At 59.4% G+C, this 57,671-nt stretch carries 46 protein-coding genes (2 of these 46 cut by a window edge); 24 read left to right on the top strand and 22 right to left on the bottom strand.

Annotated features, from left to right (window positions below):
• The 4 genes from BLV61_RS31755 to BLV61_RS29885 all read right to left on the bottom strand — a co-directional run.
• A protein-coding gene (locus BLV61_RS31755) for a toxin VasX (RefSeq protein ID WP_244159946.1) crosses the window boundary here: on the bottom strand, nt 1-126 show its beginning. 4,482 nt of this gene lie to the left of the window's left edge; only the first 126 of its 4,608 coding nucleotides appear in the window; its start codon is at nt 124-126; the stop codon falls past the left edge of the window.
• A complete protein-coding gene (locus BLV61_RS29895) occupies nt 123-998 on the bottom strand; it encodes a DUF4123 domain-containing protein (RefSeq protein WP_090469574.1) in 876 nt (291 codons plus the stop codon). The genes BLV61_RS31755 and BLV61_RS29895 overlap by 4 nt, the downstream gene beginning before the upstream one ends.
• On the bottom strand, nt 991-3,006 hold the full coding sequence (gene tssI / locus BLV61_RS29890) for a type VI secretion system tip protein TssI/VgrG (protein ID WP_090469571.1): 2,016 nt from the start codon (nt 3,004-3,006) through the stop codon (nt 991-993). Before tssI ends, BLV61_RS29895 begins: the two co-directional genes overlap by 8 nt.
• A 255-nt stretch (nt 3,007-3,261) precedes the next feature.
• Nucleotides 3,262-5,736 carry a UvrD-helicase domain-containing protein gene (locus BLV61_RS29885; RefSeq protein WP_090469568.1) on the bottom strand — a complete coding sequence of 825 codons (2,475 nt, stop codon included), beginning with the start codon at nt 5,734-5,736 and terminating at the stop codon, nt 3,262-3,264.
• A 278-nt stretch (nt 5,737-6,014) separates the two neighbouring features.
• Between BLV61_RS29885 and BLV61_RS29880 the strand changes: the two genes are divergently transcribed.
• On the top strand, nt 6,015-6,710 hold the full coding sequence (locus BLV61_RS29880) for a pirin family protein (protein WP_090469564.1): 696 nt from the start codon (nt 6,015-6,017) through the stop codon (nt 6,708-6,710).
• Nucleotides 6,711-6,821: 111 nt separating this feature from the next.
• Here BLV61_RS29880 and pgm read toward each other — a convergent pair whose 3' ends face one another.
• The 3 genes from pgm to BLV61_RS29865 form a co-directional block, all read right to left on the bottom strand.
• Complete coding sequence (gene pgm / locus BLV61_RS29875) at nt 6,822-8,468, bottom strand: phosphoglucomutase (alpha-D-glucose-1,6-bisphosphate-dependent) (RefSeq protein WP_090469561.1); 1,647 nt, start codon at nt 8,466-8,468, stop codon at nt 6,822-6,824.
• A 111-nt stretch (nt 8,469-8,579) separates the two neighbouring features.
• Nucleotides 8,580-9,980 (bottom strand): aminotransferase-like domain-containing protein, encoded by a 1,401-nt coding sequence (locus BLV61_RS29870; RefSeq protein WP_090469557.1) that lies wholly within the window; start codon nt 9,978-9,980, stop codon nt 8,580-8,582.
• Between the two features lie 37 nt (nt 9,981-10,017).
• Nucleotides 10,018-11,502: a hypothetical protein gene (locus BLV61_RS29865; protein WP_090469554.1), complete on the bottom strand. Its 1,485-nt coding sequence runs from the start codon at nt 11,500-11,502 to the stop codon at nt 10,018-10,020.
• On the opposite strand from BLV61_RS29865, the gene BLV61_RS31210 reads away from it, so the two are divergent.
• A complete protein-coding gene (locus BLV61_RS31210) occupies nt 11,488-11,730 on the top strand; it encodes a hypothetical protein (RefSeq protein WP_139213666.1) in 243 nt (80 codons plus the stop codon). The genes BLV61_RS29865 and BLV61_RS31210 overlap by 15 nt on opposite strands.
• A gap of 335 nt (nt 11,731-12,065) precedes the next feature.
• Here the strand turns inward: BLV61_RS31210 and BLV61_RS29855 are convergent, their stop codons facing one another.
• The gene (locus BLV61_RS29855; protein WP_047528683.1) at nt 12,066-13,088 is read right to left on the bottom strand and encodes a zinc-dependent alcohol dehydrogenase family protein; all 1,023 of its coding nucleotides are present in this window, start codon (nt 13,086-13,088) and stop codon (nt 12,066-12,068) included.
• A gap of 269 nt (nt 13,089-13,357) precedes the next feature.
• On the opposite strand from BLV61_RS29855, the gene BLV61_RS29850 reads away from it, so the two are divergent.
• Nucleotides 13,358-14,272 (top strand): LysR family transcriptional regulator, encoded by a 915-nt coding sequence (locus BLV61_RS29850; RefSeq protein ID WP_047528682.1) that lies wholly within the window; start codon nt 13,358-13,360, stop codon nt 14,270-14,272.
• Between the two features lie 374 nt (nt 14,273-14,646).
• Here the strand turns inward: BLV61_RS29850 and BLV61_RS29845 are convergent, their stop codons facing one another.
• Nucleotides 14,647-15,540, bottom strand: a complete 894-nt coding sequence (locus tag BLV61_RS29845) for a DMT family transporter (RefSeq protein ID WP_090469551.1) — start codon at nt 15,538-15,540, stop codon at nt 14,647-14,649.
• 153 nt (nt 15,541-15,693) lie between these two features.
• On the opposite strand from BLV61_RS29845, the gene BLV61_RS29840 reads away from it, so the two are divergent.
• The 4 genes from BLV61_RS29840 (at nt 15,694) to BLV61_RS29825 (ending at nt 22,695) form a co-directional block, all read left to right on the top strand.
• The gene (locus tag BLV61_RS29840; RefSeq protein ID WP_090469548.1) at nt 15,694-16,275 is read left to right on the top strand and encodes a helix-turn-helix domain-containing protein; all 582 of its coding nucleotides are present in this window, start codon (nt 15,694-15,696) and stop codon (nt 16,273-16,275) included.
• A gap of 541 nt (nt 16,276-16,816) precedes the next feature.
• On the top strand, nt 16,817-18,070 hold the full coding sequence (gene mexE, locus BLV61_RS29835) for a multidrug efflux RND transporter periplasmic adaptor subunit MexE (protein WP_047528679.1): 1,254 nt from the start codon (nt 16,817-16,819) through the stop codon (nt 18,068-18,070).
• A 15-nt stretch (nt 18,071-18,085) separates the two neighbouring features.
• Nucleotides 18,086-21,277 carry an efflux RND transporter permease subunit gene (locus tag BLV61_RS29830; protein ID WP_047528678.1) on the top strand — a complete coding sequence of 1,064 codons (3,192 nt, stop codon included), beginning with the start codon at nt 18,086-18,088 and terminating at the stop codon, nt 21,275-21,277.
• On the top strand, nt 21,274-22,695 hold the full coding sequence (locus BLV61_RS29825; protein WP_090469546.1) for an efflux transporter outer membrane subunit: 1,422 nt from the start codon (nt 21,274-21,276) through the stop codon (nt 22,693-22,695). The genes BLV61_RS29830 and BLV61_RS29825 overlap by 4 nt, the downstream gene beginning before the upstream one ends.
• A 170-nt stretch (nt 22,696-22,865) precedes the next feature.
• Here BLV61_RS29825 and BLV61_RS29820 read toward each other — a convergent pair whose 3' ends face one another.
• From BLV61_RS29820 to BLV61_RS29810, 3 genes are read right to left on the bottom strand one after another with little or no spacing between them, the layout of a single operon-like run.
• Nucleotides 22,866-23,825 carry an HlyD family secretion protein gene (locus tag BLV61_RS29820; RefSeq protein ID WP_090469543.1) on the bottom strand — a complete coding sequence of 320 codons (960 nt, stop codon included), beginning with the start codon at nt 23,823-23,825 and terminating at the stop codon, nt 22,866-22,868.
• A gap of 4 nt (nt 23,826-23,829) precedes the next feature.
• Nucleotides 23,830-24,030: a DUF1656 domain-containing protein gene (locus BLV61_RS29815; protein ID WP_047528674.1), complete on the bottom strand. Its 201-nt coding sequence runs from the start codon at nt 24,028-24,030 to the stop codon at nt 23,830-23,832.
• Nucleotides 24,020-26,155, bottom strand: a complete 2,136-nt coding sequence (locus tag BLV61_RS29810; RefSeq protein ID WP_090469539.1) for an FUSC family protein — start codon at nt 26,153-26,155, stop codon at nt 24,020-24,022. Before BLV61_RS29810 ends, BLV61_RS29815 begins: the two co-directional genes overlap by 11 nt.
• 199 nt (nt 26,156-26,354) lie before the next feature.
• Between BLV61_RS29810 and BLV61_RS29805 the strand changes: the two genes are divergently transcribed.
• The 3 genes from BLV61_RS29805 to BLV61_RS29795 all read left to right on the top strand — a co-directional run bounded on the left by BLV61_RS29805 (nt 26,355) and on the right by BLV61_RS29795 (nt 30,695).
• Nucleotides 26,355-27,410 carry a tetratricopeptide repeat protein gene (locus BLV61_RS29805; RefSeq protein ID WP_090469535.1) on the top strand — a complete coding sequence of 352 codons (1,056 nt, stop codon included), beginning with the start codon at nt 26,355-26,357 and terminating at the stop codon, nt 27,408-27,410.
• 115 nt (nt 27,411-27,525) lie between these two features.
• A complete protein-coding gene (locus BLV61_RS29800; protein ID WP_090469532.1) occupies nt 27,526-29,028 on the top strand; it encodes an ATPase domain-containing protein in 1,503 nt (500 codons plus the stop codon).
• Nucleotides 29,025-30,695 (top strand): response regulator, encoded by a 1,671-nt coding sequence (locus BLV61_RS29795; RefSeq protein WP_090469529.1) that lies wholly within the window; start codon nt 29,025-29,027, stop codon nt 30,693-30,695. The genes BLV61_RS29800 and BLV61_RS29795 overlap by 4 nt, the downstream gene beginning before the upstream one ends.
• 45 nt (nt 30,696-30,740) lie before the next feature.
• Here BLV61_RS29795 and BLV61_RS29790 read toward each other — a convergent pair whose 3' ends face one another.
• The 5 genes from BLV61_RS29790 to BLV61_RS29770 form a co-directional block, all read right to left on the bottom strand.
• On the bottom strand, nt 30,741-31,118 hold the full coding sequence (locus tag BLV61_RS29790) for a response regulator (protein ID WP_047528667.1): 378 nt from the start codon (nt 31,116-31,118) through the stop codon (nt 30,741-30,743).
• A gap of 77 nt (nt 31,119-31,195) precedes the next feature.
• The gene (locus BLV61_RS29785) at nt 31,196-32,377 is read right to left on the bottom strand and encodes a hybrid sensor histidine kinase/response regulator (protein ID WP_090469526.1); all 1,182 of its coding nucleotides are present in this window, start codon (nt 32,375-32,377) and stop codon (nt 31,196-31,198) included.
• Nucleotides 32,371-32,964 (bottom strand): chemotaxis protein CheB, encoded by a 594-nt coding sequence (locus BLV61_RS29780; protein WP_047528665.1) that lies wholly within the window; start codon nt 32,962-32,964, stop codon nt 32,371-32,373. The genes BLV61_RS29785 and BLV61_RS29780 overlap by 7 nt, the downstream gene beginning before the upstream one ends.
• Nucleotides 32,961-33,794, bottom strand: coding sequence for a CheR family methyltransferase (locus tag BLV61_RS29775; protein WP_047528664.1), 834 nt, complete (start codon nt 33,792-33,794; stop codon nt 32,961-32,963). The genes BLV61_RS29780 and BLV61_RS29775 overlap by 4 nt, the downstream gene beginning before the upstream one ends.
• The gene (locus BLV61_RS29770; RefSeq protein ID WP_090469524.1) at nt 33,794-37,282 is read right to left on the bottom strand and encodes a response regulator; all 3,489 of its coding nucleotides are present in this window, start codon (nt 37,280-37,282) and stop codon (nt 33,794-33,796) included. Before BLV61_RS29770 ends, BLV61_RS29775 begins: the two co-directional genes overlap by 1 nt.
• 257 nt (nt 37,283-37,539) lie before the next feature.
• Here BLV61_RS29770 and BLV61_RS29765 point away from each other — a divergent pair, with 257 nt between their 5' ends.
• The 10 genes from BLV61_RS29765 (at nt 37,540) to BLV61_RS29720 (ending at nt 49,281) form a co-directional block, all read left to right on the top strand.
• Nucleotides 37,540-37,899, top strand: a complete 360-nt coding sequence (locus tag BLV61_RS29765) for a response regulator (protein ID WP_047538564.1) — start codon at nt 37,540-37,542, stop codon at nt 37,897-37,899.
• A 77-nt stretch (nt 37,900-37,976) separates the two neighbouring features.
• A complete protein-coding gene (locus BLV61_RS29760) occupies nt 37,977-39,296 on the top strand; it encodes a glycosyltransferase (protein WP_047528661.1) in 1,320 nt (439 codons plus the stop codon).
• A 104-nt stretch (nt 39,297-39,400) separates the two neighbouring features.
• Nucleotides 39,401-40,306: an AraC family transcriptional regulator gene (locus BLV61_RS29755; RefSeq protein ID WP_047528660.1), complete on the top strand. Its 906-nt coding sequence runs from the start codon at nt 39,401-39,403 to the stop codon at nt 40,304-40,306.
• 339 nt (nt 40,307-40,645) lie between these two features.
• Nucleotides 40,646-41,956 carry an ABC transporter substrate-binding protein gene (locus BLV61_RS29750; RefSeq protein WP_090469522.1) on the top strand — a complete coding sequence of 437 codons (1,311 nt, stop codon included), beginning with the start codon at nt 40,646-40,648 and terminating at the stop codon, nt 41,954-41,956.
• 201 nt (nt 41,957-42,157) lie between these two features.
• Entirely contained in the window at nt 42,158-43,057 is a 900-nt protein-coding gene (locus BLV61_RS29745) for a carbohydrate ABC transporter permease (RefSeq protein ID WP_236693137.1), read from the top strand.
• Nucleotides 43,058-43,067: 10 nt separating this feature from the next.
• Nucleotides 43,068-43,898 (top strand): carbohydrate ABC transporter permease, encoded by an 831-nt coding sequence (locus tag BLV61_RS29740; protein ID WP_007936731.1) that lies wholly within the window; start codon nt 43,068-43,070, stop codon nt 43,896-43,898.
• A 153-nt stretch (nt 43,899-44,051) separates the two neighbouring features.
• A complete protein-coding gene (locus BLV61_RS29735) occupies nt 44,052-45,155 on the top strand; it encodes an ABC transporter ATP-binding protein (protein WP_090469519.1) in 1,104 nt (367 codons plus the stop codon).
• 16 nt (nt 45,156-45,171) lie between these two features.
• The gene (locus tag BLV61_RS29730) at nt 45,172-46,644 is read left to right on the top strand and encodes a mannitol dehydrogenase family protein (RefSeq protein WP_090469515.1); all 1,473 of its coding nucleotides are present in this window, start codon (nt 45,172-45,174) and stop codon (nt 46,642-46,644) included.
• A gap of 182 nt (nt 46,645-46,826) precedes the next feature.
• The gene (gene xylB / locus BLV61_RS29725) at nt 46,827-48,323 is read left to right on the top strand and encodes a xylulokinase (RefSeq protein WP_090469512.1); all 1,497 of its coding nucleotides are present in this window, start codon (nt 46,827-46,829) and stop codon (nt 48,321-48,323) included.
• Nucleotides 48,324-48,336: 13 nt separating this feature from the next.
• Nucleotides 48,337-49,281 carry a carbohydrate kinase family protein gene (locus BLV61_RS29720; RefSeq protein WP_090469510.1) on the top strand — a complete coding sequence of 315 codons (945 nt, stop codon included), beginning with the start codon at nt 48,337-48,339 and terminating at the stop codon, nt 49,279-49,281.
• Between the two features lie 117 nt (nt 49,282-49,398).
• Here BLV61_RS29720 and BLV61_RS29715 read toward each other — a convergent pair whose 3' ends face one another.
• Nucleotides 49,399-50,700: an OprD family porin gene (locus BLV61_RS29715; protein ID WP_090469507.1), complete on the bottom strand. Its 1,302-nt coding sequence runs from the start codon at nt 50,698-50,700 to the stop codon at nt 49,399-49,401.
• Nucleotides 50,701-51,031: 331 nt separating this feature from the next.
• Between BLV61_RS29715 and BLV61_RS29710 the strand changes: the two genes are divergently transcribed.
• Nucleotides 51,032-51,304 (top strand): DUF2790 domain-containing protein, encoded by a 273-nt coding sequence (locus tag BLV61_RS29710; RefSeq protein ID WP_047528651.1) that lies wholly within the window; start codon nt 51,032-51,034, stop codon nt 51,302-51,304.
• Between the two features lie 91 nt (nt 51,305-51,395).
• Nucleotides 51,396-51,791: a hypothetical protein gene (locus tag BLV61_RS29705; protein ID WP_047528650.1), complete on the top strand. Its 396-nt coding sequence runs from the start codon at nt 51,396-51,398 to the stop codon at nt 51,789-51,791.
• Here BLV61_RS29705 and BLV61_RS29700 read toward each other — a convergent pair.
• Complete coding sequence (locus BLV61_RS29700; RefSeq protein WP_047528649.1) at nt 51,788-52,060, bottom strand: DUF1652 domain-containing protein; 273 nt, start codon at nt 52,058-52,060, stop codon at nt 51,788-51,790. The genes BLV61_RS29705 and BLV61_RS29700 overlap by 4 nt on opposite strands.
• A 302-nt stretch (nt 52,061-52,362) precedes the next feature.
• Between BLV61_RS29700 and eco the strand changes: the two genes are divergently transcribed.
• Complete coding sequence (gene eco, locus BLV61_RS29695) at nt 52,363-52,845, top strand: serine protease inhibitor ecotin (RefSeq protein ID WP_090469504.1); 483 nt, start codon at nt 52,363-52,365, stop codon at nt 52,843-52,845.
• A 43-nt stretch (nt 52,846-52,888) separates the two neighbouring features.
• Here eco and ilvA read toward each other — a convergent pair whose 3' ends face one another.
• The 3 genes from ilvA to BLV61_RS29680 all read right to left on the bottom strand — a co-directional run bounded on the left by ilvA (nt 52,889) and on the right by BLV61_RS29680 (nt 56,920).
• On the bottom strand, nt 52,889-53,902 hold the full coding sequence (gene ilvA / locus BLV61_RS29690; protein WP_090469501.1) for a threonine ammonia-lyase, biosynthetic: 1,014 nt from the start codon (nt 53,900-53,902) through the stop codon (nt 52,889-52,891).
• 500 nt (nt 53,903-54,402) lie between these two features.
• Nucleotides 54,403-55,326 (bottom strand): magnesium transporter CorA family protein, encoded by a 924-nt coding sequence (locus BLV61_RS29685; RefSeq protein WP_090469497.1) that lies wholly within the window; start codon nt 55,324-55,326, stop codon nt 54,403-54,405.
• Nucleotides 55,327-55,333: 7 nt separating this feature from the next.
• Complete coding sequence (locus tag BLV61_RS29680; protein ID WP_090469494.1) at nt 55,334-56,920, bottom strand: RimK family protein; 1,587 nt, start codon at nt 56,918-56,920, stop codon at nt 55,334-55,336.
• A gap of 92 nt (nt 56,921-57,012) precedes the next feature.
• Between BLV61_RS29680 and rimI the strand changes: the two genes are divergently transcribed.
• Nucleotides 57,013-57,671: the 5' portion of a ribosomal protein S18-alanine N-acetyltransferase gene (gene rimI, locus BLV61_RS29675; protein ID WP_047528645.1), read on the top strand. The gene runs 439 nt beyond the window's last position; the window shows 659 of its 1,098 coding nt (coding positions 1-659); its start codon is at nt 57,013-57,015; its stop codon lies beyond the right edge, outside the window.

Below are 57,671 nucleotides of genomic sequence, written 5' to 3'. Positions count from 1 at the left end.
CAGCGGCAGCAACTGCACTTTTTCGCTCATCAGGGGGCACAGGCCGATGGGTGAACGGATGTCTTGGGCGCTCTTGGCCATGGCGGCAATGTTGGCCGCGCCTCGGAGCGGTGGTTGGGCTGTCACGGCACGTCTCCCGGTAGCTGGGTCGAGCGCTGATATGCCAGCTCCGCTGCACGTTGCGCGCGGCTCAACGGTGATCGTTGGGTCGACACTTTCAGCAGTTCGACGATGTCCGGGTGATCGCTCAATGGCTGGCCGGACAGATAGGCATATACATTGGCGTAGAGGGTGATTTCCTGCTCCGAGGTGAAGCCGAGCCGATACGCCTCCCGCGCTGTTTTTTCGGCAAACCGCAGGCGCTCCCGGTCTGGGCAGGACGCCATGAAACCGGGGAAATAGCGCTGCAGGTGATCGTTGAGGTCGAGTACCACATGATGAAACTGCGCCTCTTCCAGGGCCGTGAGTTCCTCCTCGGTCAACCGATAGGTATCGCTGCTGTCTGGCGCGGGGTTATCCGGACGCTGATGTTGTAGCCAGGCAGCCTGAAGACCATCCGGCAGGCACAGGTGCTGGACGGGGCCGAACCAGCGCGCACTGTTGGCTTGCCGTGCAAGGTCGAACAAATGATGCATGACGGCTGGGTCGGCGATGCGTGGCATGACCGCCCCCGCGCTCGGGTGCTCGACGGTCAGGAGACGACGCCAGTGCTTTAGAAGCGTTGACACATCGGCATCGCTGAACAGCAAAAACCCCCACTCCAGTGCTGCGTTTTCCTGAAAGTAAGCCAGCACGGGATCGTCTGCGCCGTTGAGGGTGACCAGGCGCGGTGAAATATCCGCCAGTTCCTGCCAGCGCGTACCCTGGTAGAGGCCATGGACCGGGTTATCCCAACGGCTCAGACGTTGCGGCAGGTTGGGGACACTGACACCGTCCAGAAGCAGGTACGCCGATACAGACCATGGCAAATCATCCGGCAATGGAGGTAACTCAAGCATTGTCTTCACCTATTTGCTGTTGGGCGGCTTCACAAACTGCGCAGATTGGTTGTCTGGCCATCAGGGCCAGACGCTGCGTGCGGGGTAACAAGGGCGCTTGCAGGGCGGATGCGGTTGTTGAAGCAGCGGACAGTGGTGGTAACCCCGCCATCGGCACACCGCCCTCGACAATGGCCACACTGCTGAAGATCCCGCCCGAATGGATCACGAGGTGATGGCCGCCGGCCGACAGCGTCAGGCTCGCCTCGGCATCGATCACCACTTGGCTGGCGGTAACCCGCGCCTGTGAACCGGCCTGGATCACCCAGGTGCCTTCAACCGTGGCACTGCTGTTGCCGCCGATGTTGAGCAGGTCGTGGGTGCCGATGACGGTGCTGCGCATCCCGTCGGTGGTGTGCCGTTCATCCGCCTTGATCAGGCTGGTGCTGTTGGCGTCAACCTGCTCGACGCGGTTGCGGCGGATCAGGCTGTGGCTGTCATTGAGGATCAGTTGCTCGACATCGCGCTCGGCCCGCAGGTAGATTTTTTCCTGACCGGCGCGGTCTTCGATCATCAGTTCGTTGTACCCACCGGTGTGCGGCGAACTGTGGCTGCGCAGCACGGTTCGGGTCTTGTGCTCGGGCAAGGGATAAGGCGCGGACATGACCTTGTTGGCCACGCAGCCGGTGATCAGCGGTTGATCCGGATCGCCCTCCAGAAAAGTCACCACGACTTCCATGCCGATGCGCGGCAGGGTCACCGAACCGAAGTTTTCCCCGGCCCAACTCGATGAAACGCGGATCCAGCAGCTGCTGCGTTCACTGTTGAATTCGGCACGATCCCATGGGAACTCGCACTTCACCCGGCCGAACTCATCACAGTAGATTTCTTCGTGTTCAGGCCCGGTCACTCGCGCCGTCTGACTGACCAATGGAGGGCGGCGCGGCGGCAGCGGTGGACGGAAAACCACCTGCGCGGGGATCACGCGGAACGTGTTGCGATAGCCTTGGGTGAAACCGTCGGCGGCCTTGACGTCAGGGGTGACCGCCTCCTCGAGCACATTGGGTTGTCGGCCATCATGGGAAACACTGAGCAACAGCCACAAGTCGTTGCACTTTTTCCGGGGGTGGTCCGTCAGGTCGAACAGATGGCCGCAACGCAGGTGTGGCTGATCGCTCTCACCCTCGCCCAGTTCATAGTCGCTGCGATGCCGCTCCAGCGCCTGACGGGCAAGGTGGTCGCCGCGCTTTTCGTTTCCCAGCAACAACGGGTAACGATAATCCTCCAGTTCCGGGGTGGTCTCGGCGCTGAAACGGCTTTCGAGCAACAGGCTCGGGCGTTTCAGGTCGTAGTCACGCCGGGTGACGGTACTGGTGCGCGTGCGGGTACGCACGCTGAAGCGGCTGACCACCGGATGCTCGGCCACCATGCCGCAGTCCTGCTGATAAGGCGTGGCCCCGAGTTTGGGCAGGAACACCTGATCATCGGTGAACACCAGCAAATGACCGTCCGCCGAGTGCTGGTGATGCCAGGCGATGCCGTCCTCGGCACACAGGCGCTGGAGAAAAGTGAAATTGTCCTCACCGTACTGAGTGCAGTACTCGCGCGGCGCGCTGGTGCTGACATGGAAGGCAAAGGCATCGGCCTGAATGCCATGGCCTTTGAGCACCTGGGTGATGATCTGCGGCACGTTCATGCCCTGAAAAATCCGCTGGTCGTGACTGAACTGCAAATAGTGCAGCGCCGGTACCAGGGTCAGGTGATAGCGAGTCAGGCGTTTACCCGACTCGCCCATCAGCACATCTTCGATATGCCCATGTATGCCTTCGCCATCAAGGCCGAATTGCAGAAACGCGGGTTGGCCGAGCAAGCTTTCCAGATCGAAATCCGGATACTCGCTGACCAATTCGATGTGGATGCTGTAAAGCGTGCTGATGGCTTCAGTGCCCTTGAAGGCCAGCACCTTGAAGTCGTGACGGATAGCAGGAATCTGCAACACGAAATGCGCTGCATTGGCCGACCGGAACATACGCTTATCCTTAAGCAAAGGAGGAAAAGAGCGCGATGTCCAAACCGTCCCTGGTTCGTGCTCGCGAAAACTGGCGGGCACACTAGCAAGGCAAAAAACAGATGAATGTAGGAAGCATCCTTAAAGTCGGAAGGAAGCTTCCTATACAAAAATCTCCGTTTAGAAAAAAACCACGTTTACCGTGGTTTTGGTGAATTAAGATTTTGCGCCTTCGGCAGTTCCTTGGGAATTGCGAAGTTGGAGGTATCCGGGAATCTACGCCGATGCCTTGGGCAAACGATGATCGGCAAAAAACGCCTTGCCCTTGCCGATGCGATCGGATGCCTTGGGCATATTCACCGCTTGGGTATCCTGGGCATCGACGTACCAGTAACAATGACTGACGGCCCGGGTAATGCCGACATATGCCAACCGCAGGATTTCGTCTTTCTGCGCGTTGTCATAGGGCTCGCTGTCACCGGCCTTGCCCAGGCCCGCCATGCGGTAGACCTGATTCTTGTACGGTGAGCTGGTCAGGTGCTGACAGTCGCCGAGCAGGAATACGGCATCAGCCTGCAAGCCCTTGGCGCTGTGGTAGGTCAGTTGCTTGAGGCGCCGAGTTTCATACGGCAAGCTAGAATCAACATTAACTACAGACTGAATATGCTTTTCTATCAATAACTTATCGCTACTTTTTCGATAAAGCATCAAGATTGAATCGCCCTTGCGGTAGTGATCCATGAGACACGCCGCCATGGCCTGGTCATCACGATCAAGCACCTGGACGGGCCACAAGTCCTTGGGCTCGCCGCTGGCCTTGGCCTTTTTGCCCGGAATCGCTGGCGCGGCACGAACGATGTGTTCGGCGGCGTCGATGATGTGTTGGTGACTACGATAGTTGTCGCTGAGCATGACCCTGGTGGTGCCTGGCGACGAGAATTCCTTGTTGAACTCCATGAAATAGCTCGGTGAGCTACCGCGCCAACCGTAGATCGACTGCCAGTCGTCTCCCACGCAGAGCAAGGACGAGCGCTGCGCTCCGCGCCCCACATGCATGGCCGGCCCACGACGGCGGATCTCGGCCAGGCTGGCGCGAATCCAGGAGACAATTTGCGGCGATACGTCCTGAAATTCGTCGATCATTAAATGTGACAAGGGTCGCAGCAGCTCATCGCTGAGCAGTTTCAGGTTTTCCGGGGAATGTTCGCTGAACAAGGCAAACATTCGGTTGTAGGTCATGATCGGCGGTTTCTGGTCGAGCAAATGGTCTTCCAGCGCACGCCAGTACAGACTCAATGCCTCGAAGAAAAACCGGTCCGGGTCGTCCTTGGCAAAGCTCATCTGGCTGACTGCGTTCGGCACATCCAGGCCGAGGTTCTCGATAAACCCGGCTGCGGCGACAAAGCAGTCCAGCAACGGCGCGGAAGCAAGCTCACCCTTGACCTTGTAATCAAAACCCGGCCCGGCACTGGCGTCACCGGCCAACGAGGCCAACACACGTTTGGATGATTCGTAACTATCAAGCCAAATCAATGGTTTACGACAGAAAGCTTGAAACAGTGTGCGCTTTACTGCCCATTCCGCACGAACCGTCAATTTGGCGTTCGGACGGCTGACCTGGGGGTTTTCCCCAGGATCGAAGCCCAGCATCACCCAGGCGTCCAGGGACGGAATGTAGCCATGGCAATGGAAAGTCGAGCCGTTGATCTCGAAGGTCTGGCGATTCGGCTCAATGCCTTTGATCGGCCAGGCGCGCGCCCTGAACCACAAGTCTTCCACCGTGTCGCACAGTTCTTCGTCACGCTTGGCAGCCAGTTCGGTCACCGCCATGCGTTTTTGCACATCAGGGTGATCACGCTCCAGCTCCTTGAGCTGCAGGGCGTGGCGCGACAGCGGCTTGATCAATTCGCGAAAACGCTCGTCGCGCGTATGCAAGGCATGAAAACAGGCGTTCAGTTGCTGGCGCTGGGCGTCATTGATGCGCAGGTCAAATGGATTGCTGTCAGCGTCCTCCTCGCCGTTTTGTGCACGATGACTGAGGTTCTCAAAGGCTTGCAGGCGTTCGAAGCCTGGCAAACTGCGGACCATCGGCAGGATCCGCGAGTGGAAGGTCCGTACCAGATCGCGAGCGTCCTTGAAGGTGAGCGAACGCCCCCAGAGAGCAAACAGTTCGATCAACTTGTTGATGAAGTCCTTGCGTGACTCTCGGGTGAAGGTCACCACGGTCATCGAGCTCAGCTCGAAGCCCAGATAATGGCTCAGCAGCACGATCCGCAGCACCAGAGTCGTCGACTTGCCCGCGCCCGCGCCGGCGATCACCGAAGTGGTCGGTGTGTCGCTGAAGATCATTTTCCACTGGGCCGCGCTGGGCTGGGCATGAGGCGCAAGCAGTCGCGCGACATCGGCCTTCATGCGCTTCTTCACCTCGGCGTTCAGCGGCAAACGCCAATCGTCGAACAAGTGATCGTCGATAGTGGGGGGACGATGTTCGGTCGAGCGCGAGTCGCGAATCAGCAGGACCTGTCGCCCCTCTTCCAAGCCTTCGAGCTTGCCTTCCTTATAGCCGTAATCCACTCCCGCCATGTGCCCGCTGCGGAAGCCGTCAGCCTGACCGTGCAGCCAGGATGCTCGGTGTTGCGCGCGCAACCGCGTCAAGCCGTGACCAAAGAATCGGGCGGCCAGGCGCTTGAGCAGCGGCATCTCGGCCAGAGGACGTAGTTCAGGCGGAAGATCGGGGGTGTGTTGCGGCACGCGGACGGACTCCAGGGTGTGAGGCTGTTGAGGGCTATGGTGTCTGCATTTGCCGTCGAGTTCTAGTGAATTGCTTATGACTCATTAGCTTATGCGATGAACTGAAGGTGAGATGAGAATGTTTTGAGGGTCGAACTTATCAGCCATTTCGATTGTTATGCGGCATTTTTTACGCTTTTTATCGATGCTTGCCTGATGGATGATGCCCGTCATCAACCACCGGTCTCGCTTCATGGCCCAGGCCTGCCGCCCCATGACGAACCTTTCAGGAGACGATCATGCTTGAACTCAGACCTTTTAACTCGCTCGGTGGCGCTCACCACGGCTGGTTGGATGCCCATCACCATTTTTCGTTCGCCGAGTACCATGACCCCAAACGCATGAACTGGGGCAACCTGAGGGTCTGGAACGACGACGTAATCGCCCCTGGCACCGGTTTCCCGCAACATCCACATCGCGACATGGAAATCATCACCTATGTCCGTGAAGGGGCCATTAGCCACCAGGATAACCTTGGAAACAAAGGTCGCACTGAAGCCGGTGACGTACAGGTCATGAGCGCTGGCACCGGGATTGCCCACAGCGAGTACAACCTGGAAGCGACGCCCACCAAGATCTTCCAGATCTGGATCATTCCCAACGAATCCGGCCTGGCGCCGTCCTGGGGCGCCAAGCCGTTCCCTAAAGGCCAGCGTGAAGGTTTCGTGACCCTGGCCAGCGGCAAGGTTGGCGACGATCAAAGCTTGCGCATCCGTGCCGATGCACGGCTGGTGGCGGCCAACCTCAAGGCCGGCGAAACCGCTGAATATCACCTGGAGAACGGTCGTCGCGCCTACCTGGTGCCAGCAACGGGCATCATTGAAATCAATGGCTTGCGCGCACAAGCTCGAGATGGTGTTGCGGTCGCGCAAGAATCCGTATTGCGGGTAACGGCCATCGAGGACAGCGAAATCGTGTTGGTGGATCTGGCTTGATCCAATAAACGCCGGGCAAAAAAAGGGGCGACCGTGATGGTTGCCCCTTTTTTATTTTCTGCCTGTCCATTTGTGGTGAGGGGGCTTTCCCCCTCACCACAGGTCCCTCAATCACTTGGCGGAGATGGCGCCATCCACCAACGTTTGAGCTTCGGCCACCAATTGCTTGAGGTGTTCGTCGCTGACAAAGCTTTCCGCGTAGATCTTGTAGATGTCTTCCGTGCCCGACGGACGCGCCGCGAACCAGCCGTTCTCGGTCATGACCTTCAGGCCGCCGATGGCCTGGTCGTTCCCCGGAGCGTGGCTGAGGATGCTCTGGATCACCTCGCCCGCCAGTTCGGTGGAAGTCACCTGCGCCGGAGACAGCTTGCTCAACAGGGCTTTCTGTTCCGGGTTGGCCTTGGCATCGACCCGCACCGAGAACGGTTCGCCCAGTTCATCGGTCAAGGCACGGTAGGCCTGGCTTGGATCGCGACCCGTGCGAGCAGTCATTTCTGCCGCCAACAGGGCCGGGATCAGGCCATCCTTGTCGGTGCTCCAGACGCCACCGTCCTTGCGCAGGAACGAGGCACCGGCGCTTTCTTCGCCGCCAAAGCCCAGAGAACCGTCGAACAGACCATCGGCAAACCATTTGAAACCAACCGGCACTTCGTACAGGCGACGGCCCAGGCGCTTGGCCACGCGATCGATCAAGCCACTGCTGACCACGGTTTTACCCACGGCGGCATCGGCACGCCATAGCGGGCGGTTCTGGAACAGGTAGTCGATCGAGACCGCGAGGTAATTGTTCGGCGCCAGCAGGCCGCCGGACGGCGTGACGATGCCATGGCGGTCGTGATCCGGATCGCACGCGAAGGCCACATCGAAACGTTCTTTGAGGCCGATCAGGCCCTGCATCGCGTAGCTGGACGATGGGTCCATGCGAATCTGACCATCCCAGTCGACGGTCATGAAGCGGAAGGTCGAATCGACCTGTTTGTTCACCACCTCCAGGTCCAGACGGTAGTGTTCGGCAATCGCCGACCAGTAGCGCACCCCTGCTCCACCCAGCGGATCGACACCCAGACGCAGCTTGGCGTCGCGGATGGCATCGAAGTCGATCACGTTGATCAGATCGGCGACATAGGTATTGAGGTAGTCATGACGATGGGTGGTGCTGGCCTTCAGTGCCTGTTCGTAACTGATGCGCTTGACGCCGGCCAGCTTGTTGGCCAGCAGCTCGTTGGCCTTGGCTTCGATCCACTTGGTGATGTGCGTATCGGCCGGGCCACCATTGGTCGGGTTGTATTTGTAGCCACCGCTTTGCGGTGGGTTGTGGGACGGCGTGATGACGATACCGTCGGCAAGCCCCGAAGTGCGTCCGCGGTTGTAGCAGAGAATCGCGTGGGAAATCGCCGGGGTCGGCGTGTATTCGTCGCCTTCGGCGATCATTACCGTCACGCCATTGGCGGCGAGCACTTCAAGGGCGCTGGCACCGGCCGGGGTGGAGAGCGCGTGGGTGTCGATGCCGACAAACAGCGGGCCATCGATGCCTTGGGCTTCGCGATACAGGCAGATCGCCTGGCTGATCGCCAGGACGTGCCATTCGTTGAAACTCAGGTCGAACGAGCTGCCCCGGTGCCCGGACGTGCCGAAGGCGACGCGCTGGGTGGAGATCGAGGCGTCAGGCTGGCCCGTGTAATAAGCCGTTACCAGTCGCGGGATGTCGACCAACAGTTCTGCCGGTGCCGGTTTACCCGCAAAAGGACTGAGTGTCATGCAAAACCTCTGGAATAGAGTGGTTCAGGGATAGGAGCGCAGTTTACTGGCAGTTTGACCATAGTGCGATGGGATCGATCCATCAGTGTGGCTGATGTTTTGCCGCCCTGCTCACTCGATCGCTTCCAGGCGCAAAGCGTCCCCCAGCAAGCCCAGCGCTTCCGCCAGGTCCTGTTCGCCACCAAAGGTGTGGCTCAAACGCAGATGTTGTGCGTGCAGCCCCTGGAGGCTGAACAGCTCTCCTGGCGCAATCACCACTTGGTGCTTGAGCAGGCGTTGAAAAACCCGGCGCACATCGACCCGGCGCGACGAGTTCACCCAGATGGTTGCACCACCGTGCGGCTCGACGAACTGCAACGCATCGCCCATCCGCTCCTGCAGCAGCTGGGTCATCTGCGTCTTGCTGTCCTTGAGCCGCCGTCGCAGTACCTGTAGATGCTGATCCACGCGTCCATTGCCGTACAGACGGGCAATGGCTTTCTGGCGGATCGGCGAAAGACGGAAGGTGCGCAACAGAAAATGCCGCTGCAACTCGTCTCTCAGATGGCGTGAAAGCAGATAACCGTAGGGCGCTTCGGGGCCGATGATTTTTTCGAAGGTGGAAAACACGATCAATCGCTCGACAGGCAACAGGTCGCGAAAGCGCACGCCCTCCGGTTCGAAACCCAGTTCACCGTAACAATCGTTTTCCAGAACCTGGCAGTCATACCGCTCCAGCAGTTGCGCGACGGCTTGGCGGTTGTGATCCGGGGCCCGGCTGCCTCGGGGCATGTTCAGGCCGGAGGACACCATGACCAACCGCACCGATTCGGTTTCGAGCAGGTCCTTCAGACGCTGGATATCCAGCTCGCCGTCAGCCAGCACCGGCCATTCGATCACCCGCACGCACGCCTCCTGAAGCAAGCGCAACAGCGCCCAGTCGCACGGCGACTCGACCACTACCGTGGCGTCCCTGAGGCACAACACGGTGATCAGGATTTCCAGCACGCCCCGAAGATCGGCGCCGATGTAAACATCATCGGCGTGCCAGCACCGCACCGGCGATGAGGTGTAGCGCGCGGCCAGGGCGGTGCGCAATTCCAGTTCGCCACAGGGTTGTGACGACGGTTGCGGCTGGCGTGGATATTGGCGCAGCAGCTCTCTTTCCAACAGCAACAACGGGCTGTCGAGTGACTGTAGCGATGCGGGCTCGTCGGCGCTCAGGTTCAGCGTGCCAGGGCGTCGCGCATTGCTGTAGACCATTTCCAGCAGGTCGTCGCCACTGTAGAGCGTGCTGATGGAAGGCACCGGCATTGCGTAATAACCGGATTTGGCCAACGAGTAGACGCGCCCTTCCTTCTCCAGCAGCGAGTAGGCGTATTGAATGGTCGAGATCGATACGTTCAGGCGCTGGGCCAGTTGACGCAACGATGGCAGGCGAACGCGCGCATCAGTAGCATGCTCGCTGATCAGGCTGGTCAGATAGCGGTACACCGCCTGATAAGCAAAATCCGTTTCCCGCGGCCCTTTCATGGGAGATGGCCGATGATGAGGCGTCTGAAGCTCACTTTCACCGACCCGCCGACCGTTCACTCGTCACGGGGTCGGCGTTTTCGCTGCCCTCAATGTGCGACGGCGTGTCGGCACCTGCCGACTCGCCCGCCCAGCCCTCATGGGCGGATACCGATCTCATGTGGTACAGCTTGCCGATCAGGCTGACCGGCAAGCCGCTGACATCAACCATCCATTGCATGACCTGCTCGGCGACCGGTTGCCCCTGCATGGCCCGGTGCAGGTCGGGCATGGCCACGAGCATGCCGGGGTGGCACTGACGCAGGAAGCGCTCAAGGTTTGCGCCACTGTCGACGAAAGGCGCAAACAGCAGACACAGCAGTTGTGCCTCGCTCAAGCCAAGATTGCGCTGGATCTCGGCCGCCGTACGTGCGCGTTGCTCAGCCAGTGTCGCCGGGTTGCCGAAGGCTTCCACCGCCTGCTCGCACAGGCGCTCCGGCAGTTGTTTGCGGCGCATCATCACCAAGGTGCGCTGCAGGTATCGGGCGACGCCCTCCTCATAGGTTTGCCCCTGCACGAAGCAGGCTTGCAGCCCTCGAACGTGCGCCAGAACATCAAGACTCACGTATTCATTGTCGCTGAGCTGAGTCGACAACTCGTCCGCCTGGAAACCGAGAAACTCGGTCAACAATGGCCAACGGTCTTCCAGATTGTTGACCAGAATGTCGTGAATATTGATGAACGCGGTACGCCGACAGGTTTCAAACTGATCGGCCGGACGCCAGGGTGCCTGGCCGTGCTCGCCATATAACGCGCGGAAGCAGTCGCCTCCCAATTCGTCCAGCAAAGCGAACAGGCCGTCGTAACCCGGCTGGACATGGCTCAATGGCTCAAGTCCGGCTTTCGCGATGGCACGTCTCAACCCTTCGATAAATTGCTTCTGTTGGCGAAGCGCGTCGCCGCTGACCAAAGCATCGACGCCATGGTTCCAGCGGGCAATTTGCCCATAGAACTCGCCGGTGGCCAGATAGCCGTCATCCCATAGATCAAGCGGCTGATCCCATACACGACGATGGCCAATCATCAACTGGTTCATTCGATGGGACTCGCGCCCGGCCCTGGACGTCGGTGCCACGTGATCGAACGGCAGGACTTCCCTGTTATCGACCATCAGCACTTCGACCCGTGGATCGTCAAAGACGAACAACGCGCTGCACGTCCGATGAATGTTTTCCAGCGCCGTCGTGCTGGTGCTGTTCAAGCGCAAGGTGGCCACTCGCAGCTGGAATGTCGCCGGGGACCGGGTGGCGATCGTCAATTGCGCGGCGCGCAGCATCGCCAGGGTGTAGCAACTGTCACGGGAGCCGGACTGGATCGCCAGCACCTTGAAGTCCGCTATTTGATCCATACCGCCAGCCGCCACTGCCAGGCGCTGGATCAACAACTGCAACGCAGTTCGTTCGGCACGGGAAAAAAAACCCAGCAGGCGCTGCAACACTTGTTGATAGACATAGTTCATCGCTTGATCATGGATGCTGGTCATTTTTATTTACCTGATGCTCATAAGTTCGATATCGCGCAACAACTGCATGCACAGCGCAAGGAATTGTCTGGAGATGATTTAGTTACGGAACATGATTGCCAAATGTTAGCACTTAAGTTTTCTGGCCAAGATTTGAACGGTTTGGACGTTACCAACGTGTTGAATAGCGTCTGCGCTGAGGAAACGCCCGGCTGGCAAGGTTTCTTCCGTTTGCGCTCGACGTCCTAGGAAGTTTCCGACAGAGCCCCACAGACGCGTAATACAAAAAATAAAGAAAGAAGTTGCCCGCGATTGTTCGGTAACGGCGTAACAGCCCACTCTTTTTTGGATATGTATTAGTGCTGCATAGCGAAAAGTATCGATCTGATACCTGACCATGACTCATTCCTTGAGATGAAAGTAATCATTCAATTATCAGGGCTTAGATGCTGATTAGAAGCTACAGATCGAGAGCAAAAACCAGTTCAGTTGCTGAACCGGCCCGTCGGCAGGCCGATGAGGTGTCTCATGGCACAAGGTGCCGACAGTAAAAAGTCCGTGCAAGCACGGACTTTTTGGGGGGATCAGGCCGGTTCGACCTGTAGCGCAACCCGCTCGCGGCATGGGCATTCGTCCATGTAGCGGTGTGCTTCGACAAACTCGGAAAACGGGAAGACCCGAGTCTTGAGTGGCAATACCACGCGGTCAGCGGTCAGCTGGTTAATGTCGCGCAAGGCACGGTGCAATGCCACCTGATCCTGGATGATGCCCAGTTCCGGCTTGCCGGTGAAGTTGCCGATGCAGTGCACAAAGAACTGAATGTTCTTCTGGAACGCTGCGCAGGCCGGGAATGGCGTCTGGTTGCCCCCTTGCAGGCCATACAGGACCAGGCTGCCCCGAGGCGCCAGTACATCGCCAAGCAGCGACATCTGCGGCCCACCCAAGCCATCGAACACCACATCCACACCACGGTTGTCGGTGATCTTGTTGATCCGCATCAACAGATCTTCTTCCTCGGTGACGATCACTTTCTCGGCACCCAGCGACAGCAGGTATTCACGTTCATCCGCAGTTTTGGTCGCCGCGATCACCCGTACGCCCAGGGCTTTGCCCAGTTGTACAAACGATGGGCCGGCGCAGTGACTGGCGTCGGTAACCAGCGCAAATTGCCCGGGTTTGACCCGCGCCAGATCGACATAAGCGAAATAGGCGATCAGCAGCGGTGTGTAGTGCACACTCGCTTCAATCGGGCTGAGTACGTCGGGATAGCGGGTCAGTGATGTGCGCGGCAGCACGATCAGCTCGCCGTAGACCGGGTAGTCGTTGGGGCTTTCGGCCGGAAAACTGGCGACCTTGTCACCGACTGCCAGGTCATCGACACCTTCACCGACAGCGGTGACGATACCCGCCATTTCCTGGCCAAGGCCGGACGGCAGACGGGCGTGGGACGGCGCCAGGTTCTGGCGCCACAGCGTGTCGTACCAACTGATCCCAATGGCTTCGACGCGCACCTGCACTTCACCCGGTGCAGGCAGAGACGCCGCATGCTCTTCGCATTTGAGCACCTCGGCTGGACCAAACTTGTGAAAACGGATCGTGCGGGACATCGCAAACCTCGCCAGTTAAACCTCTAATGCCCTGAACTCTAGCTGGGCTTTTAGCCCAAGACTATCAGTGGCTATTAATAGTCGACATGCCTGTCATTGATTCCGCCGCAGCGCCAACATTCTCAAATGTCGTAGGAAACCGAAGCCATCCTTGTAGGAAAACTGAATTACTCGGTGCAGAGTACCAGCCTTTCCCCGTAATATTCTCGCTGGCCATTGTTCTCATATGGCTGCACACGTCAAGTTTGCTGACTCTGCCAGGACTCCAGATGAATCGTAATGACCTGCGTCGTGTCGACCTGAACCTGTTAATCGTATTCGAAACATTGATGCACGAGCGCAGCGTGACTCGCGCTGCCGAGAAACTGTTCCTCGGCCAACCTGCCATCAGCGCGGCGCTTTCGCGCCTGCGCGGGCTGTTTGATGATCCGCTGTTTGTGCGCACCGGCCGCAGCATGGAGCCGTCCGCCCGGGCCGTGGAGATCTTCGCCCTGCTCTCGCCAGCGCTGGATTCAATTTCCACCGCAGTCAGCCGTGCGGCCGAGTTCGATCCGGCCACCAGTACCGCTGTGTTTCGCATCGGGCTGTCGGACGACGTTGAATTTGCCTTGCTGCCCATGTTGCTCAAGCGGCTGCGCGCCGAATCCCCGGGGATCGTCCTGGTGGTGCGACGAGTCAACTACATCCTGATGCCGGGACTGTTGGCATCCGGCGAAATTTCCATCGGTGTCAGCTACACCACCGATTTGCCGGCGAACGCCAAACGCAAAGTACTGCGCCGCAGCCAGCCCAAGTTGCTGCGGGCCGACACTGTGCCGGGGCCTTTGAGCCTGGATGATTACTGCGCGCGGCCCCATGCGCTGGTGTCGTTCGCGGGCGATCTCAGCGGCTTCATTGATGAAGAACTGGAAAAGCTCGGGCGCAAACGTCACGTGGTACTGGCCGTCCCGCAGTTCAACGGCTTGAGCACCCTCCTCTCCGGCACCGACATTGTGGCGACCGTGCCGGACTATACAGCCGACGCGCTGACCGCCGCAGGCGGTGTGCGGGCCGAAGATCCGCCGCTGCCAGTGCGCAGCTTCGAATTGCACATGGCATGGCGTGGGTCGCAGGACAACGATCCGGGCGAGCGCTGGTTGCGGTCGCGGATTCAGATGTTTTTCGGGGATCCCGATAGTCTCTAGGGGTCGTCTAACAGGTTGTTCAGCTGATCATTTTTGCCTTTCCACAAACCATGGAGCTCCAATCACTTCCAGTGGATTGCTACACCGGGGGCACATCTGAGGTCAAGCAGGCTATTGATGAGGATGGGGGCACTGAGCGAGATATAAGACCCCTAACTATCACGACGTGCGGACTGGAGAATATGTGCACGCGTTGGAGGCTTGAGACATTAGTGGATGAGTCAAGGTCGCATCAGTGGCTCTCCACCGATCCATTTTTTACAGGGTTATAGAAGAGCTTGAGCGGCGGAATCTGCATCTTCCAGCCCTGAACCTCCAAAACCCAAAAAACAGCCGATGCAGATATCAGATGGCGTGCGATGTCACGTCCGACCCTAGGTCACTTCCTGACGCGGGGCGCGGCCCAGCGACCAACCAAAATTCATGCCCGCCGCCGCCAGCAGGATCGCGCTCGCGCCAAGCACTTGCAGGGCGCTGAGCGGATGGGCGAAGGCAACCCAGTCGACGAGAATGGCGACGATCGGATAGATGAACGACAGTGCGCCGACCAACGCCGTGGGGATTTTCTGGATGGCGCTGTACAGCAGGGTCGACATGAGCCCGGTATGGACCAGGCCGATAATGATCAGATATGTCCAGGCGCCCTCGGCTGTATCGACCCTGCTGAAATCCACGAACGGGGCCAGGACCAGCACGCCTACCACCATCTGGATCAGCACGATCAGGTGCGCGGGCAAGTCCTTGAGGCGCTTGGTAATCGCCGCCGCCACGGCGTAGAAAAAGGCCGAAGCCAGGGCCAGGCAGACGCCGAGCACGTAGTCGGCGCCGGTGGCCTGCCCACTGCCCTTGGCGGACACGATCAACATCAGCCCAGCGAAGGCCAACAGCAGCCAGCCAACCTTGGCGGCGCTGAGGCGTTCAGCGAAAAACAGCACACCCAGACCGACCAGCATGAACGGCTGAACGTGGTAGACCACCGTGGCAATGGCGATAGAGGAATGTTTGTAGGCACTGAATAGCAGCACCCAGTTAAGGATCAGCGCCACCCCGCCCAGGCACACCAGAATGAACTGCCGGGCGGTGATCAGGGAGCGGCGCAGCACCCCAAGCACCAGGCATGTGACCAGCATCGCCATGGCGCCGAACAAGCAACGCCAGAACACCACGGCCTCAGGGCCCTGCCCCGACATGATGACGAACCAGCCCACCGTGCCGGAGATGACCATGGCCGAAATCAATTCGAGCGTCCCACGGGTTTGCGACTTCATCACTCACTGCTTCCTTGCCGTCGACATTGCCGTAACCTAAGCCGCCGTTCGCAGGGGTTGGTTCGGCAAACGAACTTTATAATGAACTAATGACCACTATAATGAACAGGACACCCAAGAGCGTCAACCACTTAAGGATGATCTATAAAACAAATGACCGATATAACGAACGACCTACCAAAAAGTCATCCGAGCCGAATCGATCTGCTGGCGCTTTCAATCAAACGCGAACGCTTGGCCGCCGGGCTTTCCTTGACCGAGTTGGCGAAGCGCGCCGGGGTGGCAAAGTCGACCTTGTCTCAATTAGAGTCGGGAATCGGTAACCCCAGCATCGAAACCTTGTGGTCGCTGGCGATGGCAATGGGGTTGCAAGTCACCCGGTTCTTCGAGCAACCCCAACAGCCGTTACGGGTGATTCGCGCCAACGAGGGCATGACCACCTATGCCGAGACTGCTAATTACGCAGCGACACTGCTTGCCGATTGCCCGGCGGGAGTACAGCGCGACATCTACCGGCTCAAGGTGCAGCCCGGTGAAGTTCGGCTGTCTCAGCCTCACCCACCGGGAACCGTAGAGCACGTGGTGTTGTGCAGTGGCAGCGCCCGTATTGGCCCGGCGAGCGGACCTGTGTTGCTGAACGCAGGCGACTACATCAGCTACCTGGCGAATGTGCCTCACGTGTTCGAAGCACTCGAGGCGGACACTACTGCGGTGATGGTGATAGAGCATTCCTAAGGTAGGCGCCATGGACACGCCAAATGTTGAATCGCCCTGCATTTCCTGGACGCGCTGACAGCGACTGGCGATGCCCCTGACTCCAATGTGGAGTTAACAGTAACCATTAGAACCCTAATGGACTTCTGCCAGCTCTCGCCGTTTTCGTTCGTGTCTCACGAGCGACTTGGGGGTAAAAGTGGGGGGCAATATTGGTGTCATATTTGACAATTTTCTGCCTGAAAATATTGTTCTAGAGCCTGGTCAAAATGTTCTTCGCGGATCCGGACAGTCTGGCTTGAGTGCTTTGTGAAGGCATTCAGCGCCATCGCTGCTAGCCAGCGATGGTCGCGACCAGGTTGCCAACCAGACCATTGCGTAGGCGGCAACACACAAATGCCATCAACCGGGTTGATCCAGTCTGGATATAAGGCGCAGGCTAGAGAGCTCGCCGGGCCTCTCCCATCATTCCGAATGATAGTTATCTTCGCCCCGTTCGATTCGTCCGCTCCAACCCTGCCGCGCATCATTCGCCAATCTCAATACATTGGCGGATGCATCCATGGAACAATCACTCAAACATTTGCGCTTCCCGTTGGCCGTGTTGGCCGTAGTGGTGATGAGCGCCTGCGGCAAAGCTCCACAAACCGCGGCCACGATGCCGGCGGCCAAGGTCAGCGTGGCCAAGGTGCTGGAGCAACCGGTCAACGAGTGGGACGAATTCACCGGGCGCCTTGAAGCCCCGGAAACCGTAGAAATTCGTCCACGGGTCTCCGGCCAGATCGATGACGTGGCCTTTACCGAGGGCGCCCTGGTCAAGAAAGGCGACCTGCTGTTCCAGATCGATCCCCGTCCGTTCCAGGCCGAGGTCCGCCGCCTCGAAGCCCTGGTCGCCCAGGCTCGCGCCAACGCCACCCGCAGCGAAAACGAAGCCCAGCGCGGTGAACGCCTGCGCACCAGCAATGCCATCTCCGCTGAACTGGCCGATTCGCGTACCAGCGCCGCTCAAGAATCCCGCGCCGCCGTCGGCGCGCTTCAGGCGCAACTGGACCTGGCCAAACTGAACCTGAGTTTCACCCGCGTCACCGCGCCCATCAGCGGTCGCGTCAGCCGCGCGGAAATCACCGCCGGCAACCTGGTGACCGCCGATACCACCGCGCTGACCAGCGTGGTTTCCACCGACAAGGTCTACGCCTACTTCGACGCTGACGAGCGTGTGTTCCTCAAGTACACCCAGCTCGCCCGCCAGGGCAAACGTGGCGCCGCCACCCCGGTTTACATGGGCCTGTCCAACGAAGACGGCAACCCGCACCTGGGCCAGATGAACTTCGTCGACAACCAGGTCAACCCGAAAACCGGCACCATCCGTGGTCGCGCCGTCTTCGACAACAGCGACGGCAGCTACACCCCGGGCCTCTATGCGCGCCTGAAACTGGTCGGCAGCGGCACCTACAACGCCATGCTGATCAACGATGAAGCCGTCGGCACTGACCTGGGCAAGAAGTTCGTGCTGGTGATGGATGCCGACAATAAAACCGCCTACCGCGCGGTCGAGCTGGGCCCGAAAATCGAAGGCTTGCGCATCGTGCGCAACGGTTTGAACAAGGACGACACCATCATCGTCAAGGGTCTGCAACGGGTACGTCCCGGCTCGCCAGTCACCCCTGAAGTGATCCCGATGGCCAGCGAGCAAACCCTCGCGGCCCTGGCACAACAACGTCAAGCGCTGGAAGCCAGCAACCTGCCCCAAGTCGCACCTGTCAAGGTCGCGCCGGGTACGGCTGTGAAGCTGGCTGCTGCGACTCCACGCGGTTAAGGGATAACGACTCCGATGAATTTTTCCCAATTCTTCATTTCACGGCCGATCTTCGCAGCGGTGCTGTCGCTGCTGATCCTGATCGCCGGCGCGATATCGCTGTTCCAGCTGCCGATCAGCGAATACCCGGAAGTGGTGCCACCGACCGTCGTGGTCCGCGCCAACTTCCCCGGTGCCAACCCCAAAGTCATCGGTGAAACCGTGGCCGCTCCACTGGAGCAAGCCATCACCGGCGTCGAGAACATGCTGTACATGTCCTCGCAGTCGACCGCCGACGGCAAGATCACCCTGACCATCACCTTCGCCCTGGGTACCGACCTGGACAACGCGCAGGTGCAGGTCCAGAACCGTGTGACCCGGACCGAGCCCAAACTTCCCGAAGAAGTGACGCGCATCGGTATCACCGTGGACAAGGCGTCGCCCGACCTGACCATGGTCGTGCACTTGACCTCGCCGGACAAACGCTACGACATGCTGTACCTGTCCAACTACGCCTTGCTCAACATCAAGGATGAGCTGGCGCGCCTGGGCGGTGTCGGTGATGTGCAATTGTTCGGCATGGGCGATTACTCGCTGCGGGTCTGGCTCGATCCGAACAAGACCGCCTCGCGCAACCTGACCGCAACCGACGTGGTCACTGCGATCCGCGAACAGAACCGTCAGGTCGCCGCCGGTGCACTGGGTGCGCCGCCTGCACCGAACGCCACCGCGTTCCAGCTGTCGGTCAACACCCAGGGTCGCCTGGTGTCCGAAGAAGAGTTCGAGAACATCATCATTCGCTCCGGCGACAACGGTGAAATCACGCGCCTGAAAGACATTGCGCGCGTCGAGCTGGGCTCCAGTCAGTACGCCCTGCGTTCGCAACTCAACAACCAGCCGGCGGTAGCGATCCCGATCTTCCAGCGTCCAGGCTCCAACGCCATCGAGATCTCCAACGAAGTACGCGACAAGATGGCGGAGCTGAAGAAGAGCTTCCCCGAAGGCATGGATTTCAGCATCGTCTATGACCCGACGATCTTCGTGCGCGGCTCCATCGAGGCGGTGGTTCACACCCTCTTCGAAGCGCTGATCCTCGTGGTGCTGGTGGTGATCCTGTTCCTGCAAACCTGGCGCGCCTCGATCATTCCGTTGGTGGCGGTGCCGGTGTCGCTGATCGGTACGTTTGCCGTGATGCACTTGTTCGGCTTTTCGTTGAACGCCCTGTCATTGTTCGGCCTGGTACTGGCAATCGGTATCGTGGTGGACGACGCGATCGTGGTGGTGGAGAACGTCGAACGCAACATCGAACTGGGCCTCAATCCGGTCGAAGCGACCAAGCGTGCCATGCGTGAAGTGACCGGACCAATCATCGCCACGGCACTGGTGCTGTGTGCGGTGTTTATCCCGGCGGCCTTCATTTCCGGGTTAACTGGCCAGTTCTACAAGCAGTTCGCCCTGACCATCGCGATTTCCACGGTGATCTCGGCCTTCAACTCCCTGACCCTGTCGCCCGCCCTGGCTGCGGTCCTGTTGAAAGGCCATGATGCGCCGAAAGACCGCTTCTCCAAACTCCTGGACAAGGTATTCGGTGGCTGGCTGTTCCGTCCCTTCAACCGTTTCTTTGAAAAGGCCAGCCATGGCTATGTCGGCACCGTTGGCCGTGTGATCCGCAGCAGCGGCATCGCCCTGTTGCTGTACGCGGGCCTGATGGTCCTGACGTTCTTCGGTTTCTCCAGCACCCCGACCGGTTTCGTCCCGGCGCAGGACAAGCAATACCTGGTGGCGTTTGCCCAGCTGCCGGACGCTGCAAGCCTGGATCGCACCGATGAAGTGATCCAGCAGATGTCCGAGATTGCCCTCAAGCAACCTGGCGTCGCCAACTCGGTAGCCTTCCCTGGCCTGTCGATCAACGGTTTCACCAACAGCCCCAACGCCGGCATCGTGTTCACCCCGCTCAAGCCGTTTGACGAGCGCAAGGACCCAAGCGAATCGGCGGGTGCCATTGCGGCCGCGCTGAACGCCAAGTTCGCCGACATCCAGGGTGCCTACATTGCGATCTTCCCGCCGCCGCCGGTACAGGGCCTGGGCACGATCGGTGGTTTCCGCCTGCAAATCGAAGACCGGGGCAACCTGGGCTACGACGAGCTGTATAAGCAAACCATGAACATCATTGCCAAGAGCCACAGCGTTCCGGAACTGGCCAACCTGTTCACCAGCTACACCGTGAACGTGCCGCAGGTCGATGCCGCCATCGACCGGGAAAAAGCCAAGACCCACGGCGTGGCCGTCAGCGACATCTTCGACACCCTGCAGATCTACCTGGGTTCGCTGTATGCCAACGACTTCAACCGCTTTGGTCGCACCTATCAGGTCAACGTTCAGGCAGAGCAGCAGTTCCGTCTTGAACCGGACCAGATCGGTCAGCTGAAAGTACGCAACAACAAAGGCGAGATGATCCCGCTGGCGACCTTCATCAAGGTCAGCGACACCTCGGGCCCGGACCGCGTGATGCACTACAACGGCTTCATCACCGCTGAAATCAACGGTGCCGCTGCCCCCGGCTACAGCTCCGGCCAGGCCGAAAAAGCCATCGAGAAACTGCTCAAGGAAGAACTTCCGAACGGCATGACCTACGAATGGACCGACCTGACCTACCAGCAGATTCTGTCCGGCAACACCGCGCTGTTCGTGTTCCCGCTCTGCGTACTGCTGGCGTTCCTGGTGCTCGCGGCGCAGTACGAAAGCTGGAGCCTGCCACTGGCGGTGATCCTGATCGTACCGATGACCCTGCTGTCGGCCATCACCGGGGTGATTGTGTCCGGTGGCGACAACAACATCTTCACCCAGATCGGCCTGATCGTACTGGTGGGTCTGGCCTGTAAGAACGCGATCCTGATCGTCGAGTTCGCCAAGGATAAACAGCTGGAAGGTCTCAACCCGCTGGCCGCGGTACTGGAAGCCTGCCGCCTGCGTCTGCGGCCGATCCTGATGACCTCCTTCGCGTTCATCATGGGTGTGGTGCCACTGGTGTTCTCCAGCGGTGCCGGTGCCGAAATGCGTCACGCCATGGGTGTGGCGGTGTTCTCCGGGATGCTCGGGGTGACCTTCTTCGGTCTGTTGCTGACGCCGGTGTTCTACGTACTGATTCGCAACTTTGTCGAGCGCGGTGAGGCACGAAAAGCCGCCAAGGCGCTGAAACTGGAAAAGCCGCTGGAGTCGCATTCATGAGTTTGAAAGCCTTCCTGCCGAGTCTCCTGGTACTGGCGCTGAGCGCCTGTGCCGTGGGCCCGGACTACAAGACCCCGGCCACTGAGGCGGCCCATATCACCACCGCCACCGATGGCGCGGCCGGTCAGAAGAACTTCGACCGCTCCCGTTTCGAAGGCATCTGGTGGCAGCAATTCGAGGACCCGACCCTCAACCAGTTGGTGACCGAGTCCCTGAAGGGCAACCGCGACTTGCGCGTCGCCTTCGCCCGCTGGAAAGCGGCGCGGGCGATACGCGATGACGTCAGCAATGACGCCATGCCGACCATTACCAGCCGGGTCAGCAGTGACCTGGCCAAGGGCCAGATTCCCGGCCAGACCACCGACCGGGTCAACAGCGAACGCTATGACCTGGGCCTGGACATGGCCTGGGAGATCGACCTGTTTGGCCGCATCCAGCGCAACCTGGAATCGGCCAACGCCGAGCAACAAGCGGTCGAGGCCGATCTGTATCAACTGCAAGTCACGATGATTGCCGAACTGGTGGACTCCTACGGCCAACTGCGCGGCGCGCAACTGCGGGAGAAAATCGCCCTGGCCAACCTGGAGAACCAGCAGGAGTCGCGCAAGATCACCATCAGCCTGCGTGATGCCGGCGTCGGCGATCAACTCGACGTGGAACGCGCCGATGCTCGACTGGCGTCGGTCGAAGCCAGCGTGCCGCAATTGCAGGCCGAACAGGTTCGGCAGAAAAACCGCATTGCTACCCTGCTCGGTCAACGCCCGGACAAGTTGAGCGTCGACTTGAGCCCGAAAAACTTGCCGGCCATTGCCAAGGCGTTGCCCATTGGTGATCCGGGTGAACTGCTGCAACGTCGCCCGGACATTCGTAGCGCCGAACGCAAACTGGCCTCGGCCACGGCGCGCATCGGCGTGGCCAAGGCTGATCTGTTCCCGCAGGTCAGCCTCAGCGGCTTCCTTGGCTTCACCGCCGGACGGGGTTCGCAGATCGGTTCCTCGGCAGCCAACGCCTGGGCGCTTGGCCCGAGCATCACCTGGGCAGCGTTCGATCTGGGCAGCGTCAAGGCTCGCTTGCGCGGTGCCGACGCCGACGCGGAAGGCGCCTTGGCGAGCTACGAGCAGCAAGTCTTGCTGGCCCTGGAAGAATCGGAAAACGCCTTCAGCGACTACGGCAAACGCCAACAACGGTTGATCTCGCTGATTCGCCAGAGCGAATCGAGCCGCTCCGCTGCCGACCTCGCCGAGATCCGCTACCGCGAAGGCACCGCCGATTTCCTGGTGTTGCTCGATGCCCAGCGTGAGCGCCTGGCGGCCGAAGACACCCAGGCCCAGGCCGAAGTCGACCTGTATCGCGGCATCGTCGCGATCTACAAGGCGCTCGGCGGTGGCTGGCAGCCGGAAACGGTCGCCAGCAACTAAACTTTTTCAAGCGCTCCTTTGGTTGGCCGCAACCAACCAATTCCTTTGCCCTGCGTCTCATTCGGTCGCGGGGCTTTTTTTTGCTTTTCAGGCACTCCCGGGAAACGCCGATAACGCGCCACCTGCAAGCGCCTGCCCCACGGGGTCCAGTGGGGTTCGCAAGGGCAGCGTTAGTCTTGAGATTTGGGGTTTTCCTCGACGGTGACGGTGGCCGTGGTTCCCGCTCGCAGTTTGTCTTTACCGGCGTAACCCTCGTCAATCCTGATCCGCACCGGCACCCTTTGCGCCAGCTTGACCCAGGTGTAGCTGGGGTTGATGTTGGCCAGTAGCCGACCACCGGGCAGGTTCTCCCGGTCGGCAATGGCGAAGGCAATGCTTTGCACCGTGCCGCCGAATTTTTCGCCGCTCATCAATTCAATGTCGACCCGGTCGCCCTCGCCGATTCGCGGCAACTTGGTTTCTTCGAAGTAGCCGCTGACATAAAAGCTGTCGCTGTCCACCAGCGCCAACAGTGGACCACCCACCGTTGCATAGTCTCCCTGGCGAGTCAGCAGGTTGGTGACGTAGCCACTGACTGGCGATTCCACGCGCGTGCGCTGCAGATCCAGTTCGGCCTGGGTCAATGCCGCAATCGCCAGTTGCACGTTGGCCTGGGCCAATCCCAGATTGGCCAGGTTTCGCAGCAAATCAGCCTGGGCCACCGAGACTTCGGTGTTGGATTTTTCCCATTCCTCGCCCGAGATGGCGGAGCGTTCCTTAAGTGTGCGCCGGCGCCGCTCTTCGCTCTGGCGCTGGCGTAACAGCGCCTGGCTGGAGACGATGGTCGCTTCAGACTGCCCCAGCGACGCTTTCGCCACCTCCACGGAGCGTCTGGCATGTTCAACCGCCAGGGAATAGCGCGCCGGATCGATCTCCAGCAACAACTGGCCTTTGTCCACGTGCTGGTTATCCTGCACGCCGAGGCTGACGATGCGCCCCGAAACATCGGCGGACAGGGTCACCACATCGGCACGCACCCGGGCGTCGCGGGTCCAGGGGGCGCGGGTGTAATGCTCCCAGGCAAACCAGCCAAGGACGAACGCCAGCACGACCACGGCCACGGTCGTCAGGTGCGAAAGGATCTTCTTCAAGGCATCAGGCTCCCATCAGCAAAATCAGCGTCGCACACACACAGGCGTACAACGCGCCCTCGAATAACGCTTCATGCCAGACGAAACGCAGCACGCCCAGGCGCCGCAGCACCCAGTCCAGCGCCAGGAAAATCGGCAGGCCCAGCAGCAGCGCCTGGGCGATGGGCGGGAGGTAGACACCGCCTATTTCCAGATCAATGGGCAAGCGCAGGTACTCCTTGTGGGGCGAGCGGTTCAAAGTGATGGCGATGGCGCTCCAGGAATGACACCACGATCAACAGCGCCACGCGCATGCGAAAGACCGACCACAGATGTTCATGAACGCTGGAATGCAGGGCGTCCAGTTCATCGCCCAAGGCATGCAGGCTGTCGATCACGTGATCCGCCTGAATGCCGGGGCGGCCAGCGACCAGCCGCCCGGTTTCACGGACCGTGGCGAATACCTGGCTTTGCACAGCGGGCGTCAACAACGCGTTGCCCTGTCCCTGTTGCCGCAGCTGGTTCAAGGCGATACCCAGGGCCATGCAACCGAGACTGACTTCAAACACATCCCGCGATCCCTGGTCCTGGGTCGCCGGCAGCAATCCCAGCATCATGGTCAGGCGATCGACCATGCGGCTCTCGAAGGCAAACTGGTTTTCATCGGTGGCCGGGACTTTCAGCAAGGCGTACACCTGCTCGCAGTTCTCCTTGAACAGCCGGCGTATGCGCAATACCGGTCTGAACGGAAAGATCAGCGCGTAGACACTCAAGCCCAGCACCGTTGCGCAGGTGTAGGCACCGGCAAACTCGAACCACTGGATGGCAGTGTTTTGTCCCAGGCCCACATTCAACGGGCCCAGCATCAGAAAGGTTGTCAGCCCCAAACCGATACCGGTACCGGTGGTTGGCGGGCTGGACAGCCCCACGGCGACGGCGTAAAGCAAGGGCACCAGCACCAAGGCGAGCATCTCGAAGTTACTGATCATGGGAACGAACATGAACTCCAGCAGCGCCGACGCCAGCAAGGCCAGGCCAAACCCCCGGGCATAACTCTGAACGACCAGCAGCGGCCGTGGAAACGTCGACATCAGGGAGCAGAGAATCCCCAGCAGCACCATGCCGGCCCGAGCCCCGTCCCAACCGGTTTCGATCCAGATCAGGCCGGCCACCAATAGCGCGGTGAACGCACGAATGGCATTCATGGTCGCCAGGGTGAAATCCAGATGCAGCGGGTTCTCTTGCCCGCGAAAGACGCTGCTGGCGGGCCGTCCGCTCTGGATGGCATCGCTCAATTCCAGTATTTGCTCCAGCTGTTGCAGCAGGCGCGCCTGTTCCCAGCGCAGCGACCAGGCCAGCGAGCGCAAGGTGGCCGGCATGGCCTCGGTCAATTGCTCGGCCCTGTAGGCCAGTTCGTCGAAGCGTTGGCGCAACGAGGTGAAATGGTGGCGCTTTTCGCTCGACAGCGAGCGGCCCTGTTGCGCCAGCTCATCGAGAAAGGCCAGCTCTTCAGCGCGCAGACGCTGTATTTCCTCGGGCAAGGCCCCTTCCCAGCGCTCCGTCAGCAATAGCCGCTGATGACGCAGGGCGGTGAGCCTTGCGGTCAGCAGCACCAGCTGATTGCCCAGCAGTTGCACCAGACCGTTGGCGCTGCGCAAGCGAGGTGCATCGAAGTACAAATGCCGACGTACGCCCTCCAGGGCGCTGATCTGACCCAGCAGTTGCATTTGCCGGCGTTGGAAATCCGCCTCGCTTTCCTCGGTGCGCAGGACGGCACTGGCATGGGTCGCCAGCAGTTTGGTGATTTGATCGATTTTGGCGAAATAGTCCCGGGCGACGGCTTCGGGGCGCGCGGTGAGCAGGCTGACCACGCACACACAGGCGACGGCTAACAAAGTCTCGGTGACTCGGGTTACCGTCAGCAGGAATGTGCCGTCCGGGTCGGGTATCGCCAGTAGCGCAATGACCACGGCGGTGTAGCCACTGAGGACGAACGCCTGGGAACTCGTGTAGCGCAACAAGGTGCCACCGGCCGTACACAGCGCGAGCCACAAGGCCAGTGTGGTAATGAAAGGCAGGGGTGCCTGGGGAAAGACCGCCATGATAGCTACCGCCACGACCGCGCCCATGGTGGTGCCGATGACCTGGCCGAAACTGCGGGCCAGCACCATGCCGCCCAGTGGCTGACTGATGATGACCACGGCCATGATCGACCACTTGGGCTGGTCGAGGTCGAACAGGAAGGCCAGGTAAAGCGTCAACAGCCCGGCCGCAATGGTTCTCAAGGCAAACAGCAACACCCCGGGACCGGGGTGGAGAATCGCCTTGAAGTACTGCAACAGTGCTTGCATGGGTGTGCTCGTTGGCGCTTTATCCAGCAAGCGTAGTCACAGCTTCCGCGTCTCGACAGCGCGTCGACGCAACATGGAGGTAAAGCCGTCGATCCCGCTCCCCCCTCAGCAGGCATTCAGATGAGCCAGGGTTTGACTCAGCGCTCCGCCTGACCGAAGCTGCTGACTTTGCAAAAGCTTGCCAGCTTCCGGATTCTGCATGCCCCAGTCCCGCCGTTATCTGCTTATCAGTCTCTGCGCCTTGCTTGTCATCGGCCTCGCCTGGGTGTACCTGCGCAGCACGACGCCAGTGGTGCCCGAAGCGATCAAGCGCGGCTACAGTGAGGCGCTGGCCCAGGCCCGCGCCGGCCAGCCCGGCGCCGCGCGGGTGCTGTACCAGCAATTGGGCCGCCCCGATCTATCGCCCAAGCGGCGCATCTGGCTGCACGCCGAACTGCCTAACTACCCGAGTTCGGTGGCCCTGAAACTGGCAGACGCCGATTTGCAACATGAGTCGCCGGAAGTACGTATCGCGGCGATCAAAAGCATCAGCGGGCTCGTGCCCAACGGCCAGCGCAGCTTATTGCTCGGGCCGTTGCTCGATGACAAAGACCAGAGTGTGAGGTTGGCCGCCGTCAACGCCTTGCTGGGCTTGTCACCGGACGACCTCGGCTTGTATTTCGGGCCACTGGAACAAGCCATCGATGCCTGGGAGCAGGTACTCAAAAGCGCGCCGGAGAGTGCCGAGAATCACTATCAGCTGGCTCGACTGCATTTGCACAACGCCGAATTCAAGGAGGCCCAGCAGGCGCTTGAAAACACCCTGCGCCTGGCCCCCGACAACCTCCCGGCGCTGGTCATGCAGATTGAGGTGCTGGACAAGCTGGGACAAAGCGATGCCGCCCGGCAATTGTTGGCCAGGCAATTGAAAGCACAGCCCGACTCCGCCTATTTGCAGCATGCCCTGGGGCTTTGGCTGCTCAATCATGGCCAGAGTGAATTCGCGCTGTTGGGCCTGTCCAAAGCCGTGGAGCTTGAGCCGAACAACAAGGACTATCGCTATGACCTGGCCACCACCCTGCACGGTGAACAGGAGCTGGAAGCGGCGCAGAAGCAATTGCAGGAGATCGTCCAGCGCCACCCGAACGATCGCAGGGCGCGAGTACTGTTGATCAATTATTGGAAGGAAAGCGGACAACTGCAGAATGTGCAGATCCTGTCGGCGCAACTCGAACAGATGAATCCAGACGACCCGGCCCTGCAGCAAGGTCTCTGATATCCCTGCGTAAATTTTCTTGAACGCTCGTCTCGACCAAAGGTCAAGTGAACAGGCAGACCTTGTGGCACTCAGCGCCCACTGCCTCGTTCCCCTAGTCAAGAGAGGGCATTTTTTGTCTATATCCAACGAGTTGATCAGTGTAAAAGCCGCCACCGGTATCGAAGGGCTGGATGACATCCTCGATGGCGGACTCTCTCGCGGCCACGTGTTTCTACTGGAGGGCGAACCGGGCACCGGCAAGACCACCGTTGCCCTGCACTTTCTGTTGGCTGGCGCCCAGGCCGGCGAACGCTCGTTGTACATCACCCTGTCCGAAACCGAGCGCGAACTGCGCCAGGGCGCCCGGTCCCACGGCTGGGAACTGGGCGAAAACGTGCATATTTTCGAACTGACGCCGCCGGAAAGCCTGCTCAATGCCCAGCACCAGCAGTCGCTGCTGTACTCCTCTGACCTGGAATTGGGTGAGGCCACCAAGCAGATCTTCGAAGTGGTCGAGCGTTTCAAGCCAACCCGCGTGGTGCTCGACAGCCTGTCCGAGATCCGTCTGCTGGCGCAAAGCTCATTGCGCTACCGCCGGCAGATCCTCGCGATCAAGCATTACTTCGTGCGTTACGACGCCACCGTGTTGCTGCTGGACGACCTGACTACCGAGTCCCTCGACAAAACCGTGCACAGCGTGGCCCACGGCGTGATCCGCCTGGAGGAACTGACCCCCAACTACGGCGCCGAACGGCGGCGTATCCGGGTGGTGAAGTACCGGGGTCAGAAATACCGTGGTGGCTTTCACGACTTCACCATCATGGGCGATGGCGTGCATGTGTTTCCACGCCTGGTGGCCGCCGAACACCGAGGGCGCTACCTGCGCCAGCAATTGACCAGCGGCATCGCGGAAATGGACGCGCTGCTCGGCGGCGGTATTGAAACCGGCTCCAGCACGTTGATTCTCGGTCCGGCCGGTACCGGCAAATCCCTCATTTCCATGATCTTCGCAGCCGCCGCCGTCGCCAGGGGTGAAAAAGCCGCCTTGTTCATTTTCGACGAAGAACTGGGCCTGCTGTTCGAGCGCATGAAAAACATCGGTATCGATTTGCAGGGACTGCAGCACAGCGGCAACTTGCTGATCGAACAGGTGGATGCCGCTGAACTGTCCCCCGGCGAGTTCTCCCACAGGGTTCGTCGCTGCGTCGACGAGCGCAACATCAAGACCGTGGTCATCGACAGCATTAACGGCTACCAGGCGGCCATGCCCGAAGAGAACGCCCTGGTCCTGCACATGCACGAGCTGCTGCTGTATCTCAACCGCCAGGGCGCCGCGACCTTCATGACCGTCGCCCAGCATGGACTGGTCGGCGATATGCAGGCCCCGGTGGACATCACTTATCTGGCGGACACGGTGATTCTGCTGCGCTACTTCGAAGCCGTGGGCAAGGTACGCCGGGCGATTTCGGTGATCAAGAAACGCACCGGCAGCCATGAATCCACCATTCGCGAGTACCGCATCAGCAACCATGGCATGACCATCGGTGAGCCGTTGGAATCATTCCAGGGCGTTTTGCGTGGCGTACCCACTTATATGGGCGCCAGCAACCCGTTGCTCGGGGATGAAATCCCGTGACGGCGATCGAAGCCACGTCCGAGCGCGCGATCATCCTCGCGCCGCTGGGACGTGACGGCCAGATCGCCTTGATGTTGCTCCGAGAAGCGGGATTCGACGGGATTGTCTGCGCAGGTCTGGTCGAGCTCTGCCGGGAACTGGAACAAGGTGCGGGGTTGCTGCTGATTTCCGCCGAGGCCTTGTTGGGCGTTGATCTGGACCCGTTGCTGGGCCTGATCGAGCAGCAGCCGGCCTGGTCGGACCTGCCGATCGTATTGTTGACCCATCATGGCGGTCCGGAACAAAACCCCGCCTCTCGTTTTGGCCCGCAGCTGGGCAATGTCACCTTCCTTGAGCGGCCCTTTCATCCGGAGACATTGATCAGCCTGGTGACCACTGCGCTGCGCGGACGTCGACGACAGTACGAGGCCCGGGACCGGCTGATCGACTTGAGCCAAAGCGAACTGCGCTTGCAGAACACCCTCGAAACCCTTGAGCAGCAAGTCGAAGAACGCACCGCACAGCTGCGTCACAACGAAGAAGTGTTGCGCCAGTCGCAGAAAATGGAGGCAGTCGGCCAACTCACTGGCGGTATCGCCCATGACTTCAACAACATGCTGACGGGCATCATCGGTAGCCTGGAGTTGCTGCGCCGGCGTCTGGCCCGTGGCCGCACCGAGGATCTGGACAGCCTGATCGACCTGGGCGTGACCTCGGCCAATCGCGCGGCGGGCCTGACTCACCGTCTGTTGGCGTTCTCCCGTCGCCAGTCGCTGGATTCCAAACCGGTGGAGATGAACAACCTGGTGATTTCCATGGGCGAGTTGCTGCAACGCAGCATCAACGAAAGCATCCATCTGGAAATGCAGCTGAGCGAGCACCTATGGGTGGCCGAGGCCGATCCCAATCAACTGGAAAGTGCCCTGCTCAACCTGGTTATCAACGCCCGCGATGCCATGCCCGATGGCGGCAAACTGGTGGTGCGGACCGCGAACCAGCAACTGGACGCCCGCTTCACCGAAGCCCACAGCAACCTCAAACCGGGGGACTATGTGGTACTCAGTGTCACCGACAATGGCTGCGGCATGCCGCAAAGCACCATCAGCCGGGCTTTCGACCCGTTCTTCACCACCAAGCCTATCGGTCAGGGCACCGGCCTGGGGTTGTCGATGATCTATGGCTTCAGCAAACAATCCCGGGGCCATGTCGCCATTCAAAGCGAAGTGGACCAAGGCACAACAGTGAGCCTGTTCCTGCCGCGCTTCGGTGGCGACCTGCCCCGGGACAATCCGGTCGATCGCCAGCATCCTCTGTTCGCGCAGAATGGCGAAACGGTACTGATCGTCGAGGATGACCCGGCGGTCCGGGTGTTGGTGAGTACCGTGTTGAGCGAGCTGGGCTATGCCTTCGTCGAGGCTGGCGATGCGGCCGCCGCGTTGCCGATTCTCGATTCGGGGCAGCGTATCGACCTGATGATCAGCGACGTCGGCCTGCCCGGCATGAACGGCCGGCAACTGGCGGAAATCGGCAGGCAGTACCGGCCCGGGCTCAAGGTCTTGTTCATCACCGGCTATGCCGAGCACGCGGCGGTGCGCGGGGGTTTCCTCGACCCTGGCATGCAGATGATCACCAAGCCGTTCACCTTCGACCTGTTGACGGCGAAGGTGCGGGAGATGATCAGCGTCTGAAGCACCCGACCCAGCAGGCGTTGCCGAAGGCAGCTCCTGCTGCCCTCAGGACAGCATGTCCTGCATCATTTCCTGCAACACATCCAGGTCGAACGGTTTGGCGAGGATAGGCGCCGTGCGCGTGATCGGGCTGTCGGTTTCACGGATTTCCTGCGGATAGCCGCTGATGAATATCACCTTCAGCTCCGGTCGCAGCTTGATCGCGGGCTCGGCGATCTGCACGCCGGAGATTCCGCCCGGCAGGCGGAAGTCGGTGATCATCATGTCCAGGTGGGGCTTGCTGGCAAGGATTTCGAAGGCCTGCTCGCCGTTTTCGGCCTGCAGTACCCGGTAGCCCTCCCCCGACAGATAGGCCGACAGCACCATCAGAATCGAGGGGTCATCTTCGACGATCAATACGACGTCTTGTGCATCTTCACTCATGGGAAGCCTTTGTTCGGTCAATTGCTGCTGATACGACCGTGAGGTCGATCAGAGGTTGCGTTTATCAGACTGTTTTCCTACAGCGGCAGACAAACGCGAAACAGGGCGCCTTCGCCAATCCGGCTTTCGACGGTAATGGTACCGCCATGGGCGGTCACTATCTGTTCAGAAATAAACAATCCCAACCCAAGCCCGGCGACGGCGTGTTTGGCCGTGACGCGCTCGAACTGCTGGAAAATCCTGTGCTGGTTCTCTTCACTGATGCCGATCCCGAAGTCACGCACTTCCACCCGTGCTTCACCACGCTCACTGTACACCTTCACGGTGATCGGACTCTTGGCCCCGTAACGCAGGGCGTTGGTCAGCAGATTGGAAATGACCTGCTCGATACGAAACTCATCCCATTGGCCGACCACCGGTTGCTCGGCCACCAGGGTCACCGACGACTCGGCGGCCTCGATCTGTGCGGCGAAGTTCTGCAACAGGTTGCGAACCCGTTCCGACAGATCGAAGCGTGTCGGTCGAATCGACAGCTTGCCGGTGCGAATACGCGACACATCGAGCATGTCTTCGATCAGGCGAATCAGGCTTTTGATCTGCCGCTCATCGCGTTCGACCATGGCCTGCATCTTGTCGAGGGTAAACGCCGCAGCGTTATCCCGGGCAAGGTGCATCTTGCGCAACTGGGTCTCGAGGATCAGGCCATTGAGCGGCGTGCGCACTTCGTGGGCGACGATCGACATGAAGTCATCGCGCATCCGCACGGCCTGCTCCAACTCCAGCTGGGTACTCTGCAAGCGCTTGAGCAACGCTTCCTGCTCGCGCCGGCTCTGCTCCAGCGCCTCGACCTGTTGCTTCATGGCCTTGCTCTGACGAAACAGCTCGACGAACACATTGACCTTGCTCTTGACGGCATGAATGTCCAGCGGTTTGTGCAGGAAGTCCACGGCACCGCTTTCATAGCCCTTGAACGCGTAATTCAGCTCGCGACCGGCGGCACTGACGAACACGATCGGAATGTTTTTGGTCTTTTCCGTGCCACGCATCAACTCGGCCAGTTCAAAACCATTCATGCCGGGCATCTGCACATCGAGAATGGCCATGGCGAATTCGTGCTGCAACAACAGCGACAAGGCTTCATCGGCGCAAAGCGCCTTGTAGACGATGCGATCCTCGCGCTTGATCAGCGCTTCGAGCGCCAGCAGGTTTTCCGGCAGATCGTCGACGATCAGCAGTTTGGCCTGGAAATTACTTAGCATGCGATTTGTTCCAGCTCGACAAGCAAACGGCCAATGCCGCGGATAGTGAGAATGTGGTCAGGCTGGTGAATATCCAGCGCCGCCTGGGGCATGGTCGCGACCTGCGCCTCGTCCGGGTCCTGCACGACCGTCAGTCCGCCACGTCGCTTGACCTGCGCCAGGCCGTGGGCGCCATCGCGGTTGGCGCCGGTCAGCAGCACGGCAGCCAGTTTCGGCCCATAGGCATCGGCAGCCGATTCGAACAGGTAGTCGATGGCGGGTCGCGAATAATGCACGCGGTCTTCAAGGCTCAAGGAAAAGCTGCGGTCCTGCTCCACTGACAAGTGATAACCGGGCGCGGCGAAATACAGGGTTCCGGCTTCGATGCGACTTTTGTCGCTGGCCTCCAGAACCGGCAGGGCCACCCGTCGGGCAAATACTTCCGCCAGGTGGCTGCGCCGCTCATCCGGCAGGTGCAGCACCACAACGATCGGCAACCCAAAGCCTTCGCGCAGCGGGGTAAGGATATTGAGCAGCGCTTCAACCCCGCCTGCCGACGCGCCGATCACGATTGCTTCTATAGAAGGCAAGCCCATGGCGTCGTTCATGATTTACGGTAGATCCGTTCCTGTTTGGCCAAGGACTCGAATTGATTGCCATAGGCCGAAAAATCCGGGGTTTCCTTGCTCCCCAGCACCAGAAATCCACGGTGGCACAGTGACTCGTGAAACAAACCGAACGCGCGATCCTGCAATTTTTTATTAAAATAAATCAATACGTTACGACAAGAAATTAATTGAGTCTCTGAAAATACACTGTCGGTCGCCAGGCTGTGATCGGCGAACGTCACGTTCTCGCACAGTGACTTGTCGAAAATCGCGTAGCCATAGGCTGCCGTGTAGTAATCGGCGAAGGAGCGCTGGCCTCCGGCGTGCTGGTAATTAGACGTATAGGCCCGGACATTCTCCATCGAAAAAATGCCTTGCTTGGCTTTTTCCAGGGAGCGCGGGTTGATGTCGGTGGCATAGATGATGGTGCGATCGAGCAGGCCTTCTTCGCGCAGCAAAATCGCCATCGAATAGACCTCTTCGCCCGTGCTGCAGCCGGCGATCCAGATCTTGATCGACGGGTAAGTCTTGAGCAGCGGCACCACTTCCTTGCGTATGGCCAGAAAGTGCGAGGGATCACGGAACATTTCACTGACTGGAATCGTCAGCAGCTGCAGCAATTGCATGAATGCCTTCGGATCGTGCAGAACCTTCTCCTGCAGGGCCGAAATGGTACCGCACTCGAACTGGCTCAGCGCGTACGTCACCCGGCGCTTGATCGAAGCGCCGGAATAATCGCGAAAATCGTAGCTGTACTTGAGGTAGATCGCCTCGATCAACAAGCGCAACTCGATTTCGCTGTTTCGCTCACCTGAGTAGTTGCGCTCCACTAGATACGTTCCATCTTCGGCAACCACACACGAATCAGCGAAAACAGGCGATCCAGGTCGATGGGCTTGGCCAGGTAATCGTTGGCGCCTGCCTGCAGGCAGCGCTCCTGATCGTCCTTCATGGCCTTGGCCGTTACCGCAATGATTGGCAGTTTGCGCCAGCGCGGGTCCTTGCGGATTTCGGTGGTGGCTTCGAAGCCATCCATCTCCGGCATCATCACATCCATCAACACCAGATCGATGTCCTCGACTTCATTCAATCGATCAATCGCCTCAAGGCCATTACGCCCGATGATCACGACTGCGCCCTTTTGCTCCAGTGCGCTGGTGAGGGCGAAGATGTTGCGTACGTCGTCGTCCACCAGCAGCACTTTGCGCCCCTCGAACACCTTGTCGCGGCTGCGGGCGGTCTTGAGCATGGTCTGTCGTTCATGGGACAGCCGGGATTCGACTTTGTGCAGAAAAAGTGTGACCTCATCCAGCAAGCGCTCGGGCGAACGCGCGCCCTTGATGATGATCGAGCGCGAATACTTGCGCAGTTCGGTTTCTTCGTCCCGGGTCAGATTGCGCCCGGTGTAGACGATCACCGGCGGAAACGAGCAGATGTCCTCGGTCGACATGCGTTTGAGCAGGTCATTGCCGAGCATGTCCGGCAGTTTCAGGTCGATGATCATGCAATCGAAGATCGTGGTACGCAGCAGGTCCAGTGCGTCCTGGGCCAGGCCGACGGCGGTGATTTCGATGTCATCGTCGCCGATCAGGCGGGAAATGCTGTCGCGCTGCAGGTCATCGTCTTCCACCAGCAGCACGCGTTTGACTTTCTGGGTCAGCTTGGCTTCAAGGCGCGCAAAGACGTCCTTGAGTTCTTCGCGAGTGGTGGGCTTGACCGCATAACCGATGGCGCCCATGTGCATCGCCGCCTCGACCCGGTCTTCGACGGAAATCACGTGCACCGGTATGTGTCGGGTTTGCGCGTGCTCCTTGAGGCGTTGCAGGACGGTCAACCCGGAATGATCGGGCAGACGCATGTCCAGCAGGATCGCGTCGGGGCTGAACTCACGGGCGAGGTCGTAGCCTTCATCGGCACCGTGGGCCACCAGGCACTGATAACCCAGCTCATGGGCGAGATCGTAGAGAATGTGCGCAAAGTTCGGCTCGTCCTCGACCACCAGAATGCAGCGGGTGCCGAACGGCGCCCGGTTGCGGTCATCGTCGAAGCGCGGAATGTCTTCGACAATCAGCGGTGCCGAGATGGCCGGCGCCACGGGCGGGGCTGCCGCTACCGCCACTGGACGCATCGGTTCGACAGGGTCGTCCCCCGGTTCGACGTATTGTTGCGGCAACACCAGGGTGAACACGCTGCCCTCTCCCGGTGTGCTGCTGACGCTGATGGAGCCGCCCAGCAAAGCGGCCAGGTCGCGGGAGATCGACAGGCCCAGCCCGGTGCCGCCGTAACGGCGATTGGTGGTGCCATCGGCCTGGCGAAAGGCTTCGAAAATACTTTCCTGCTGATCCTCGGCAATGCCGATCCCTGTGTCGCGCACAGTAAAGGCAATGCCGTGGTTGGGCGCCGAGGCAACGCTGAGGCTGACGCTGCCCTTTTCGGTGAACTTCACCGCGTTGGACAGCAGGTTCTTGATCACCTGTTCCAGGCGCTGGCGGTCGGTAAAGATCAACGAAGGAGCGCTGTCTTCCAGCGTGGCGTGGAACGCCAGTTGCTTGTCCGTGGCCAATGCCTGGAACATCCCGCGCAAACCATCCACCAGACGCGCAACGCTGGTGTTTTCCGGGCGGATCTCGAGTTTTCCGGCCTCGACCTTGGAAATATCGAGAATGTCGTTGATCAGGTTGAGCAAGTCATTACCGGCGCTATAGATCGATTCGGCGAACTTGACTTGTTCGGCGCTGAGGTTCTCCTGAGGGTTTTCCGCCAGCAACTTGGCCAGGATCAACGAACTGTTCAGCGGCGTGCGCAGTTCGTGGGACATGTTGGCGAGAAATTCCGACTTGTACTTACTGGAACGCTGCAGCTCTTCGGCGCGCTCTTCGAGTTGACGCTGGGCCTGATTGAGCTCGGTGTTCTTCAGGTCCATGGCGTCGCGCTGCTCGGCCAGAATCGTTGCTTGTTCGGCGAGTTGTTCGTTGGTCTGCTCCAGCTCCACCTGCTGGGTTTCCAGGTGTGCCTGGGACTCCTTGAGGATTCGCGACTGTTCTTCGAGCTCCTCGTTGGCGGTCTTGAGCTCTTCTTGTTGCACCTGCAGCTCTTCGTTGAGTTGCTGGGTTTCGGCCAGCACTTCCTGCAAGCGCTGACGATAACGCGCGGCCTCGATGGAGGTGCCGATGTTGGCCGCTATCAGCTCGAGCAGTTCGATGTCGCGATCGATCAGTGGGCGCAGGAAACCCAGTTCGATAACGCCATTGACCCGATCATCGTCGCTGGTCGGCACCACCAGCACACTGTGTGGCAAGCCCTGGCCGAGGCCGGAGGTGACTTTGAAATAGTCGCTCGGCACGTTGTCCAGGCGGATCAGGCGTGCCTGTTGCGCCACTTGGCCGACAATGCCTTCGTCACTGTAGATCTGCTGATCGATGGCTTCCTGCTCACGGGAAAAGCCGTAGGACGCTACGCGCCTGAGGCCGCCGTGCTCTTCGCGGACATACAGCGCAGCCACGGCGCTGCCCAGGTACTGCGCGCAGAACTGCAGGATGTTGCGTCCCAGCACATTCAGGCTCAGTTGCCCCAGTACCTGCTCAGCGAGCTGGGTCTGACCATTGCGCAGCCAGGCTTGCTGCTCCAGGCGATGGGCGCTGGCCTGCTGCGCGGCAAGGTTGGCGCTGTAACTGTTGGACAGATTGAGCAGGTCGCGACGGCCGATGTAAGCCAGCAAGCCACTGATGCCAGCGATGAACAACAGGTAGAGACCGATGCTCCAGACCGTCGTGCGCCGCACCTCATCGTTGCGGGTGGTGCGCAGTTGCTGCTCCATGTCGATCACGTCTTCGAACTGCTTGCGGATCTCATCGGTCAAGCGCTTGCCTTTTCCAGCCCTCACCGCGCCGCGATAATCGCCGCTGGATCGCTGCAGATCGATCATGCTTTTCGCATAATCGGCCCATTCCTGTTGCAACGCCTGCAGGCGGTGCAGACGGTCGGTCTGGGCCGGGTTGTCGCCTGTCAATTCGAGCAAGGTTTTGAGCACGACCTCGATTCTCGGCTTCGCCGTTTCATAGGGTTCGAGAAATTTTTCGTCACTGCTGAGCAGGAAGCCGCGCATGCCGGTTTCCAGATCGACCGTCAGCTTGAGCGCTTCATTGGCGTTATTGATCACGCGATCCGTGTGCTCGACCCACTGGATCGTCGACAGCAGGTACATGATCAACGAAACGAAGAACACCGCACTGACAACGCCGACACCCAGCGGGAGCCTGATATTGCGGCTCAGGAGTTTGCGGAACCGTTGCTCATCAACTGAAGACTCAGAGGTCATAGTCAAGCCTTGTCCAAGCGATCAAAACCAAGGAGTTTGCCCCACAAATGGCGCATTGTTCCAATTTCTGATGCGTTTTTGTGCAATTTCTTACATTCAGCTGATTTGATGCCACAGGAGCGGTTATCCTTCCATGTACTGTGTCACTACTCTTTTTATAGCCTGTCGGGAACTTGTCGGCAGTCGACATTTACTCATGCAAGACGCCGGCGATTTACATCGACTGGCAACCCTCACCAATTTTCGAGATGCCCACCATGTCCGCCAACGCTCCCATCATTCTGGTCGTCGAAGACGATGCCATCGTGCGCATGTTGATTGTCGATGTGCTGGAGGAGCTTGAGTTCAAAGTTCTTGAAGCCGATGGCTGCGAGCAGGCGCTGGAGTTCCTCAATGACGAAGACCAGCACATCGACTTGATGATGACCGATGTCGGCCTGCCGGTGATGGATGGTCGGGAACTGGCCGAGCAGGCGCGCATGCTGCGCCATGAACTGCCGGTGCTGTTTGCCAGCGGTTATGCCGAAAGCATCGAAGCGCCCGAAGGCATGCATGTGATTGGCAAACCCTTCTCCATCGATCAGTTGCGGGACAAGGTCAAGAGCATTCTCGAGTGATCCGGCTACTCGCCATGGTGTAATACCGCCCCTCTTTTACTTGCCTGCCCCCTGCACGCTTCAAGGAACCCCCGTACATGAGTCAACCTCGCGCAACCAGCGTCCTGGTCATTGGTTACGTCTGGCCCGAGCCCCGCTCCTCCGCAGCCGGTGGCCACATGATGCAAATCCTTGAGACTTTCCTGCAGCAGGGTTGGGATATCACCTTCAGCAGCCCGGCCGGCAGCGGTGAGCACCGGGCCGACCTCACGGCGCTGGGCATTCGCGAAGTGCCGATCGAGTTGAACAACAGCAGTTTTGACACGTTCATCCACGAACTGGCGCCGGATGTGGTGTTGTTCGATCGCTTCATGATGGAAGAACAGTTCGGCTGGCGCGTGGAGAAACATTGTCCTGCCGCGCTGCGCGTGCTTGAAACCTCTGACCTGCAAAGCCTGCGCGATGCCCGGCATCAGCGACTCAAGGCGCGGCTGAAGGCCAGTGACGACGTCAATGATTTCACGGACTTGTTCGCGCCTGCATTGCGTGAAGAGTTCGAGTTCATGGCCGATACCGATCTGGCCAAACGGGAAATCGCAGCGATTTATCGTTGTGATTTGAACCTGATGACCTCCGAAGTGGAAATCGAGTTGTTGGTTGAGCAATTCAAACTTGCGCGAGATCTGCTGCACTGGTGCCCACTGATGGTTGATCTGCCAAACCAACCGCCGGCATCGTTCGAAGATCGCGCGCATTTCCTGCACATTGGCAACTTCCGGCATGCGCCTAACTGGGATGCGGTGCTCTGGCTGAAAACCGTCATCTGGCCAATGATCCGTGAGCAAATACCTGACGCGCAGTTGCACATCTATGGCGCTTACACGCCGCCCAAGGCGACCGCGCTGCACAATGCCGCCCAGGGCTTTCACGTGATGAACTGGGCGGAAGACGCGTTGCAAGTCATGTCAGCGGCACGGGTGTGCCTGGCGCCGCTGCGTTTTGGTGCGGGAATCAAAGGCAAAATCGTCGATGCGATGCTCTGCGGCACGCCCAATGTCACCACCCCGATGGGGGCGGAAGCCATGCACGGCGAGCAAGCGTGGCCCGGCGCCGTGACCCGGTCCGCTCGCGACTTCGCCGACAACGCTGTGCGGCTGTATACCGACAAGGTTCTGTGGCAGCGTACGCAGGGTCAAGCGCAGGCTCTGCTAGCCAGCCGTTACCAGCAATCCATTCACGGGCCCGCCCTGATTGAAAGACTGGTTCATTGCCAACGGCATTTGGCGCAAATCCGCCGGGACAACTTTACCGGCAGCATGTTGCGTCACCATCATCACAAGAGCACTCAGTACATGGCGCAATGGATCGAGGCAAAGAATCGCATTCCCGAAAAGTCTATTGCGCTTCAAATAACGTGAAGCCTATTTTTGACGCTGGCTGAAGCTTCGTATCGCGGCAAACTGGCGTTTTTCACTGCGTAAAGGGCATGATCACAGCGCGATAACAAGAAAAGTGTGCCGCCATGACACGTACCGCCAGAGTGACCGACCCGTCCTACGAACTGATGGACGACCACAATGGGTTGTCCATCATCTACCGCCAGCACGGATTTCCCTGCCCGCTGGTACGTTGGCATTTCCACAAGGAATACGAGTTGCACCTGATCGTCGCCAGCTCCGGCAAGGTATTCATCGGCGACTACATCGGCAATTTCTACCCTGAAAGCCTGTTCCTCACCGGCCCCAACCTGCCCCACAACTGGATCAGCCAGGTGGCCGAAGATGAAGTGGTGCCCAAGCGCGACATGCTGGTCAACTTCACGGATGAGTTGTTCGACAGCGGCTATCAGGTGTTCGCCGAACTCAAGACCCTGGCCCCGCTGCTGGAGCGGGCGCAGTACGGCATCGAGTTTCGCTGCAAGCAGACCATCCGCCAGGCGATGGACCTGATGCAGCGCATTGCCGATACCCAGGGCGTCACGCGCCTCGGGCATTTTTTCATCCTGCTGGAGTTGCTCGCTGCCACTGACGACTATCAGTTGTTGTCCGGCGCCACGACGCCGCAACTGGCTGACGAACACAACATCGATCGCACCAACCGGGCGGTGGATTACATCTTCGCCCACTATGCGCGGGAGTTGCCTCTGGAAGAAGTCGCCGAGCACCTGGGCATGAAACCAACCTATTTCAGTCGCGTGTTCAAACAGGCCACCGGGCGCAATTTCATCGAATTCGTCAATCGCCTGCGCATCAGTAAATCCTGTGAACTGCTGGCCGACGGCGACAAACCCGTGACCGATGTCTGTTTCGAGTCGGGTTTCAACAATATTTCCAATTTCAATCGGCGCTTTCAACAGCTAAAGGGCATGACGCCGTCCCATTACCGGCGGTTGGTAGTGCAGCGGTTGACCGAGCAAAACCACGGCTGACATCACCCGTCCCTGTGGGAGTTGGCTTGCCAGCGATGAGGCCCGCGCAACCAACATCTCTATCGACTGATCCACCGCCATCGCTGGCAAGCCAGCTCCCACAGGTCTGCCTGGTGTCGAAAACCTGTACGGATTCGACATCACCTCACCGCAGAAAAGCCCTTCCCTGCGTCTACCGCTCTAAACCCGAGTGCAAAAAAGTATCGATTCAAGTGCGACGGATGATTTGTTTCGCCGTGAATTGAAGGCTGTAATCAGTGCAGATTCTTCCTACAAGCGGAAGACACAAAAACAATAACCGTCCTTCTGTCCCCCTCGGGTGCAGAAAAGGAGTGCACGATGCAACCGTCTGTAAAAGCTCTGCTTGCCCTCACCTGCATGACCCTCAGCAGCGTCAGCCTTGGCGCCCAGACCCTGACCATCGCCACCGTCAACAACAGCGACATGATTCGTATGCAGAAGCTCTCGAAAACCTTTGAGGCCGAGCATCCGGACATCAAGCTCAATTGGGTGGTGCTGGAAGAAAACGTCCTGCGTCAGCGCCTGACCACCGACATCGCCACCCAGGGCGGGCAGTTCGACGTGTTGACCATCGGCATGTACGAAGCGGCACTGTGGGGCGCCAAGGGTTGGCTGGAGCCGATGAAGGAACTGCCTGCAAGCTACGCCCTGGACGATGTGTTCCCGTCGGTGCGTGAAGGCTTGTCGGTAAAGGGTTCGTTGTATGCACTGCCGTTTTATGCCGAAAGCTCGATCACCTATTACCGCACCGACCTGTTCAAGGACGCCGGCCTGTCCATGCCCGAGCGCCCGACCTGGGAACAGATCGCCGAGTTCGCCGGAAAACTCACCAACAAGGATAAAGAGCAGTACGGCATCTGCCTGCGCGGCAAGGCCGGTTGGGGCGAGAACATGGCGTTGATCACCACCCTCGCCAACGCCTATGGCGCGCGCTGGTTCGATGAGAAATGGCAGCCGGAATTCACCGGCCCCGAATGGAAAAACGCCCTGAACTTCTACGTCGACACCATGAAGAAATCCGGCCCGCCGGGCGCGTCGAGCAATGGTTTCAACGAAAACCTGGCCCTGTTCAACAGCGGCAAATGCGCGATCTGGGTCGACGCCAGCGTCGCCGGCTCGTTCGTCACCGACAAGACCCAAAGCAAAGTGGCTGATCACGTCGGCTTCACCTACGCGCCGCATCAGGTCACTGACAAAGGTTCGGCATGGCTGTACTCCTGGGCACTGGCGATCCCGACCAGTTCCAAAGCCAAGGACGCGGCGAAAACCTTCAGCGCCTGGGCGACCTCCAGGGAATACAGTGCGCTGGTTGCAGAAAAAGACGGCATCGCCAACGTGCCGCCAGGCACCCGGGCCTCGACCTACAGCGAGGCGTACATGAGTGCCGCGCCGTTTGCCAAGGTGACGCTCGAGTCACTGAAGGCCGCGGACCCGAGCAAGCCGACGCTGAAACCGGTGCCCTATATCGGCATTCAGTTGGTGACCATCCCCGAGTTCCAGGGCATCGGCACCCAGGTCGGCAAGTCGTTCTCGGCGGCGCTGATCGGCCAGATGACGGTCGACCAGGCGCTGGCGGCGGCGCAGCAAACCACAGAGCGAGAGATGAAGCGCGCCGGTTATCCCAAGTAACCGCCACTTAACCTGTGGGAGCGGGCTTGCCAGCGATGAGGCCGGCACATTCAACATGGATGTCGACTGCTCATTCGCCATCGCGGGCAAGCCCGCTCCCACAGGGTTCGCGTCTATGTCAGGAATGTTGTTCTTTCCTGAACATGTATCTGCACCCAAACGGTCGTGATCACCATGAATACTTCAACTGCCAAAGCGCACATGGAAATCCCTCAACCGCTGCGTAAAAGCCGGTTGAGCAACCCCGGCTGGTTTCTGGTCAGCCCCTCGGTGGCGTTGTTGCTGCTGTGGATGATCGTGCCGCTGGGCATGACGCTGTACTTCTCGATGATTCGCTACAACCTGCTAAACCCGGGTGAAAACGAGTTCGTCGGGCTGGAGAACTTCACCTACTTCCTGACGGACTCGGGCTTCCTGCCCGGTGCCACCAACACCCTGTTATTGGTGGGCAGCGTGCTGCTGATCAGCGTGGTGTTCGGTGTGCTGATCAGCGCCTTGCTGGAGGCCAGCGAATTTCTCGGTCGCGGCATCGTGCGAGTCATGTTGATCTCGCCGTTCTTCATCATGCCCACGGTCGGCGCGCTGATCTGGAAAAACCTGATCTTCCATCCGGTGTCGGGCATGCTCGCCTACGTCTGGAAACTGTTCGGCGCGCAACCGGTGGACTGGCTGGCGCATTACCCGCTGCTGTCGATCATCATCATTGTCTCGTGGCAATGGCTGCCCTTCGCGATCCTGATCCTGATGACCGCCATGCAGTCCCTCGATCAGGAACAGAAGGAAGCCGCGCGCCTGGACGGTGCCGGCCCCGTCGCGATTTTCTGGCACCTGACCCTGCCGCATCTGGCCCGGCCCATTGCCGTGGTGGTGATGATCGAAACCATTTTCCTGCTCTCGGTGTTCGCCGAAATCTTCACCACCACCAATGGCGGCCCCGGCTACGCCTCGACCAACCTCGCCTACCTGATCTACAACCAGGCGCTGGTGCAGTTCGACGTGGGCATGGCCTCCGCTGGCGGCTTGATCGCGGTGGTGATCGCCAACATCGCGGCCATCGTGCTGGTGCGGATGATCGGCAAAAACCTGACAGACAAAGCCTGAGGCCCGCGCCATGACCCTTCAACAATCCCGCCGCCTGCAAAGCCTGCTGCTCGGCACCCTGGCCTGGGCCATCGCAATCCTGATTTTCTTCCCGATTTTCTGGATGGTGCTGACCAGTTTCAAAACCGAAATCGACGCGTTCGCCACGCCGCCGCAGTTCATCTTCACCCCGACCCTGGAGAACTACCTGCACATCAACGAACGCAGTGATTACTTCAGCTTCGCCTGGAACTCGGTGGTGATTTCGTTCAGCGCCACCGCACTGTGTCTGCTGATCGCGGTGCCGGCGGCCTACTCGATGGCGTTTTACGAAACCCAACGCACCAAAGGCACGCTGTTGTGGATGCTCTCGACCAAGATGCTGCCACCGGTGGGGGTCTTGATGCCGATCTACCTGCTGGCCAAGAGCTTCGGCCTGCTCGATACGCGCATCGCGCTGATCGTGATCTACACCCTGATCAACCTGCCGATCGTGGTCTGGATGATTTACACCTACTTCAAGGACATTCCGAAAGACATCCTCGAAGCCGCGCGGCTGGATGGCGCGACCCTGTGGCAGGAGATGGTCCGCGTGCTGCTGCCGATCGCCAAGGGCGGGCTGGCCTCGACCGTGCTGCTGTCGCTGATCCTGTGCTGGAACGAAGCGTTCTGGTCGCTGAACCTGACCTCTTCGAAAGCCGCGCCATTGACCGCCTTGATCGCCTCGTACTCCAGCCCCGAAGGGTTGTTCTGGGCCAAGTTGTCGGCGGTGTCGACCCTGGCCTGTGCGCCGATCCTGATTTTCGGCTGGATCAGCCAGAAACAACTGGTGCGCGGCCTGTCGTTTGGCGCAGTGAAATAAAGATCGCCCCGATCCCTGTAGGAGCGAGCCTGCTCGCGATGAACGTAAACGATAACGCGTTCTTCCAGGAGGAACGCGTCGCCTGCGAGTCCATCGCGAGCAGGCACGCTCCTACAGGTTCAACCCAATCACCCACAGTGGAGGCCCACCACCATGGCCAACCTGAAAATCAAGAATCTGCAGAAAGGCTTCGAGGGCTTTTCCATCATCAAAGGCATCGACCTGGAAGTGAACGACAAGGAATTCGTGGTGTTCGTCGGCCCGTCCGGTTGCGGCAAATCCACCCTGCTGCGCCTGATCGCCGGGCTGGAAGAAGTCAGCGGCGGCACCATCGAGCTTGATGGCCGCGACATCACCGAAGTCAGCCCGGCCAAGCGCGACCTGGCGATGGTGTTCCAGACCTACGCCCTTTATCCGCACATGAGCGTGCGCAAAAACATGTCGTTTGCCCTCGATCTGGCCGGCGTGCCCAAGGCGGAAGTGGAAAAGAAAGTCGGCGAAGCCGCGCGCATCCTCGAACTGGGGCCGATGCTGGAGCGCAAGCCGAAGCAGTTGTCCGGTGGTCAGCGTCAGCGTGTAGCCATCGGCCGGGCCATCGTGCGCAACCCGAAGATTTTCCTGTTCGACGAACCACTGTCCAACCTCGACGCGGCACTGCGGGTGCAGATGCGCCTGGAACTGTTGCGCCTGCACAAAGACCTGCAAGCGACGATGATCTACGTCACCCATGACCAGGTCGAAGCCATGACCATGGCCGACAAGGTGGTGGTACTCAACGGCGGCAAGATCGAACAAGTCGGCTCGCCCCTGGACCTCTATCACCAACCGGCCAACCTGTTTGTCGCCGGTTTTCTCGGCACGCCGAAAATGGGTTTTCTCAAGGGCAAGGTCAGCCGTGTCGACAGCCAGGGTTGCGAAGTGCTACTGGACGCCGGCACCCGCATCACCTTGCCGCTCAGCGGTGCCAGCCTGAGCGTCGGTGGCGCGGTGACCCTGGGCATACGTCCGGAACACCTGGAGCTGGCCAAGCCTGGCGACTGCACACTGCAAGTCACTGCTGACGTGAGCGAACGCCTGGGCAGCGACACCTTCTGCCATGTCGTGACCGCTTCCGGCGAAGCCCTGACCCTGCGCGTACGCGGTGATCTCGCCAGTCGTTATGGCGAGACCCTGAGCCTGCACCTGGACGCCGGGCACTGCCATTTATTCGATGCCAACGGCCTGGCGCTGACCCGACCGCTGCGCGTTGCCGCCTGATTTCAGAGAGCCTGCGATGAAACTCAATAAACACAACCTCAACCGCCTCTCTGCCGAGGTGGCCCTGCCCGCCTACGCCCTGAGCGACACCCGCCAAGGCATCGCCCACATCGGCGTCGGTGGTTTCCACCGCGCCCACCAGGCGTATTACACCGACGCCCTGATGAATACCGGCGAAGACCTGGACTGGGCGATCTGCGGCGTCGGCCTGCGCGCCGAAGACCGGCGCGCCCGGGACGATCTGAAAGCACAGGACTACCTGTTCACCCTGTTCGAACTGGGTGATGGCGACGACACTGAAGTGCGGGTCATCGGCGCCATTCGCGACATGCTGCTGGCCGAAGATGGTGCCCAGGTGCTGATCGACAAGCTGGCCAGTCCCGAGATCCGCATCGTCTCGCTGACCATCACCGAAGGCGGCTACTGCATCGACGACAGCAATGGCGAGTTCATGGCTCATCTGCCGCAAATCCAGCACGACCTGGCGAACCCGGACGCCCCGAAAACCGTGTTCGGTTTCCTCTGTGCCGCACTGGCCAAACGCCGGGCGGCGGGCACACCGGCGTTCACCTTGATGTCCTGCGATAACCTGCCGCACAACGGGGCGGTCACCCGCAAGGCGTTGCTGGCTTTCGCGGCATTGCGCGACGCTGATTTGTGCGACTGGATCGACCGCAACGTGAGTTTCCCCAATGCCATGGTCGATCGCATCACGCCGATGACCAGCACCGCGCATCGTCTGCAACTGGCTGACAAGCATGGGGTGGACGACGCCTGGCCCGTGGTCTGCGAACCCTTTGTGCAGTGGGTGCTGGAAGACAAATTCGTCAATGGTCGCCCGGCCTGGGAAAAGGTCGGCGTGCAGTTCACCGACGACGTCACGCCCTATGAAGAAATGAAGATCAAACTGCTCAATGGCAGTCACCTGGCCCTGACTTATCTGGGCTTTTTGAAGGGTTACCGCTTTGTCCACGAAACCATGAACGACCCATTGTTCGTGCGCTACATGCGCGCCTACATGGACCTGGACGTGACCCCGCAGCTGTCTGCGGTACCCGGAATCGACCTGACCGAGTACAAAAACACGCTGGTGGCACGTTTTTCCAACCAGGCGATTGCCGATCAACTGGAGCGCGTGTGCTCGGACGGTTCGTCGAAGTTTCCGAAATTCACCGTACCGACCATCAACCGCCTGATCGCCGACGGCCGGGATACCAAACGGGCGGCGCTGGTCGTGGCCGCCTGGGCCTTGTACCTCAAAGGCGTGGACGAAAACGGTGACACCTACGCCATCCCCGACCCTCGGGCAGCGTTCTGTCAGGCGCTGGTGGTCGATGATGCATTGATCACCCAACGGATGTTGGGCGTCGAGGAGATCTTTGGCGCGGTGATCCCGCGCTCGGCGGAGTTTGTCGCGGCGTTTGAGTGGTGCTGCAACAGCTTGCGCGATGTTGGGGTGACGCGGACGCTGGAGCGGATTCTGGCATAAGTCCTGTGTTGAAGCTGCTGCCGTCATCGCGGGCAAGCCCGCTCCCACAGGTATCAATGCCGTTCACAAATATCTGCTTCACCACGGACTACTGTGGGAGCGGGCTTGCCCGCGATGACGACCTGACAGACAACGCAGATGCTCAATGGTCACCCAGATCGACCTGACAAACAGGACCCGCCATGACAAACCATCAACTCTTCCTCGGCATCGACTGCGGCACCCAAGGCACCAAAGCCATCATTCTCGACGCCCTCAGCGGACAGGTGCTGGGCCAGGGCGCTGCTGCGCACAAGCTGATCAGTGGTGCCAATGGCCGCCGTGAACAGGACCCGGCGCAGTGGCTGGACGCGTTGACCCTCGCCACCCGACGCGCCTTGCTGGCAGCCGATGTCGATGGCCAGGCCATCCTCGGCATGGGGGTTTCCGGCCAGCAACACGGCTTGGTGCTGCTCGACCATCAAGGTAAGGTGCTGCGTCCGGCCAAACTCTGGTGCGACACCGAAACCGCCGACGAGAACGACCGACTGCTCACGCATCTGGGCGGCGATAAAGGCTCGCTGGAACGCCTGGGCGTGGTCATTGCCCCGGGCTACACCGTGTCCAAACTGTTATGGACCCGAGAGCAGCATCCCGAGATTTTCTCCCGCATTGCTCATGTGATGCTGCCCCACGATTACCTTAACTACTGGCTCACCGGGCGCAGCTGCAGCGAGTACGGCGATGCCTCCGGCACGGGCTACTTCAATGTGCGCACTCGCCAATGGGATTTGCAGTTGTTGCGTGACATCGACCCCAGTGGGCGCTTGCAAGCGGCGTTGCCGGAACTGATCGATGCTCACGCCGCCGTCGGCACCCTGCTGCCGGGCATCGCCGATCACCTGGGCATCAACCCGCGCGCGCGGGTGTCCAGCGGCGGCGGCGACAACATGATGGGCGCCATCGGCACGGGCAACATCAAACCCGGCGCGATCACCATGAGTCTCGGCTCGTCCGGGACGGTGTACGCCTATGCCGATCAGCCGAAGGTCAGCCCGGACGCTGCGGTGGCGACTTTTTGCTCCTCCAGCGGCGGCTGGCTGCCGTTGATTTGCACCATGAACCTGACCAACGCCACGGGGGTGATTCGCGAGCTGTTCGATCTGGATATCGAGTGTTTCAACGCACTCGTGGCCCAGGCCCCCATCGGCGCTGAAGGCGTGTGCATGCTGCCATTCCTCAACGGCGAACGCGTGCCCGCCCTGCCCCATGCCACCGGCAGCGTGCTGGGCCTGACCATGAGCAACCTGACCCAAGCCAATCTGTGCCGTGCCGTGGTCGAAGGCACCACCTTCGGTTTGCGATATGGACTGGACCTGTTGCGCCACAATGGCTTACAAAGCCGCAGCATCTGCCTGATCGGCGGCGGCTCGAACAGTCAGGTGTGGCGACAAATAGTCGCCGACACCATGAACACGCCCGTGATCTGCACTGAACAAAGCGAAGCCGCCGCCCTGGGCGCGGCGATTCAGGCGGCGTGGTGTACATCCTGGGCCAACGGGCACGAGGACAGCCTCGAGGACCTGTGCGAACGTTGCGTGAAATTCGACCTGGCCAGTGAAACCTTACCGATCGCAGACAACGTGGCAGCCTACCAGCAAGCCTACGAACGCTATCGACAGCATGTCGCAACCCTTTAAAGAGCGAACAACTATGTATCTGGTGTGTGGCGAAGCGCTGTTCGATTTCTTCAGTGAAAACGACGCCAGCGGCCTGGCTTCAAAAGTGAATTTCAAGGCGATTGCCGGCGGTTCGCCGTTCAACGTTGCAGTGGGATTGCGCCGCTTGGGCGTGGACGTGGCGCTGTTTGCCGGGTTGTCGACCGACTACCTGGGGCGGCGCTTGTTGCAAGTGTTGCAGGACGAAGGCGTAGGCACCGACTATCTGGTGGATTTCGCGGCGCCGACTACCCTGGCCATGGTCGCGGTCGGGGCCAATGGCTCGCCGCACTACAGCTTCCGTGGTGAAGGCTGCGCCGACCGCCAACTGAAACCGCAACATCTGCCAGAACTGGGGCCGCAGGTGCGCGGGTTGCACATCGGTTCATTTTCGCTGGTGGTGCAGCCAGTGGCTGACACACTGCTGGAACTGGTGCGTCGCGAAAGTGGCCGGCGCCTGATCAGCCTCGACCCGAACGTGCGGCTGAATCCCGAGCCGGATATCGACCTGTGGCGCTCACGGATGGCCACGCTGGTCGAGCACGCCGACCTGATCAAAGTCAGCGACGAAGATTTGAGCCTGCTGTATCCCGGACAAGACCCTGCGCGAGTGATCGATGGCTGGTTGCAACACCGTTGCCAGTTGGTGTTTTTGACCCGGGGTGGCGAGGGCGCAACCGTATTCAGTCGAGCTCATGGTTCATGGTCGACTTCTGCCTGCCCGGTCAATATCGCCGACACCGTCGGTGCCGGCGATACCTTCCAGGCGGCATTGATTACCTGGTTGACCGAGCACCAGCTGGATTCGGTCGAAGGCGTGGGACAACTGAGTCGCGAGCAGATCGATGCAATGCTCAGGTTTGCGGTGCAGGCCGCCGCGCTGACGTGCAGCAAGACCGGACCGGACTTACCGTATCGCCATCAGTTGGACCTTCGCTGAACCGGAAGGCCCTATCGCGAGCAAGCTCGCTCCTACGATTCCTGGTCATGCACAGCGACCGGTGTGGGAGCGAGCTGGCTCGCGATGACGATCCTTCAGGCGCTGAAACAGCCGTGCTTACAACACCGAGAAGTTGTAGCTGACAATCAACCGTGTCTCATCCACATCCCGGGCGAATTTTTCGTAGTTGGTTCGGTACGTCGCGTTACGCAAGCGCAAGCTCACATCCTTGAACGTGCCGCTCTGCACCACGTACTTGAGCTCGCTGTCGCGCTCCCATTCCTTACCTTCCACGTCGCTGCCAGGCACCTTGATGTGATCGCCGTTCACATAGCGGGTCAGGAATGTCAGGCCATCCAGGCCGATGCCCTTGAAGTCATAGTCGTAGCGCAACTGCCATGAACGCTCCTGCGCGGCCGCGAAATCGTTGACTTGCACATAGTTGACCAGGTACGGGTTGGAGCCATCCAGATACGGCATCGAATTGTCGCCGTTCATGCGCTGCCACCCTGCGCTGAACGTATGGCTGTTGATGGCGTAGGCAAGCATTGCGCTCAGGGCGCGGTTGTCGATGGACCCGGCGCGGGCGGCACCGCTGTCGGCACTGTCGATCACGCGCATATCGGCCTTGAGCACACCGCTGCCCAGCGGTTGGTTGCCCAGCAAGCCCACGAACTGCTGGCGGTAAATGTCTTCGAGCTCCGAGTAGTGATACTGGGCTGTCAGGCGATCGTTGATCGTGTAATCGACGCCGTACATATCGAATTGATCAGCGGTGACGTTGCAGGCATAGCGCTTGTTCTTGCAATTCACGCGGATGTCCTGGGCATCGGTGGAGTCCCGGGCGGTGTACTTGTCCAGTCGCGCCGCCATGAGGGTCAGATTGTTCACCTCTTTGGAGGTCAGCATGGCGCCGTTGAACATCGTCGGCAGCAAACGCCCGTCGTTGTATTTGAGCAGTGGCAAATCGGGCCGCAATGCACCGTATTTCAGCACGCTTTTCGAAACCCGCACTTTGGCCGTCAGGCCGAGCTTGGCGTATTGGTCTGCCGAACCGCGCGGGTTTTCCCCACTGGATGGCAGCAGGCCGCTATTACTGCTGTCGGGACTAGAGTCAAGCTTGAAGCCGGCCATGCCCAAGGCGTCGATACCAAAACCGACTGTGCCCTCGGTGTACCCCGACTGCAGGTTGAGAATAAAACCCTGGGCCGACTCGTCACGCTTTGAGGCGCCTTGTTCGGTGGAAGTGTGCCCATCACGGAAATCACGATTGAAATACATCGTGCGCGATTCGATGTTCGCCGTGGTGTCGTCGATAAAACCGCTCGCCTGGCTCGATCCGGTAAATCCGGCGCACAGGACCAGAGCGCCGAAGCCGAATGACTGGCGCACGGTGATAAAGGTAAAGGGGGAACGCATTTAAAACTCCAACAGTGCCGCTTGCGCCAAAGCGCAAGCAGCCAAAAATAGCCTTCATCCAGGCCAATGGTTGGCCTGAAGAAGTGAAAACGCAGGGGGGTGATCGGCAATGATGGCAGAGGGCTTTCTTTACAAGCATACGACCTTAGTCTGAAAGACTCCGCCAAACGGTAGTGACCAGGCGACAGGTGGCATTCAGGCGAGTTAACCAATGCTTAATCACGCAGTCAAACACTCTACTGGACCGCACGCCCTCAGAGCCCTCTGACGCCCAGTGCGGCAGGTTCGACGAAACGTCGAACTGACTTCCGTCTGCACTGGAGATCGCCCCATGAACTCGCGCACCCTGCTCGTTTCCGCCGCCCTGGCCTGTGTCTCATTGACAGGTATGGCTCAGGCCAATGACACCTCCACCACTCAGGCCGTGCCTTCCTATCATTACGGCATGCCGCTGCACGTAGGCAAAGTCATCGCGCTGACTGAACCTGACACCCTGGATTGCAAGGTGATCAACGCGCACATGAAATACATCGATGAGCAGACAGGCAAACCCGCAGAAATCGCCTACAGAAAACTGTCTGATGCTTGTAGTTATCAGAACTGACTGAAAAGTCTGAAATAACACCTTGCGGTATTCGTGAAAGGATTCAGGCGCTATGCTCTAGCGCCTGCCCCCACTGCCGCAAGGATTCGCCATGCAGTTATCGTTTCGCACATTGTCGATATTCACCGCCGCATTATGTCTGCTACTGGCGCTGGTCTGGGGTGTGATGCCCAAGTGGTTGCTGGCGACCTGGGACATCGAATATTCACTGACGGCGGGACTGATGGCACGGCGCATCGCCGTACTGTTTGCGGCGCTGTGCGTGATTTTTTATCGAGTCCGCAATGAAGAGCCTTCCCCCATACGTCAAGCGCTGAGCTATGGCTTTATGGTCGGCTGCTGGGGACTGGCAGCACTGGGTTTCGGCGAATGGCTCAATGGCCATGCCGGTCCGGGCATATTGCTGGCGGTCGGATTCGAACTGGCGCTGGGCCTGGCGTTTTTCCAGACCCAGCGCGTGTCGGCGGAGCTTGAAACAGCGGGCTAACCGACCTTGCCAACCACGTGGCGGTGCTCGCTTTCTGTATGGTGAAGCTGCAGGTCGGAACGCAGTTCGGCGATCAGATCATTGATTTCCCGGCAACCATTCAGACGTTTTGCGTTTATACCCGTCTTCAATAGATCCAGCTGATCGGTTGCACCGTCCGCATAGACTTTCACCGTCATCGATAACTCCGGCGACAGCGAGCATTCACACCGCTTCGGTAGAAAACTGCTTTCAATGATGTTGCGTAGTTCCAAGGCAGATAAAAACATAGTGACCCTCTCCTTCGTGAGACTGCCAATCAACTATCGGCACTGACTCATGTGAAATCCTGGCCAGCTTGAGAACTACTCCAGCATAAAACATGCCTTGAATTTCGCCGTGCAGTTCATCGGTAAATCAATCAGTTATTCAAACGCACTGATTTTTGACCATGCAATTTGCAAAAAAAACATTCAGAAGCCCTGCAATTTGCACACTTCGGTGGCGGGTTTGCATTAGCCATCGATGCCGTCAAAAATAGAGACATGTTTAGTCAGTATCCGCTGACAGCGCACAGAGGCAAGGAGGCAACATGGGTTACTGGACCATTAACACCACCGTTGGGCTGATAGTTGCCGCGCTGCCCAGCGCGGCGCACGCAGCAAAACTTGAAGAAGTCGCGCCCTTTCCCAAACCTGAGAGCGGCTTTGCCCGCCAGGTTATCCACCTCACCCCGCAAGCCCGTGAAGATGATTATCAGGTCGAGATCCTTGCCGGAAAGACCTTGAATGTCGACTGCAATCGGCAACGCCTGGGCGGCATTCTCGAAGAGAAAAACCTTGAGGGTTGGGGCTATCCGTTCTACCGCCTGGAAAAAATCATCGGCCCGATGAGCACCCTCATGGCGTGCCCGGATGGCAAGAGCCACCAGGATTTCGTGCCGGTGGTCGGGGACGGGTTCATGCTGCGCTATAACAGCAAGCTGCCGATCGTACTGTACGTGCCCAAGGACGTTGAGGTGCGTTATCGAATCTGGTCCGCCTCCAGCAAGGTCGATAAAGCCGTCGAAGAGTAGCCGTGAAGCGGACGGACGGCGTCCACTTGCCGACTGACTCGCTTCACGCCGGGGCGTCGCATAATGCGGCGCGCTCGGCCACATGCCGCAAACTGTCGAAATTGATGTTCGCACCCGAGTCGATGGCCACGAAGGTCTGGCCGCGGGCTGCACTTTTTGCTACGTACTTCTTGATGCCAGCCACCGCCAATGCGCCAGAAGGTTCGGTGATCGAGCGGGTATCGTCATAGATATTCTTGATGGCGGCGCAGAGTTCGTCATTGCTCACGGTCAGTACCTCATCGACGCAAAACCGGCACACCTCGAAACCATGGGCGCCGATCTGTGCGACGGCCACGCCATCGGCGAACGTGCCGACGCGCGGCAGAACGACGCGCTGATCCACCTGTAATGCTGCCTGCAAGCAAGCGGAATGTTCCGACTCGACGCCGATGATGCGTATTTCTGGGCGAAGGTATTTGATGTACGCCGCGATTCCGGCGATCAAGCCGCCACCGCCCACCGGTACGAAAATCGCGTCCAGCGGACCTTGATGCTGACGCAGGATCTCCATGGCCACGGTGCCCTGCCCCGCGATCACATCCGGGTCGTCGAAGGGCGAAACAAAAGTCTTCCCGGTTGTTTGCGCCAGGTCCAGCGCAAAGGCCAGGGCAAATGGAAAGCTCTCGCCATGCAACAACGCTTGTGCGCCACGGCTGCGCACCCCGAGCACCTTCAGTTCCGGTGTGGTGGCGGGCATCACGATCGTTGCGTCGATCCCCAGCTCACGCGCAGCCAGTGCCACGCCCTGGGCATGATTTCCCGCCGACGCCGTCACCACGCCCCGCGCTTTTTGCTCAGGGCTCAGTTGGACCAGTTTGTTGTAGGCGCCTCGGATCTTGAAGGAAAAGGTCGGTTGCAAGTCTTCGCGCTTGAGCAGGATTTGATTGCCCAATGCCGCGGACAACGCCGGCGCCGCTTGTAACGGCGTGCGCACCGCCAGCTCATAGACTGGCGCAGCAAGGATCTTTTTGACGTAATGCTCAAGCAGGGATTTTTGGGCGGGCACGCGGGTCATGATCGTCTCCTGACATTGATCAGAGCCCCGAGACAGAAAATGAAAACCCGCCTCTAGGGCGGGTTGGGTGCTGCAGTCGTGAGCTAGCCCGCCAAATGAGGAATGGCGGTAATAATGCTTGGCTGGCAGCGCAATACGGTGGAAGTCATGCCCGAAAAATAGCCGGGCGCTGATGGCAAGTCAATGGCCAATTTTCACTCGGCGCGGTAGTTGTTTCGCTAAAGGCTCAATTCGAAATTAGCGTCGTTGTCGAGATAGCTATCGCGGGCAAGCCCTCCCACAGTATTTTTGTCGCCGACAGATTCCGCATACAGCCACCGACCCTGTGGGAGCGGGCTTGCCCGCGAAGGGGTCATCAAATTCAACATCACTGGCGAGTGAAAAACCGCCTTCGCTGGCAAGCCAGCTCCCACCATTTATTTGGTCGTTCACCGATTCCGCATACATCCAATGACTCGGGGGCGGGTTTACCCGCGATGGCAATCTGAACGTTGCCACATTCACTTCGCCAAACGCTTCAACCACAGCACCATCCCACCTGCCCCGAACATCATTGCCAGCAAAAACAACGGATAAGAAAGCCACCACGGGGTCCCTGCCGTCATCATGCTGAACTCGGACATGCCGCCGATACTCGCGATCAGGTTCAATGGCAAAAACACCACGTTGATCAATGTCAGTTTGCGCAGCAGGTTGTTCATGCTGTTGTTCATCAGGTTGCCCCGGGCGTCGATGAGCCCTGAGAACACCGTCGAGTAGATTTCCGCCTGCTTGTAGCACTGGTTGTTTTCGATGATCAGGTCGTCGATCAGGCCAATGGCATGGGCGCCGAAGTGCTCCTTTTCCGCATGATTGCGCAACCGGGTCAGCACCGCGCCGTTACTGTGAATGGCGTTGATGTAATAGATCAGGCTTTCGCTGAGATTGAACATCTGGATCAAGTGCTGGTTCTGCATCGACGCGTTGAATTTCTGCTGCAACTCGCGGGCAACCATCTTGATCACCTTGAGGTGCCCCAGGTAGTGATGGATGTTGTTGAACAGCAATTCGAGCAGCACATCCAGGGGCGTGTTCAGCGGCTGGCGCTTGCCGAGCCCGCTGAGGGGCGCATCGTCGGTGGCGATCACCAGCAAGCGATCCGGGCAAAACAGCAGGCCGCAGGACGACACTTCGAAGGCCAGGCTGTCGGCGCCGGAGTAATTGTCCGGTCGCTTCCAGATCAAGAAGAGGTTGTCCGGATGAAACTCGATGCGCGACACCTCGTCCGGGTCGAGCGCCGAGGCCAGGGCATGATCATCCAGCTTGAAATGACTGTGCAGCAGGTCCCGTTCGGCGGCGTCGGGATTGCTGAACAACATCACCTCGGCGTCCAGCCTTTCGACCGCGTGCAGCGTGCCGTGGGTCAATTGATAACTTTTGATCATGGGCCGCTCACCAGGCCTGGCCGCGACGCTTTAGCTCCAGGCGCCTGACGAACTCTTCCAGCACCAGTGAATACAGATCGTCCTGCAAATAGGCGTCTTCGATACCGGCGTCCATGTTCGGGTTGTCGTTGACCTCGATCACTACCACTTTGTCGCCGGACTGCTTGAGGTCGACGCCGTACAAGCCATCGCCGATCAGATTCGCGGTCTTCACCGCCAGTTCCACTACCGCGCGGGGGGCTTCGTGAACCGCCAGGGTCCGGCATTCGCCATTGATGTCCTGGCCCTTGGCCTTGTGGTTGTAGATCTGCCAGTGCCCCTTGGACATGAAGTACTGGCAGGCAAAGATCGGTTTGCGGTTGAGTACACCGATGCGCCAGTCGTACTCGGTGTAGAAGAATTCCTGGGCCAGCAACAGCACCGAGTGTTCGAACAGCTCGGCCGTGGCTTCGAGCAATGCTTGCTGGCTTTCGACCTTGATCACGCCTCGGGAGAAACAGCCGTCGGGAATTTTCAGCACCAACGGAAAACCCAGGCGCTCGCCGACCCGTTCGAAGTCCTCCGGTCGTTCCTTGTAGAGGATTTCAGTGGCAGGCATGCCCAGTTGATGGCTTTTGAGCAGGTCTGTCAGGTACACCTTGTTGGTGCAGCGCAGGATGGAGGTCGGGTCGTCCATCACCACCAGCCCTTCGCTCTCGGCTTTCTTGGCGAAACGATAGGTGTGGTTGTCGACGCTGGTGGTCTCGCGGATCAGCAAGGCGTCGTACTCGGCAATTCGCGCGTAATCCTTGCGCTCAATCAACTCGACGTCGATACCCAGGGTCTTGCCGACCCTGACAAAGTTGTCCAGTGCCTTGGCATTGGACGGCGGCAAGGCTTCCTGGGGATCGTGCAATATCGCCAGATCATAACGAGCCAGGCGCCTTGATCGCGGTAATCGCCAGATCTTTCGACTAAACGTGTCCAGCGCATTCGCAAACTGATCTTCCTGATCTTCACGTAACTTGTGCAAGGCACCAAACTTTATACCTTCGATGTGCCAACCGTTAGTTCGGCGAAACTCAACTAACAGAATCGGACAGGCAAACACTTCAAATAGTTGGCGCGCCAGATCCTGTAAAGGTTCGATGTTGGTTTTGCCGAAATACAAGGTCAGGGTGAAGCCTTCGGTGTCACTGTAGAGATGATGGCTGAGGGCCTTTTCCAGGGTTTTGTCCAGGTCATCCAGCGCCAGCCCATACAGGGACTTGCGTGTCAGCTCGCTGATGGTACGCACCGATGGAATGACCTTGTGCCCCCGCGCCTCGGCCAGTAGCGAGCAGTAATAGCCATGCCCCAGGTATTTGTAGCTGCGGCACAGGTTGATCACCTGGACGCGTTTGCCCTGGTCATTGTCACGGGTTTGCTCAAGGTACTCCTGGGCCGTAACGATGTCTTCACTGGGGAAGTAAGAGGCCCAGTCTTCCTTGCGTTCGACAATGATAATCAATTGGCTGGAAGTTCTATTCGCATCATTTAAATAAGTTGCAGAAGTGATTGCTGTCGGCAAAGTTTGTTCGGATACTTCGCGCCAATGACCCTGTACCGCTGACATAGTGATTGATCCGTTGGAGAACAAGACCTTTCCTATTAAGCACGAACTTTTTCGAAAGTCCCGTTTCGTTACGCAACTTTTACGGTGGTCATATGAATCTGATTTTTCGGTTGGCGGTCACTGAGGATCTACCGGCACTACTGCAACTTGAAGAACAGTGTTTCACCACGGATAGGCTCAACAGTCGCAGCTTTCAATGGATGATCAATCGGGCACACGGCCAACTGCTGGTGGCCCAGCGCGGCGAGAACCTGGTGGGGTATGCCGTTGTGCTATTCCATCGAGGTACGTCGCTGGCGCGCCTGTATTCGATCGCGATCGCGGTTCAGGCGCGGGGCAGCGGTTTGGGCAAACAATTGCTCGAGCGCATCGAAGCCTGTGCACTGGAGCACGATTGCGCCTATTTGCGGCTGGAAGTGCGCATCGATAACCCGGCGGCCATTGCCCTGTATGAGCGCAATGGCTATCGGCGCTTCGCCTTGATTCACGACTATTACCAGGATCACGCCGACGCGTTGCGCCTGGAAAAGCGCATTCTTGAGCACCGCGCCTCACGAAACATCCAGGTGCCCTATTACCCGCAAACCACCGATTTCACCTGCGGCCCGGCCTGCCTGCTGATGGCCATGGGTGCTCTGCAACAGGGCCGTGTGCTGGAACGCCGCGAAGAACTGCAGATCTGGCGCGAGGCGACCACCGTGTTCATGACGTCCGGTCACGGTGGTTGCAGCCCACAGGGTTTGGCATTGGC

Origin of the sequence: Pseudomonas mohnii, assembly GCF_900105115.1 — a bacterium.
Lineage (GTDB): Bacteria > Pseudomonadota > Gammaproteobacteria > Pseudomonadales > Pseudomonadaceae > Aquipseudomonas > Aquipseudomonas mohnii.
The sequence above is the reverse complement of the archived record's forward strand: the minus strand, read 5'-3'. Positions and strand labels throughout refer to the sequence as shown.

Bases quoted from the DNA above. Each gene is read 5' to 3' on its own strand.
- BLV61_RS29895 (WP_090469574.1), bottom strand. From the start codon at position 998: ATGCTTGAGTTACCTCCATTGCCGGATGATTTGCCATGGTCTGTATCG.
- tssI (WP_090469571.1), bottom strand. From the start codon at position 3,006: ATGTTCCGGTCGGCCAATGCAGCGCATTTCGTGTTGCAGATTCCTGCT.
- BLV61_RS29880 (WP_090469564.1), top strand. From the start codon at position 6,015: ATGCTTGAACTCAGACCTTTTAACTCGCTCGGTGGCGCTCACCACGGC.
- pgm (WP_090469561.1), bottom strand. From the start codon at position 8,468: ATGACACTCAGTCCTTTTGCGGGTAAACCGGCACCGGCAGAACTGTTG.
- BLV61_RS29870 (WP_090469557.1), bottom strand. From the start codon at position 9,980: ATGAAAGGGCCGCGGGAAACGGATTTTGCTTATCAGGCGGTGTACCGC.
- BLV61_RS31210 (WP_139213666.1), top strand. From the start codon at position 11,488: ATGGATGCTGGTCATTTTTATTTACCTGATGCTCATAAGTTCGATATC.
- BLV61_RS29865 (WP_090469554.1), bottom strand. From the start codon at position 11,502: ATGACCAGCATCCATGATCAAGCGATGAACTATGTCTATCAACAAGTG.
- BLV61_RS29855 (WP_047528683.1), bottom strand. From the start codon at position 13,088: ATGTCCCGCACGATCCGTTTTCACAAGTTTGGTCCAGCCGAGGTGCTC.
- BLV61_RS29850 (WP_047528682.1), top strand. From the start codon at position 13,358: ATGAATCGTAATGACCTGCGTCGTGTCGACCTGAACCTGTTAATCGTA.
- BLV61_RS29845 (WP_090469551.1), bottom strand. From the start codon at position 15,540: ATGAAGTCGCAAACCCGTGGGACGCTCGAATTGATTTCGGCCATGGTC.
- BLV61_RS29840 (WP_090469548.1), top strand. From the start codon at position 15,694: ATGACCGATATAACGAACGACCTACCAAAAAGTCATCCGAGCCGAATC.
- mexE (WP_047528679.1), top strand. From the start codon at position 16,817: ATGGAACAATCACTCAAACATTTGCGCTTCCCGTTGGCCGTGTTGGCC.
- BLV61_RS29830 (WP_047528678.1), top strand. From the start codon at position 18,086: ATGAATTTTTCCCAATTCTTCATTTCACGGCCGATCTTCGCAGCGGTG.
- BLV61_RS29825 (WP_090469546.1), top strand. From the start codon at position 21,274: ATGAGTTTGAAAGCCTTCCTGCCGAGTCTCCTGGTACTGGCGCTGAGC.
- BLV61_RS29810 (WP_090469539.1), bottom strand. From the start codon at position 26,155: ATGCAAGCACTGTTGCAGTACTTCAAGGCGATTCTCCACCCCGGTCCC.
- BLV61_RS29805 (WP_090469535.1), top strand. From the start codon at position 26,355: ATGCCCCAGTCCCGCCGTTATCTGCTTATCAGTCTCTGCGCCTTGCTT.
- BLV61_RS29790 (WP_047528667.1), bottom strand. From the start codon at position 31,118: ATGAGTGAAGATGCACAAGACGTCGTATTGATCGTCGAAGATGACCCC.
- BLV61_RS29785 (WP_090469526.1), bottom strand. From the start codon at position 32,377: ATGCTAAGTAATTTCCAGGCCAAACTGCTGATCGTCGACGATCTGCCG.
- BLV61_RS29780 (WP_047528665.1), bottom strand. From the start codon at position 32,964: ATGAACGACGCCATGGGCTTGCCTTCTATAGAAGCAATCGTGATCGGC.
- BLV61_RS29770 (WP_090469524.1), bottom strand. From the start codon at position 37,282: ATGACCTCTGAGTCTTCAGTTGATGAGCAACGGTTCCGCAAACTCCTG.
- BLV61_RS29765 (WP_047538564.1), top strand. From the start codon at position 37,540: ATGTCCGCCAACGCTCCCATCATTCTGGTCGTCGAAGACGATGCCATC.
- BLV61_RS29760 (WP_047528661.1), top strand. From the start codon at position 37,977: ATGAGTCAACCTCGCGCAACCAGCGTCCTGGTCATTGGTTACGTCTGG.
- BLV61_RS29755 (WP_047528660.1), top strand. From the start codon at position 39,401: ATGACACGTACCGCCAGAGTGACCGACCCGTCCTACGAACTGATGGAC.
- BLV61_RS29750 (WP_090469522.1), top strand. From the start codon at position 40,646: ATGCAACCGTCTGTAAAAGCTCTGCTTGCCCTCACCTGCATGACCCTC.
- BLV61_RS29745 (WP_236693137.1), top strand. From the start codon at position 42,158: ATGGAAATCCCTCAACCGCTGCGTAAAAGCCGGTTGAGCAACCCCGGC.
- BLV61_RS29740 (WP_007936731.1), top strand. From the start codon at position 43,068: ATGACCCTTCAACAATCCCGCCGCCTGCAAAGCCTGCTGCTCGGCACC.
- BLV61_RS29735 (WP_090469519.1), top strand. From the start codon at position 44,052: ATGGCCAACCTGAAAATCAAGAATCTGCAGAAAGGCTTCGAGGGCTTT.
- BLV61_RS29730 (WP_090469515.1), top strand. From the start codon at position 45,172: ATGAAACTCAATAAACACAACCTCAACCGCCTCTCTGCCGAGGTGGCC.
- xylB (WP_090469512.1), top strand. From the start codon at position 46,827: ATGACAAACCATCAACTCTTCCTCGGCATCGACTGCGGCACCCAAGGC.
- BLV61_RS29720 (WP_090469510.1), top strand. From the start codon at position 48,337: ATGTATCTGGTGTGTGGCGAAGCGCTGTTCGATTTCTTCAGTGAAAAC.
- BLV61_RS29715 (WP_090469507.1), bottom strand. From the start codon at position 50,700: ATGCGTTCCCCCTTTACCTTTATCACCGTGCGCCAGTCATTCGGCTTC.
- BLV61_RS29710 (WP_047528651.1), top strand. From the start codon at position 51,032: ATGAACTCGCGCACCCTGCTCGTTTCCGCCGCCCTGGCCTGTGTCTCA.
- BLV61_RS29705 (WP_047528650.1), top strand. From the start codon at position 51,396: ATGCAGTTATCGTTTCGCACATTGTCGATATTCACCGCCGCATTATGT.
- BLV61_RS29700 (WP_047528649.1), bottom strand. From the start codon at position 52,060: ATGTTTTTATCTGCCTTGGAACTACGCAACATCATTGAAAGCAGTTTT.
- eco (WP_090469504.1), top strand. From the start codon at position 52,363: ATGGGTTACTGGACCATTAACACCACCGTTGGGCTGATAGTTGCCGCG.
- ilvA (WP_090469501.1), bottom strand. From the start codon at position 53,902: ATGACCCGCGTGCCCGCCCAAAAATCCCTGCTTGAGCATTACGTCAAA.
- BLV61_RS29685 (WP_090469497.1), bottom strand. From the start codon at position 55,326: ATGATCAAAAGTTATCAATTGACCCACGGCACGCTGCACGCGGTCGAA.
- BLV61_RS29680 (WP_090469494.1), bottom strand. From the start codon at position 56,920: ATGTCAGCGGTACAGGGTCATTGGCGCGAAGTATCCGAACAAACTTTG.